The sequence below is a fragment of the Pseudophaeobacter arcticus DSM 23566 genome (assembly GCF_000473205.1).
GTDB classification, from domain to species: Bacteria; Pseudomonadota; Alphaproteobacteria; order Rhodobacterales; family Rhodobacteraceae; genus Pseudophaeobacter; species Pseudophaeobacter arcticus.
On record NZ_KI421507.1, the window covers coordinates 3,295,606 to 3,351,427 of the forward strand.

General features: G+C 58.1%; 60 protein-coding genes (1 of these 60 cut by a window edge). 21 read left to right on the forward strand and 39 right to left on the reverse strand.

All coding sequences use genetic code 11. The annotated features are described in order from the left end of the window. Window positions 1-139 precede the first annotated feature (139 nt). From ARCT_RS0120345 to ARCT_RS0120380, 8 genes are all read right to left on the reverse strand, one after another. On the reverse strand, window positions 140-1,156 hold the full coding sequence (locus tag ARCT_RS0120345) for an amino acid ABC transporter substrate-binding protein (protein WP_027241724.1): 1,017 nt from the start codon (window positions 1,154-1,156) through the stop codon (window positions 140-142). A gap of 229 nt (window positions 1,157-1,385) precedes the next feature. Continuing rightward, window positions 1,386-2,090 (reverse strand): ATP12 family chaperone protein, encoded by a 705-nt coding sequence (locus tag ARCT_RS0120350; RefSeq protein WP_027241725.1) that lies wholly within the window; start codon window positions 2,088-2,090, stop codon window positions 1,386-1,388. Between the two features lie 3 nt (window positions 2,091-2,093). After that, complete coding sequence (locus ARCT_RS0120355; protein WP_027241726.1) at window positions 2,094-2,762, reverse strand: HAD-IA family hydrolase; 669 nt, start codon at window positions 2,760-2,762, stop codon at window positions 2,094-2,096. Continuing rightward, complete coding sequence (locus tag ARCT_RS0120360) at window positions 2,759-3,805, reverse strand: RluA family pseudouridine synthase (protein ID WP_027241727.1); 1,047 nt, start codon at window positions 3,803-3,805, stop codon at window positions 2,759-2,761. The genes ARCT_RS0120355 and ARCT_RS0120360 overlap by 4 nt, the downstream gene beginning before the upstream one ends. After that, window positions 3,802-4,182, reverse strand: coding sequence for a fluoride efflux transporter CrcB (gene crcB, locus ARCT_RS0120365; RefSeq protein ID WP_027241728.1), 381 nt, complete (start codon window positions 4,180-4,182; stop codon window positions 3,802-3,804). The genes ARCT_RS0120360 and crcB overlap by 4 nt, the downstream gene beginning before the upstream one ends. Window positions 4,183-4,535: 353 nt before the next feature. Then, window positions 4,536-5,855 (reverse strand): replication-associated recombination protein A, encoded by a 1,320-nt coding sequence (locus tag ARCT_RS0120370; protein ID WP_027241729.1) that lies wholly within the window; start codon window positions 5,853-5,855, stop codon window positions 4,536-4,538. 3 nt (window positions 5,856-5,858) lie between these two features. Then, on the reverse strand, window positions 5,859-7,268 hold the full coding sequence (locus ARCT_RS0120375) for a trypsin-like peptidase domain-containing protein (protein WP_027241730.1): 1,410 nt from the start codon (window positions 7,266-7,268) through the stop codon (window positions 5,859-5,861). 128 nt (window positions 7,269-7,396) lie between these two features. Beyond that, window positions 7,397-8,467 (reverse strand): 3-deoxy-7-phosphoheptulonate synthase, encoded by a 1,071-nt coding sequence (locus ARCT_RS0120380; protein ID WP_027241731.1) that lies wholly within the window; start codon window positions 8,465-8,467, stop codon window positions 7,397-7,399. Between the two features lie 385 nt (window positions 8,468-8,852). On the opposite strand from ARCT_RS0120380, the gene ARCT_RS0120385 reads away from it, so the two are divergent. Then, window positions 8,853-9,209: a ribonuclease E inhibitor RraB gene (locus ARCT_RS0120385; protein WP_027241732.1), complete on the forward strand. Its 357-nt coding sequence runs from the start codon at window positions 8,853-8,855 to the stop codon at window positions 9,207-9,209. 314 nt (window positions 9,210-9,523) lie between these two features. Here ARCT_RS0120385 and rplQ read toward each other — a convergent pair whose 3' ends face one another. From rplQ to rpmC, 22 genes are all read right to left on the reverse strand, one after another. Next, window positions 9,524-9,949, reverse strand: coding sequence for a 50S ribosomal protein L17 (gene rplQ / locus ARCT_RS0120390; RefSeq protein ID WP_027241733.1), 426 nt, complete (start codon window positions 9,947-9,949; stop codon window positions 9,524-9,526). Window positions 9,950-10,105: 156 nt separating this feature from the next. Further along, complete coding sequence (locus tag ARCT_RS0120395; protein WP_009810844.1) at window positions 10,106-11,122, reverse strand: DNA-directed RNA polymerase subunit alpha; 1,017 nt, start codon at window positions 11,120-11,122, stop codon at window positions 10,106-10,108. Between the two features lie 114 nt (window positions 11,123-11,236). Next, entirely contained in the window at window positions 11,237-11,626 is a 390-nt protein-coding gene (gene rpsK / locus ARCT_RS0120400; protein WP_009810843.1) for a 30S ribosomal protein S11, read from the reverse strand. Window positions 11,627-11,641: 15 nt separating this feature from the next. Continuing rightward, the gene (gene rpsM / locus ARCT_RS0120405) at window positions 11,642-12,010 is read right to left on the reverse strand and encodes a 30S ribosomal protein S13 (RefSeq protein WP_027241734.1); all 369 of its coding nucleotides are present in this window, start codon (window positions 12,008-12,010) and stop codon (window positions 11,642-11,644) included. Between the two features lie 243 nt (window positions 12,011-12,253). Continuing rightward, complete coding sequence (locus tag ARCT_RS0120410; protein ID WP_027241735.1) at window positions 12,254-12,634, reverse strand: hypothetical protein; 381 nt, start codon at window positions 12,632-12,634, stop codon at window positions 12,254-12,256. Window positions 12,635-12,872: 238 nt separating this feature from the next. Continuing rightward, the gene (locus ARCT_RS0120415) at window positions 12,873-13,520 is read right to left on the reverse strand and encodes an adenylate kinase (protein WP_027241736.1); all 648 of its coding nucleotides are present in this window, start codon (window positions 13,518-13,520) and stop codon (window positions 12,873-12,875) included. Continuing rightward, window positions 13,517-14,881, reverse strand: a complete 1,365-nt coding sequence (secY, locus tag ARCT_RS0120420) for a preprotein translocase subunit SecY (protein WP_027241737.1) — start codon at window positions 14,879-14,881, stop codon at window positions 13,517-13,519. The genes ARCT_RS0120415 and secY overlap by 4 nt, the downstream gene beginning before the upstream one ends. A gap of 110 nt (window positions 14,882-14,991) precedes the next feature. Beyond that, window positions 14,992-15,462 carry a 50S ribosomal protein L15 gene (rplO, locus tag ARCT_RS0120425; protein WP_027241738.1) on the reverse strand — a complete coding sequence of 157 codons (471 nt, stop codon included), beginning with the start codon at window positions 15,460-15,462 and terminating at the stop codon, window positions 14,992-14,994. Window positions 15,463-15,736: 274 nt separating this feature from the next. After that, window positions 15,737-15,949 (reverse strand): DUF1127 domain-containing protein, encoded by a 213-nt coding sequence (locus ARCT_RS28450; protein ID WP_027241739.1) that lies wholly within the window; start codon window positions 15,947-15,949, stop codon window positions 15,737-15,739. Between the two features lie 162 nt (window positions 15,950-16,111). Then, window positions 16,112-16,591 carry a hypothetical protein gene (locus ARCT_RS28125; RefSeq protein WP_154665407.1) on the reverse strand — a complete coding sequence of 160 codons (480 nt, stop codon included), beginning with the start codon at window positions 16,589-16,591 and terminating at the stop codon, window positions 16,112-16,114. After that, window positions 16,591-17,214 (reverse strand): hypothetical protein, encoded by a 624-nt coding sequence (locus ARCT_RS28130; protein ID WP_154665408.1) that lies wholly within the window; start codon window positions 17,212-17,214, stop codon window positions 16,591-16,593. Before ARCT_RS28130 ends, ARCT_RS28125 begins: the two co-directional genes overlap by 1 nt. Window positions 17,215-17,311: 97 nt before the next feature. Beyond that, entirely contained in the window at window positions 17,312-17,500 is a 189-nt protein-coding gene (rpmD, locus tag ARCT_RS0120440; protein ID WP_009810836.1) for a 50S ribosomal protein L30, read from the reverse strand. Between the two features lie 12 nt (window positions 17,501-17,512). Further along, complete coding sequence (gene rpsE, locus ARCT_RS0120445; RefSeq protein WP_027241741.1) at window positions 17,513-18,082, reverse strand: 30S ribosomal protein S5; 570 nt, start codon at window positions 18,080-18,082, stop codon at window positions 17,513-17,515. Between the two features lie 113 nt (window positions 18,083-18,195). Beyond that, window positions 18,196-18,555, reverse strand: coding sequence for a 50S ribosomal protein L18 (gene rplR, locus ARCT_RS0120450; RefSeq protein WP_027241742.1), 360 nt, complete (start codon window positions 18,553-18,555; stop codon window positions 18,196-18,198). 11 nt (window positions 18,556-18,566) lie between these two features. After that, complete coding sequence (gene rplF / locus ARCT_RS0120455) at window positions 18,567-19,100, reverse strand: 50S ribosomal protein L6 (protein WP_027241743.1); 534 nt, start codon at window positions 19,098-19,100, stop codon at window positions 18,567-18,569. A gap of 13 nt (window positions 19,101-19,113) precedes the next feature. After that, complete coding sequence (rpsH, locus tag ARCT_RS0120460; protein WP_027241744.1) at window positions 19,114-19,506, reverse strand: 30S ribosomal protein S8; 393 nt, start codon at window positions 19,504-19,506, stop codon at window positions 19,114-19,116. 13 nt (window positions 19,507-19,519) lie between these two features. After that, window positions 19,520-19,825: a 30S ribosomal protein S14 gene (rpsN, locus tag ARCT_RS0120465; RefSeq protein WP_009810831.1), complete on the reverse strand. Its 306-nt coding sequence runs from the start codon at window positions 19,823-19,825 to the stop codon at window positions 19,520-19,522. Window positions 19,826-19,847: 22 nt separating this feature from the next. Then, window positions 19,848-20,411: a 50S ribosomal protein L5 gene (gene rplE, locus ARCT_RS0120470; RefSeq protein ID WP_009810830.1), complete on the reverse strand. Its 564-nt coding sequence runs from the start codon at window positions 20,409-20,411 to the stop codon at window positions 19,848-19,850. After that, on the reverse strand, window positions 20,411-20,716 hold the full coding sequence (gene rplX, locus ARCT_RS0120475; protein ID WP_027241745.1) for a 50S ribosomal protein L24: 306 nt from the start codon (window positions 20,714-20,716) through the stop codon (window positions 20,411-20,413). The genes rplE and rplX overlap by 1 nt, the downstream gene beginning before the upstream one ends. Window positions 20,717-20,718: 2 nt before the next feature. Beyond that, complete coding sequence (gene rplN, locus ARCT_RS0120480; RefSeq protein WP_009810828.1) at window positions 20,719-21,087, reverse strand: 50S ribosomal protein L14; 369 nt, start codon at window positions 21,085-21,087, stop codon at window positions 20,719-20,721. A gap of 97 nt (window positions 21,088-21,184) precedes the next feature. Continuing rightward, window positions 21,185-21,415, reverse strand: coding sequence for a 30S ribosomal protein S17 (gene rpsQ / locus ARCT_RS0120485; protein ID WP_009810826.1), 231 nt, complete (start codon window positions 21,413-21,415; stop codon window positions 21,185-21,187). 12 nt (window positions 21,416-21,427) lie between these two features. Continuing rightward, window positions 21,428-21,631, reverse strand: a complete 204-nt coding sequence (rpmC, locus tag ARCT_RS0120490) for a 50S ribosomal protein L29 (protein ID WP_009810825.1) — start codon at window positions 21,629-21,631, stop codon at window positions 21,428-21,430. Window positions 21,632-21,855: 224 nt separating this feature from the next. On the opposite strand from rpmC, the gene ARCT_RS27265 reads away from it, so the two are divergent. Further along, on the forward strand, window positions 21,856-22,482 hold the full coding sequence (locus ARCT_RS27265) for a hypothetical protein (RefSeq protein ID WP_161631340.1): 627 nt from the start codon (window positions 21,856-21,858) through the stop codon (window positions 22,480-22,482). Between the two features lie 37 nt (window positions 22,483-22,519). Here ARCT_RS27265 and ARCT_RS0120500 read toward each other — a convergent pair whose 3' ends face one another. Both ARCT_RS0120500 and ARCT_RS0120505 read right to left on the reverse strand, forming a co-directional pair. Beyond that, the gene (locus ARCT_RS0120500) at window positions 22,520-23,140 is read right to left on the reverse strand and encodes a 2OG-Fe(II) oxygenase family protein (RefSeq protein WP_027241746.1); all 621 of its coding nucleotides are present in this window, start codon (window positions 23,138-23,140) and stop codon (window positions 22,520-22,522) included. Window positions 23,141-23,497: 357 nt separating this feature from the next. Further along, window positions 23,498-25,762: an Ig-like domain-containing protein gene (locus tag ARCT_RS0120505; RefSeq protein ID WP_161631341.1), complete on the reverse strand. Its 2,265-nt coding sequence runs from the start codon at window positions 25,760-25,762 to the stop codon at window positions 23,498-23,500. 281 nt (window positions 25,763-26,043) lie between these two features. On the opposite strand from ARCT_RS0120505, the gene ARCT_RS0120510 reads away from it, so the two are divergent. The 4 genes from ARCT_RS0120510 to ARCT_RS0120525 all read left to right on the forward strand — a co-directional run bounded on the left by ARCT_RS0120510 (window position 26,044) and on the right by ARCT_RS0120525 (window position 28,404). Then, on the forward strand, window positions 26,044-26,556 hold the full coding sequence (locus ARCT_RS0120510; RefSeq protein ID WP_027241748.1) for a phage tail protein: 513 nt from the start codon (window positions 26,044-26,046) through the stop codon (window positions 26,554-26,556). 17 nt (window positions 26,557-26,573) lie between these two features. Next, a complete protein-coding gene (locus ARCT_RS0120515; protein ID WP_027241749.1) occupies window positions 26,574-27,092 on the forward strand; it encodes a phage tail protein in 519 nt (172 codons plus the stop codon). A gap of 11 nt (window positions 27,093-27,103) precedes the next feature. Further along, window positions 27,104-27,634 carry a phage tail protein gene (locus ARCT_RS0120520; protein ID WP_027241750.1) on the forward strand — a complete coding sequence of 177 codons (531 nt, stop codon included), beginning with the start codon at window positions 27,104-27,106 and terminating at the stop codon, window positions 27,632-27,634. 281 nt (window positions 27,635-27,915) lie between these two features. Continuing rightward, entirely contained in the window at window positions 27,916-28,404 is a 489-nt protein-coding gene (locus ARCT_RS0120525; protein ID WP_240476352.1) for a GNAT family N-acetyltransferase, read from the forward strand. Here ARCT_RS0120525 and ARCT_RS0120530 read toward each other — a convergent pair. Then, window positions 28,380-28,673, reverse strand: coding sequence for a DUF6916 family protein (locus ARCT_RS0120530; protein ID WP_027241752.1), 294 nt, complete (start codon window positions 28,671-28,673; stop codon window positions 28,380-28,382). The two genes, ARCT_RS0120525 and ARCT_RS0120530, sit on opposite strands and share 25 nt — an antisense overlap. A 235-nt stretch (window positions 28,674-28,908) precedes the next feature. Here ARCT_RS0120530 and ARCT_RS0120540 point away from each other — a divergent pair, with 235 nt between their 5' ends. Further along, window positions 28,909-30,465 carry a hypothetical protein gene (locus ARCT_RS0120540; RefSeq protein ID WP_027241753.1) on the forward strand — a complete coding sequence of 519 codons (1,557 nt, stop codon included), beginning with the start codon at window positions 28,909-28,911 and terminating at the stop codon, window positions 30,463-30,465. A 295-nt stretch (window positions 30,466-30,760) separates the two neighbouring features. Further along, a complete protein-coding gene (gene katG, locus ARCT_RS0120545; RefSeq protein ID WP_027241754.1) occupies window positions 30,761-32,977 on the forward strand; it encodes a catalase/peroxidase HPI in 2,217 nt (738 codons plus the stop codon). A 34-nt stretch (window positions 32,978-33,011) separates the two neighbouring features. Here katG and ARCT_RS0120550 read toward each other — a convergent pair whose 3' ends face one another. Then, window positions 33,012-34,340, reverse strand: coding sequence for an aspartate aminotransferase family protein (locus ARCT_RS0120550; protein WP_027241755.1), 1,329 nt, complete (start codon window positions 34,338-34,340; stop codon window positions 33,012-33,014). 3 nt (window positions 34,341-34,343) lie between these two features. Beyond that, the gene (locus tag ARCT_RS0120555; protein ID WP_051360916.1) at window positions 34,344-35,132 is read right to left on the reverse strand and encodes a BKACE family enzyme; all 789 of its coding nucleotides are present in this window, start codon (window positions 35,130-35,132) and stop codon (window positions 34,344-34,346) included. Between the two features lie 375 nt (window positions 35,133-35,507). On the opposite strand from ARCT_RS0120555, the gene ARCT_RS0120560 reads away from it, so the two are divergent. Both ARCT_RS0120560 and ARCT_RS0120565 read left to right on the forward strand, forming a co-directional pair. After that, on the forward strand, window positions 35,508-36,905 hold the full coding sequence (locus ARCT_RS0120560; RefSeq protein ID WP_027241757.1) for an aminotransferase family protein: 1,398 nt from the start codon (window positions 35,508-35,510) through the stop codon (window positions 36,903-36,905). Between the two features lie 274 nt (window positions 36,906-37,179). After that, window positions 37,180-37,764 (forward strand): GNAT family N-acetyltransferase, encoded by a 585-nt coding sequence (locus ARCT_RS0120565; RefSeq protein ID WP_027241758.1) that lies wholly within the window; start codon window positions 37,180-37,182, stop codon window positions 37,762-37,764. 176 nt (window positions 37,765-37,940) lie between these two features. On the opposite strand, the gene ARCT_RS0120570 is transcribed toward ARCT_RS0120565, so the two are convergent. Beyond that, entirely contained in the window at window positions 37,941-38,987 is a 1,047-nt protein-coding gene (locus ARCT_RS0120570; RefSeq protein WP_027241759.1) for a permease, read from the reverse strand. Further along, a complete protein-coding gene (locus ARCT_RS0120575; RefSeq protein ID WP_027241760.1) occupies window positions 38,980-39,294 on the reverse strand; it encodes an ArsR/SmtB family transcription factor in 315 nt (104 codons plus the stop codon). Before ARCT_RS0120575 ends, ARCT_RS0120570 begins: the two co-directional genes overlap by 8 nt. 126 nt (window positions 39,295-39,420) lie before the next feature. On the opposite strand from ARCT_RS0120575, the gene pdxR reads away from it, so the two are divergent. From pdxR to ARCT_RS0120630, 10 genes are all read left to right on the forward strand, one after another. Next, a complete protein-coding gene (gene pdxR / locus ARCT_RS0120580; RefSeq protein ID WP_027241761.1) occupies window positions 39,421-40,890 on the forward strand; it encodes a MocR-like pyridoxine biosynthesis transcription factor PdxR in 1,470 nt (489 codons plus the stop codon). A 267-nt stretch (window positions 40,891-41,157) separates the two neighbouring features. Next, window positions 41,158-42,930: a sulfoacetaldehyde acetyltransferase gene (gene xsc / locus ARCT_RS0120585; protein ID WP_027241762.1), complete on the forward strand. Its 1,773-nt coding sequence runs from the start codon at window positions 41,158-41,160 to the stop codon at window positions 42,928-42,930. Between the two features lie 5 nt (window positions 42,931-42,935). Then, window positions 42,936-43,682: a TSUP family transporter gene (locus ARCT_RS0120590; protein WP_027241763.1), complete on the forward strand. Its 747-nt coding sequence runs from the start codon at window positions 42,936-42,938 to the stop codon at window positions 43,680-43,682. Next, window positions 43,679-44,833, forward strand: coding sequence for an acetate/propionate family kinase (locus ARCT_RS0120595; RefSeq protein WP_027241764.1), 1,155 nt, complete (start codon window positions 43,679-43,681; stop codon window positions 44,831-44,833). The genes ARCT_RS0120590 and ARCT_RS0120595 overlap by 4 nt, the downstream gene beginning before the upstream one ends. A 163-nt stretch (window positions 44,834-44,996) precedes the next feature. Continuing rightward, window positions 44,997-46,019: a YeiH family protein gene (locus ARCT_RS0120600; RefSeq protein ID WP_027241765.1), complete on the forward strand. Its 1,023-nt coding sequence runs from the start codon at window positions 44,997-44,999 to the stop codon at window positions 46,017-46,019. 36 nt (window positions 46,020-46,055) lie between these two features. Further along, a complete protein-coding gene (locus tag ARCT_RS0120605) occupies window positions 46,056-48,896 on the forward strand; it encodes a molybdopterin oxidoreductase family protein (protein WP_027241766.1) in 2,841 nt (946 codons plus the stop codon). 105 nt (window positions 48,897-49,001) lie between these two features. Then, window positions 49,002-49,832 carry a 4Fe-4S dicluster domain-containing protein gene (locus ARCT_RS0120615; RefSeq protein ID WP_027241767.1) on the forward strand — a complete coding sequence of 277 codons (831 nt, stop codon included), beginning with the start codon at window positions 49,002-49,004 and terminating at the stop codon, window positions 49,830-49,832. Beyond that, window positions 49,832-50,722, forward strand: a complete 891-nt coding sequence (locus ARCT_RS0120620) for a dimethyl sulfoxide reductase anchor subunit family protein (RefSeq protein WP_027241768.1) — start codon at window positions 49,832-49,834, stop codon at window positions 50,720-50,722. The genes ARCT_RS0120615 and ARCT_RS0120620 overlap by 1 nt, the downstream gene beginning before the upstream one ends. Before the next feature lie 120 nt (window positions 50,723-50,842). After that, the gene (locus ARCT_RS0120625) at window positions 50,843-51,304 is read left to right on the forward strand and encodes a carboxymuconolactone decarboxylase family protein (RefSeq protein ID WP_027241769.1); all 462 of its coding nucleotides are present in this window, start codon (window positions 50,843-50,845) and stop codon (window positions 51,302-51,304) included. Next, window positions 51,301-52,182, forward strand: a complete 882-nt coding sequence (locus ARCT_RS0120630) for a sigma-70 family RNA polymerase sigma factor (protein ID WP_027241770.1) — start codon at window positions 51,301-51,303, stop codon at window positions 52,180-52,182. The genes ARCT_RS0120625 and ARCT_RS0120630 overlap by 4 nt, the downstream gene beginning before the upstream one ends. A 125-nt stretch (window positions 52,183-52,307) precedes the next feature. Here the strand turns inward: ARCT_RS0120630 and dapA are convergent, their stop codons facing one another. Continuing rightward, entirely contained in the window at window positions 52,308-53,180 is an 873-nt protein-coding gene (dapA, locus tag ARCT_RS0120635) for a 4-hydroxy-tetrahydrodipicolinate synthase (RefSeq protein WP_027241771.1), read from the reverse strand. Between the two features lie 139 nt (window positions 53,181-53,319). On the opposite strand from dapA, the gene ARCT_RS0120640 reads away from it, so the two are divergent. Then, on the forward strand, window positions 53,320-55,287 hold the full coding sequence (locus ARCT_RS0120640) for a lytic transglycosylase domain-containing protein (protein WP_027241772.1): 1,968 nt from the start codon (window positions 53,320-53,322) through the stop codon (window positions 55,285-55,287). Here the strand turns inward: ARCT_RS0120640 and ARCT_RS0120645 are convergent. Further along, window positions 55,246-55,822, reverse strand: the 3' portion of a protein-coding gene (locus ARCT_RS0120645; protein ID WP_027241773.1) for a DMT family transporter. 323 nt of this gene lie beyond the right edge of the window; the window shows 577 of its 900 coding nt (coding positions 324-900); its start codon lies beyond the right edge, outside the window — the gene reads right to left on this strand; the stop codon is at window positions 55,246-55,248. The genes ARCT_RS0120640 and ARCT_RS0120645 overlap by 42 nt on opposite strands.

A 55,822-nucleotide genomic window follows, 5' to 3' on the forward strand; every position in this document is an offset into this window, starting at 1 on the left:
AGTGATCCCCGTGGCTTATAGATCTACTGTTCGGCAGAGTTGGTTCCCTGCTCGCGTCAGATCTAAAGCGATGTGTGTTTGGATAGTACGCGGTAGGAAAAAGGGCGCAGGATATCCTGCGCCCTTTCCTAAGCGGGTCTTAGCGGAAAGGAGGCGAGTACAGCAGGCCGCCTTTGGTCCACTGTGCGTTCAGGCCACGTGCCAGACCGATGGGAGTTGTCTCACCGATGTTGTCAGCAAAGACTTCACCGTAGTTACCGCCAGCGGCGATCGCGTTCTTGCCCCAGTCAGCCGACAGGCCAAGCATCTCACCCAGGGTACCTTCGGTGCCCAGGAGACGGTTGATTTCAGGGTTGTTGGTGCCAGCAGCCATCTCGTTGATGTTCGCAGAGGTAACGCCCAGCTCTTCAGCCGCGATCAGCGCATTCAAAGTCCAGCGCACGACATCGCCCCACTCGTGGTCGCCGTGACGAACCAGCGGGCCCAGAGGCTCTTTGGAGATGATTTCAGGCAGCAGGGTGTGCGCATCAGGGGATTCAAACGTCGCACGGGTTGCAGCCAGGCCGGATGCATCAGTGGTGTAAACGTCACAGGCACCTGCCAGGTACTGCTGCTGCGCTTCGGCGTTGGTCTCGATTGGAACCGGCTCGTAAGAGATGTTGTTCGAGCGGAAGAAGTCAGCCAAGTTCAGCTCGGTGGTGGTGCCGGTCTGAATGCAGACTGTGGCGCCGTCGAGTTCTTTGGCCGAGGATACACCCAGCTCTTTGGGAACCATGAAGCCCTGACCGTCGTAGTAGTTCACGCCAGTGAATTCGAACTTCAGGTCAACATCGCGCGAGAAGGTCCAGGTGGTGTTCCGGGCCAGCATGTCGATTTCGCCAGACGCCAGCGCAGTAAAGCGGGTCTTGCCGGTTGTTGGCACGAATTCAACAGCGTTTCCATCGCCCAGCACAGCCGCAGCAACAGCACGACACAAAGCAACGTCAAAGCCTTCCCATTCGCCGCTTGCATTTGGAGCCGCAAAGCCAACCAGACCAGTGGTGACGCCGCAGTTCAGTTTGCCGCGGGCCTTCACATCGTCCAGGGTGCCAGCAGCAGCTGCACCAGCCGACAGACCGGCAATGGTCAATGCGCCCAAAATTACGGTATTTTTCATATTTACCTCTTCCTGATGTTCCACCTATTGCGGTGGTTTTTTTTGCCTGGCACAGCGGTGCCAGAAATGGTGTGAACCGGGAGAAACCCCAATCCGTACAGGGAGTTTGGGCGCATTCATCAACAAACGTCAAGTGTGGGATCATCAATTTCGATGACCGAATAGCGAACTCTTTGCTATTCGATACAAAATTTCCCAATGGGGATCAGTCTCGCAATTTGCTGTCTTCTCAACAAATATCGTAGAAACTTTTTGCGTGCAAAAAGGCAGTTCGCTTCAACTCTGCGGTCTCCTGCGCCTCTTCATCAACGCCCCATTGCTCTTCCTGCCAGGTCTCGTCCAGGCGCGAAATCTGCCAAATATCATCCGCTGTGCGCCAATTACGGGCAGCCGCAAAGCCCAGGACCAGTGACCCGGACATCGACACCAGGTCATGAAAGGCCGCGAGCTGGAAATTATTCAGGTCGTGAACTGCGTCACGCAGCACCGCCAAGGCCGCCGGATCCTGCCGCGCATGTCGCAGCCCCTGGCGCGTTTCCAGACAGGCACCCAGGGTTTCTTTGGCCCAGTCCAAGGCAGGGTCCCAGTGCTCTGCCTGACGCATCACCAGCTCCTGCGGGCTATCCGCACGATAGCAAAGCAGGTCCGAATCGCCGTAATCCGCCAACATGTCTGCGACTTCGGCCTGCTGATTCGAGACCTTATCAATGGCCGCATTGGCAGAGCGGGTATAGGGCATGGTCTCGGGCTTAACTCCCTCCACCTGCGCATCCCACTCTGCGGCAATCGCAGAGGCCATTTCAAGACTGGGCAGGGTCAGAGAAACCTTGGCAGGCGTCTTAACCCCACGACCGTCCAGAAGAACCGCGAATCCGCCATCAACCTCGACCGCAGAGACCTCTTTCCAGAACCGCTTTTGCTTCCAATCACTCATGTCTTACGTCTTCCAGATCTGTTGCAACAAGGGCGCCAGCTGGTCAAAACTGCTGATGACATGATCCGCGTCCAGTTCGGCAGCCGGGTGATAGCCCCAGTCAACCGCGATGGTGCGGACGCCAGCGGCGCGCCCCATATCTATGTCAAAACTTGTATCCCCGATCATCACCGCATCGGCAGGCTCAACACCGGTTTCAGCCAGCGCTGTCAAAACCATCGACGGATGAGGCTTGGAGGGGTGGTTGTCCGCAGCCTGCCGGGTGACAAAACAGTCTAGCCCATGCGCGTCGATCAAAGCATCCAAGCCGCGTTGCGATTTGCCCGTCGCCACCCCCAAAAGATACTCGGGCACCGCGTGCAATCCGGCCAGGGTTTCGGCGGCACCTGGAAACAACGGCGAATGCCCTGGACCCTGCGCCAACCGTTTGTCCATATAGGCTTGCTTGTAGCCTTCAACCAACTGCGCCCGCACCGCTGCGGTCTGATCTGGGGCCAGCTGGTCCATCGCCAAAGGCAGCGACAACCCAACGATGGAAAGGATCTCAGCCCGCGCCGGGACCACCAGCCCCTGGCCCTCAAAGGCAAAGCGCATGGCGGAGGCGATGGCATTCTGGCTATCCGCCAGGGTGCCATCGACATCGAACAGGATCAGCCGCAGTCTGGCGCTCACATCAGCCCCTCAAAAGGATCGTCCGCCGCCAGGTCCTCGGTCCAGCCAAAGGTGTCCCAGCTCTCCTTCATGTGATCCGGCAGCTCTGCCGTCATCACGATGTCTTTTTTGGTTGTCGGGTGTTCAAACACCAGGCGGCGGGCATGCAGATGCAGCTTTTTGCTGATCACCCCGCCCAACTGAGCCCCCCAGCCATCGCCCAGGTTTTCCTGGCCCGACCCGCCGTATTTGCCATCGCCAATGATCGGGTGACCAATCTCCGCCATATGCGCCCGCAGCTGATGGGTGCGCCCGGTCACCGGCTCCATCGCCACCCAAGAGGCCCGTCCCGCAACCCGGTACAGGGTCGCGTAATAGGTATGGGCCCGTTTTGCACCCGGCGTTCTGTCGATCTCATTGGGATGCACAGCGATCATCTTTTCGCCTTCCCCGGCAGCCCCATGACCGCCTGCTTTGACCAGGCCCGCCTTGATCTCTCCCAGGTAGGGCGTCGGAACGCCCGCAACCAGCGCCCAGTAGATCTTGCGGGTGTTGCGATGGCGGAAGGCCGCGGTCAGGGATTTGGCCGCAAGCCGGTTGCGCGCCAGCACCAGAACGCCAGAGGTATCCTTGTCGAGACGATGTACCAGACGGGGCTTTTCTTCCGCATCAAAGCGCAGGGCATCTGCCAGGCCATCGACGTGCTTGGTGGTGCCGCTGCCGCCCTGCACCGCCAGACCCGCAGGTTTGTTCAGCACGATGACATCGTCATCCTTGTAGATCACACAGCCCCGGATCATCTTGGCATCCGCCTCGGAAATCCGCGCGATGCGGGGGGCTGCCGGTTTCAGATCCGACTCAGCCAGGGGCGGCACCCGTACCACCTGCCCTGCTGCAACCCGCGTATTGGCCTTGACCCGACCGCCATCCAGACGCAGCTCGCCCTTGCGGCACATCTTCTCAATTCGGCCCTGGTTCACATGCGGAAAGAGCCGGCGCAGCCAGCGGTCGATCCGCTGGTCGTCATCCGCCTCCGCTACGGTAATCATCTGTACGCCGCTCATGCGAACACTCCTCTTGCGAGCCAAAGGCCCAGGAACAATCCACCAACCGACAGGCCGATAGAAAGCAAAACATAGATCGCAGCCTGCCCAAAAGCGCCACGTTCAATGAGGTTGGCCGTCTCCAGAGAGAAGGCCGAAAAGGTGGTAAAGCCACCCAGAAAACCGGTCATCACCAAGGGGCTGAGATGTGTCAGCCCCTTGTGAGCCGCCGCCACCACAAAGGCCCCCATCAGACAGGAGCCAATCACATTCACCGTGATGATGGCGAGCGGAAACTCATGATGGCCAAACAGGCGCAAAACGCCCATTCCCGTCAGGTAGCGCAGCACTGCTCCGCAGGCGCCGCCAAGGGCGACCAGAGATACCGTTGAAATCATCAAGGGTCTGTGGCGTGACAGGAACAGGATGTCAAGTTTTAGCCGCTATGCAGCAGCCCCCTTCCTCACGTCCAAACAACCGAGACACGCCCCCAGAAAAAACCAAACAGGGGAGATATGCAAACAACACCTATAACCGCTGCATTGACCTGCCAGGGGAAAGCTGAACGCCACTCTGGCCCAATTTGTCAAAGACGGCAAAACGGACGCGGGCAAAACACGACGGTTCAAATTTACGGCGATTGATTGCAGTTCACGTCAATAAGCCCCCCCTAAAAGATGTCCCCTTCAGCTTCATCTTTCCCAAAATACCTCCGCCGGAGGCTGCGGTTTTCCAGCAAGGAAAGCCGCTCTTATGAGTTGCGCTGCAACCGGAGCTTGGCAAAATATTCTGATCGCCGTTTCAACTCGCGCTCAAAGCCACGCTCCACCGGCTGGTACAGCACTGGCCGACGCACCCCATCGGGAAAGTAGTTCTGGCCGGAAAACCCATCCTTAGCGTCATGATCATAGGCGTAGCCATCGCCATAGCCCTGTTCCGCCATCAGTTTGGTCGGCGCATTCATGATATGTTTGGGCGGCGGCGCCGACCCGGTTTCCTTGGCCAGCCGACGAGCAGCCTTGATGCCGACATAGACCGCGTTGGATTTCGGGGCCAGCGCCAGATAGACCGCCGCATTGGCCAGGGCCAGCTCGCCTTCGGGGCTGCCAAGGCGTTCATAGGTGTTCCAGGCATTCAGGCAGACCGTATTGGCCTGTGGGTCCGCCAGACCGATATCCTCGGTTGACATCATGGTCAGACGCCGCGCCAGAAACCGCGGATCCTCGCCGCCCTCCAGCATCCGCCCCAGCCAATAAAGCGCCGCATCCGGATCCGACCCACGGATGGATTTATGCAGCGCCGAGATCAGGTTGTAATGTTCATCACCGGATTTGTCATATTTGGAGGCCCGCCGCATCAATCGGGTTGCCAGCGCCTCGCGCCCCAGGGGGATGTCCACCCGCCAGGCCGCAACCTGTTCAATCAGATTGAGCAGCGTGCGCCCATCGCCATCGGCCATTTCATGCAGCGCATCCCGCGCCTCGCCGCTCAGCGGCAGGGCCCTGCCCAACTCCCGCTCGGCCCGCTGGGTCAAAAGCTCCAGATCCACCAGCGACAGCCGTTCCAGCACCAATACCTGCGCCCGTGACAGCACAGCGGCGTTCAGCTCAAACGAAGGGTTTTCGGTGGTGGCCCCAACCAACAAGATGGTGCCATCTTCCATATAGGGCAAAAACCCATCCTGCTGCGCCTTGTTGAAACGATGGATTTCGTCGACGAACAACAGCGTGCCCTGGCCATTCTGGCGCCGGATCTTGGCGGCCTCAAACACCTTGCGCAGGTCTGGAACCCCGGTGAAGATCGCCGAAATCTGGACAAAATGCAGATCCGTCTCCCGTGCCAACAGCCGCGCGATGGTGGTTTTCCCCACCCCAGGTGGCCCCCAGAAAATCAGCGATGACAGCGAACCTGAGGACAGCATCACCCCCAACGGAGCCTCCTCGCCCAGGACCTGCGCCTGGCCGATCACCTCTGCCAGCGATTTGGGCCGCAAACGATCCGCCAGCGGTCTATTCACGCCGGCTGCGGGTTCAGCCTCGGGCTTTGCACCACTGTCAAACAGATCTGCCATCGGTTAGCGCCGCATATGCAGGCTGACCCGCTGACCACGCCGGTTCAGATCAAACCGAAGCCGACGACCGGCCTGCTCCAGCAGGGCGGGCACATCCTCAGAGGCGGTCACCTCTTTGCCGTTGATCGCCAGCAGGATATCGCCGGCGTTGATCCCGGCGCGCGCCGCAAAGGGGCCTGGATCCAGCACCGCGACACCAGTGGCCGAAAGCGGCAGCTGCAGGCGAACAATGGAAACAGGGTTAATCAGGCCAACTGTCAGCCCTGGAAGGATGCTGTTTTCATTCATCACCACAGACCGCGCGGGCGGATCATTGGGGGCGGCAAACATCTCCACCACCAGGGTTTCGCGTGTTTCACCGCGCAGCCGTGTCACCATCGAGGTGCCATCCAGCCCCGCCACCGACATGCGAAACACCATTTCCGAGGGGGAGTTCACCACCTCGCCGTCGACCTCGGTGATCACGTCGCCAACGTCAAACCCCGCCTTGGCAAAGGGGCTTTGCGGGTGCAATTCAGAGATCACCATGCCTTCGGGCAGTTCCATGCCCAGCGACCCTGCCAGATCGGCATCCACCGGTTGGCCCGTCATCCCCGCCCAGGGCCGCTGAAAGCCTTCGGAACCGGCCCGCGCCTGTTTGACAAACTCGCGCACCAGATTGGCCGGGATGGCAAAGCCGATACCGTTGGAGCCACCAGAACGGCTCAGGATACGGGTATTGATGCCGATAAGATCGCCATTCACGTCAATCAACGCGCCACCAGAATTGCCGGGATTGATCGGCGCATCGGTCTGAATGTAATAGCCAAAGCCCTCACCCGAGGCGGTGCCACTGCGCGCCAGACCAGAGACAATGCCACTGCTCACTGTCTGGCCAACGCCAAAAGGGTTGCCGATGGCCAGAGCCAGCTCGCCAACCTCGACCTCGTCACTGTTGCGCAGGTTCAAAAACGGCAGGCCCTCAGCGTCTTCGAGCTGCAAAATGGCCAGGTCAGCAGCCTGATCGGCCAGGATCACACGCGCCACATATTCGCGCTTATCCGTGGTCACCACCCGAATTTCGGTCGCCATGGCCACCACATGGTAGTTGGACACCACAATGCCGTCCTCGGACAGGATCACCCCCGAGCCCAGCGAGCTTTCGACTCTGGGGCGCGGGTTGGAAAAATTGCGGAAGAAATCCTCAAAGAATGGATCATTCATAAAAGGGGAGCGCTGGTGCTGCGCCTGGCGCACGATCTTGGCGTAGATATTCACCACTGCCGGGGCCGCCTGTTTGACCAGCGGCGCAAATCCCAAAGAGATCTCTGCCTGCGACTGTGGCACGCGGGTCTCAGCCTGAACCGGGTTCACCGCCGCAAGTGCAAGAGCCAGAGGCAAAATCAGGCGGGCGAAAAAAGCAGTGCGGATCATGGGATCTCCCGTAAATGTGTTCCCCTAGGATATGCTGTTGCCGCCGCTCAAATGCAAGCTTTGCCAAACCGCCCTGTTGCGAGCCCCCCGACCCAAAAATGAGCGGGGGAGCTCATGCTGCAGCAAGATCATCCCGCCAATTGAGACGGCACAGCCCGACGCGCCTGGACCGCATGGGCCAATTTGCGGAGTTCCGCCACGGTTTCCTCCCAGCCAATGCAGCCATCGGTGATCGACTGCCCATAGGTCAGCGGGTCCGCACCCAGATCCTGACGCCCGGCAACCAGGTGGCTCTCTATCATCACGCCGGTAATGCGCTGCTCCCCGGCCCGCAGCTGATCGCCAACGTCCTGCAGCACCAGGGGTTGCTTGGCCGGATCCTTGTCGCTGTTGGCATGGCTGGCATCGATCATCACATGGCCGCGAATACCGTCCTGTTCGGCCTTCTGGCAGGCGGCATCGACCGAGGCCGCAGCATAGTTTGTACCCCCACCGCCCCGCAGGATCAGGTGGCAATCCGGGTTGCCGCTGGTGGCCGCAATTGCCGCACGACCATTTTTGGCCAGGGCCATGAAATGATGCGGATGAGCCGAGGAGCGCACCGCATCAATGGCGATCTGCACATTGCCACGGGTGCCGTTTTTGAACCCCACAGGGCAGCTGAGCCCCGAGGCCATCTCGCGGTGGATCTGGCTTTCGGTGGTGCGCGCACCAATGGCGGCCCAGGCCATCAGATCCGACAGGTATTGCGGCACCGCTGTGTCCAGGAACTCGGTGCCCACCGGCAGGCCCATCTGATTGATATCCAGCAAGAGCCTGCGCGCCATTTCCAGCCCGTCATTTATGCGGAACGAGCCATCCAGACCAGGGTCATTCACCAGCCCTTTCCAGCCGCTGATGGTGCGGGGTTTCTCGAAATAGACCCGCATCACAATTTCCAGTTCACCCGCCAGTTCATCGCGCAGGGGTTTCAGGCGCTCAGCATATTCAAGGGCGGCCTTGGTGTCGTGGATAGAACAGGGGCCGACCACCACGATCAGGCGGTCGTCAGCGCCGCGCAGCACCTTTTGAATATCAGCGCGGCTGTTCAGTACCGTCTTGCTGGCCAGATCATTGCTGGGCAGCTTGGCCGCCAGTTCGTCCGGTGAGATCAGCTCCTGCATATCTGTGATGCGGAGGTTTTCAATATGGGGTGTCATCGTCCTAAGGTTCCTTGCGGGAGGCCCTGTCTGCGTGGCGGCGGATACAAAAAAACCGCCATCTGCTGAGGGCGGTTGGTGTGGTATCTGCTTGTTGCGCGGCTTATGTCATCTGCACGCCAAGACCCCTCCGTCCGCCTGTCGGCCCGGACAAAAATAAAACCAGATTGCAGCATAGGTTTGGGTCATGTCGGCAACGCTAGCGAAGATTTGGCGGGGTGTCACCAGGAAAGTTGGCGAAGATTTCGGTCGAATTAGCTTTCGCAAGTTTTCAGGAAGACTTCAGCCAATTGCCAACGTCTGCTTAGAGCCCTTGTGCCCTTTGACATCTCTCACCTGATGCTGCCTTCTAATCAAAATTGTAAAAAGCAAAGTGAGGTACCGAATGGACCCTGATCTAGAGAAGCAGAGAAATGAGACGTTCTGGGTTTTCAATGACATTGCATCTAAGAACCCGATCCCAGAAATGGCTATTGTTGACTTCCATATGATCCCTTCAAATTCCCATGCTGAGTGGGAGAAGATGAGCAAAGAGCTGCAGGGTCAGGGGTTTACCGTAGAACGGCATGACGACCCGGAAGGACCGACGATGGAAATCCGCACACGACCACTTGCTCTCAGTGCTGAAGTAATTTGGGAATATGAAGAACGTCTGACTTTGCTGGCGAGGCGATACAACTTCAAACCAGATGGGTGGGGTTTTTCTGGTGTATCCACAAACGAGGGTTTCGTTGGCGTCTGATCAACAAGCGAATTTGCGAATGTATTAGAGTTTCGTACCTGTAGCAAAGTCCGCATAGCGAGCCTTCAAGGATTGCCACAATCAGGTGGTGTTACACCAATTGCCAAAGCGCCGCTTTGGCAGCGCCCGAACCGCCCCCACGGGGCGGGCGCTTCGCTTCCCACCCCTCGGTTCGGACGCAGCGGTTTTGTGAAGCGGAGCAAACTCCACCAAGCAGCCAGGGGTTAGAAAACTCATCGTCTGATAACATTTCAAAAGAAAAGCCCCCGCTCCAGCGGAGCGAGGGCCATACCATCTGACGATGTCAGAGGGTCTTATTCTGCGTCGGCAGCTTCGATTTCGGCAGCGAGGCGGGCCTTGTCGGCGGCGCCTTTGGCAGAAACGTCACGGTCGACAAATTCGATGATCGCCATAGGCGCCATGTCACCATAGCGGAAGCCCGCTTTCAGGACGCGAACATAGCCGCCCTGACGGTCTTTGTAGCGGGGGCCAAGCACGTCAAACAGTTTGGCGACATACTGGTCTTCTTTCAGGCGCGCGTTGGCCTGACGACGGGCGTGCAGGTCGCCGCGTTTTGCCAGGGTGATCATCTTTTCGATGATGGGGCGCAATTCTTTTGCCTTGGGCAGAGTTGTTTTGATCTGCTCGTGCTCGATCAGCGAACCAGCCATGTTTGCAAACAGGGCCTTACGGTGCTCATGAGTACGGTTCAGGCGGCGGTAACCACGTGCGTGACGCATTGTTCAAATCCTTCTTTCGCGTTTTGCTTTGTCTGTCAGCCGATGCGTGTCAGCTGCTCTCCTTGGGGCATGTGCCCATCTTTCCCCGCCAGCGCGGGCATTGTTTAAGGGCAGACCTGGGCCTGCCCTCAAAATCATTGTGACCTTGTGAGGTTCTTAGAACGTATCTTCGAACTTCTTGGCCAGATCTTCGATGTTGTCTGGTGGCCAGTCCTCGACGTCCATGCCGAGGTGCAGACCCATGCCGGACAGCACTTCTTTGATCTCGTTCAGCGACTTGCGGCCAAAGTTTGGCGTGCGCAGCATTTCTGCTTCGGTCTTCTGGATCAGATCGCCGATGTAAACGATGTTGTCGTTCTTGAGGCAGTTTGCCGACCGGACAGACAATTCCAGCTCGTCCACTTTCTTGAGCAGAAGTGGGTTGAACTCGAGACCATCGTCTTCGTCCTGACGGTTCGCCGACTCGGGCTCTTCAAAGTTGACGAAGATCGACAGCTGGTCCTGCAGAATGCGCGCAGCATAGGCCAGCGCGTCATCCGGGGTAACGGACCCGTCTGTTTCGATTTTCAACGTCAGCTTGTCATAGTCCAGCACCTGGCCCTCACGGGTGGGCTGCACGTCATAAGAGACCTTTTTCACAGGCGAGTAGATCGCATCGATTGGGATCAGACCAATAGGGGCGTCTTCTGGCTTGTTCTTGTCGGCAGAGACATAGCCCTTGCCGGTGTTCACGGTGAGTTCCATGAACAGATCAGCGCCGTCATCCAGATGGCAGATCACGTGTTCGCGGTTCAGCACCTCGATACCTGCGGACTCAGAGATGTCACCGGCGGTAACAACGGCTGGGCCTTTTGCATTGATCGACAGGCGCTTGGGGCCTTCGACTTCCATGCGCAGGGAGACACCCTTGAGGTTAAGGATGATATCGGTGACATCTTCACGAACGCCCGCGACGCTGGAGAATTCGTGCAGAACGTTGTCGATCTGTACAGATGTGATCGCGGCACCTTGCAGCGAGCTCATCAGAACGCGGCGCAGCGCGTTGCCAAGCGTCAGGCCAAAGCCACGCTCAAGCGGTTCGGCAATAATTGTTGCCTGACGTGCGGGATCGTTGCCCGGCTTTGCTTCAAGCTGCGTTGGCTTGATCAGCTCGGCCCAATTTTTATGGATCATGCAGTCCCTCCATTCCTGTCTGTACCTCATGTCCGAAGGTGCAGACGCCCGAGGTTTAAAATGACGGACTGGGGCCCAGCAAACAAGCGGGGCCCCAGCGTAAGTCTCGAAGTCTTAGACGCGACGACGCTTAGGTGGACGGCAGCCATTGTGTGCCATCGGTGTTACGTCGCGGATCGAGGTGATGTTGAAGCCAATTGCGGCCAGGGCGCGCAGGGCAGATTCACGACCGCCACCGGGGCCCTGAACTTCAACTTCAAGAGTTTTAACACCGTGATCCTGAGCTTTTTTGCCCGCATCTTCTGCCGCCATCTGAGCCGCATAAGGAGTCGACTTACGCGACCCCTTGAAGCCCATGGAACCAGCAGAGGACCATGCAATAGCGTTACCCTGAACGTCAGAGATCAGGATTTTGGTGTTGTTGAACGATGAGTTCACATGCGCAACACCAGTTGCGATGTTCTTACGCTCTTTTTTCTTCGTACGAGTCTTATCGCGTGCCATTGATCAAACCCTCCCTTACTTCTTCTTACCAGCAATAGCCTTTGCGGGGCCTTTGCGAGTGCGAGCGTTGGTGTGGGTACGCTGACCGCGAACGGGCAGGTTACGACGATGGCGCAGGCCGCGGTAGCAACCCAGATCCATCAGGCGCTTGACGTTCATCTGAACTTCGCGACGCAGGTCACCTTCAACGGTGAAGTTTGCGTCGATGTGCTCGCGGATGGCCAGAATTTCGGCATCAGACAACTGGTTGACACGGCGCGCCGCGTCAATGCCCACGGCTTCGCAGATTGCGGCAGCCGAGGTGTTTCCGATTCCGGTGATATATGTGAGGGCGATAGGTACCCGCTTAGCAGCGGGGATGTTTACGCCGGCAATACGTGCCACGTTTCACTTTCCTTTTCGTTGCGGTTCCGTAGCTCCAGAACCTTTTTTCACAACGCTTGACCCTGGCAATTCAGCCGTTCAGCCCAGCATTTTGAGGTGGTCATGCGGGCAAAAGAATCCGCCCACATGGAATCATCCCACAAAGGGATGGGGTTGCGTATGAGGATTTGAGCAGAGCGTCAACCCGTCAAGAGATGAACCAGGCTCTTTTCGTCAAAATGCGGCCTTTTCAGCCAATTGGCATCAAGATTGACAATTGTAAAACCGAAGCGGCTCTGGGTCGCCCGTAAAAATGGAGACAACACCAGGCAGCTCAGGATCGCTCACGATGGTGAACAGCTGCGGCATAAATTCCGGGCCTGGCATCTCACACTGACCAATATGGGTGGTCACTTCATAGGTTCTCCACTGATACTGCGCCTTGGGCGTGAAAGAGCAGAAATACTCCAACGAGCTATACCCAGATTCAGTCAGGAGCAGTCCACCGTTCCCTGCATACTCAAGATCGCCATCCGGGCTCGACATCACGATGTCGCATCCCTCTGGACTATCGACAAGCAATTGTTGCGCCTGAAGCGGCAGGCTGAAGGATAGCAGCGCAAGGGAAGATAAAAGGAATTTCATTAGCTAGGCTTTCTCAAAAATTGCACAAGTCTGGTCAACTATACTCAGGTTGTTTCAGATTGTGTGAACACTTCGTCTGTTTCTGAAAAAAGCGACCCTTGCAGGCACAGCCAAATCCAGGGGCAAATCTAAGGGCAAATCCAGGGGCAAAACCGGCCTCCCGCATTCCCCTGGCACGCAGACAAAAAAGGAGCCCCGAGGCTCCCTTTGTTTAGTATCGAATGTCGGCTTGCGGGTTTTATTCGGCAAGAACCGAGGCAATATCCGCCTTCACCGCAGCCATATCTTGCAGCCCGTCAACGGATTTCAGATCGCCTTTGGCGTAGTAATAGCCCAGCAAGGGAGAGGTCTTTTTGTAATACTCCATCAGACGGGTCTTGAGGCTTTCCTCGTTGTCGTCTGCACGGCGCTTTACCTCTGTGCTGCCACAGTTGCTGCATTTGCCATCCGCAGGCCATGGCTTGGTCTCGTCATGGTAGACCTCACCGCAGCCGCCGCAGGTTGACCGGCCTGTGATCCGCGCCACCAAAGCGCTGTCATCCACTGCCATCTCGATCACCGCGTCCAGGGTCAGACCCATTTCCGCCAGCAATTCGCCCAGGGCATCGGCCTGCCCCAGGGTGCGGGGGAAGCCATCAAAGATAAAGCCACCCTCGGCACCTTCGGCAATCTTTTCACGGATCAGGCCAATAACGATCTCATCCGTGACCAGCTCACCGCGCGCGATCACGTCAGCGACCTTTTTGCCCATCTCCGAGCCACTGGCCTGCGCATCGCGCAGCATATCCCCAGTGGAGAGCTGAACCATGCCGCGAGTCTCAGTCAAATGACGCGCCTGTGTTCCCTTACCAGCGCCGGGTGGCCCCAAAAGTATAATATTGGTCATCGACGAGATGGCCCCCGTTTTGCACGTTTCTTGTTCCGGCCACGCAGCTGGCTCTTCTCGATGAGCCCCTCATACTGATGCGCCAACAGATGGCTTTGCGCCTGCTGAATGGTGTCCATAGTCACCGAGACCACAATCAGCACCGATGTCCCGCCAAAATAAACCGGGAAGGCAAACTGGCCACGCAGCACTTCTGGAAGCAGGCAAACCACCGCCAGATACATCGAGCCAAGTACCAGGATGCGGTTCACCACATATTCGATATATTCAGCAGTCTTCTTGCCAGGGCGAATACCAGGCACAAAGCCGTTCTGGTTCTTCAGGTTATTCGCCACATCCTCGGGCTTAAACGCCACATTGAAGGTGTAGAAATAGGCAAAGAACACGATCATCGAGACAAAGAACAACAGGTAGAGCGGCTGGCCGGGGCCAAAGTTGGCCAGAAGCCAGGACATCACCGGACCGTTGGTTGCACCGGAAGAGAAGGCAGAAATCGTGGTCGGCAGCAGCAGCAGCGAACTGGCAAAGATCGCTGGGATAACACCGGCTGGGTTGACCTTGACTGGCAGGTGCGAGGAACCACCATCATAGACCTTCATGCCGACCTGGCGGCGCGGGTATTGAATGTGGATCTTGCGCAGGGCGCGTTCCATGAAGACAACAAACATGATCACTGCAATCACCATCAGGATCACGCCAATGATCACGGCGGGGCTGATCGCACCGGACCGACCGGAGGCAAAGAACTGCGCAATGGAGGCCGGAACCTCGGCAATGATGCCGACAAAGATGATCAGCGAGATACCATTGCCCAGGCCGCGCTGGGTGATTTGCTCGCCCAGCCACATCAGGAACATGGTGCCACCCACCAGGGTGATCATGCAGGCCATGCGGAAATACATGCCCGGATCGGTCGCCAGATCACCGGCTTCCAGCGAGACCGCCAGACCATAGGCCTGGGCTGTCGCCAGCGCCACGGTGCCGTAGCGGGTGTATTGGTTGATTTTCTTCTGGCCCTGGGCACCCTCTTTTTTGAGCTGCTCAAGCGCCGGCACCATCGAGGTCAGCAACTGGACAATGATCGAGGCCGAAATATAGGGCATGATGCCCAGGGCAAAGATGCCCATACGGCCAAGGGCGCCACCGGTGAACATCGACACCATGCCGCCAATGCCCTGCCCTGCCGCTTCCATAAAGTTGCGAAGGGCGCCTGAGTCGATACCGGGAACCGGAATAAAGGTTCCGAGGCGATAAACGACCAAAAGGCCAAGCGTAAACAAGATGCGATTGCGCAGATCCGTGGCTTTGCCAAGTGCGGACCAGCTGGTGTTCGCTGCCATTTGTTCTGCTGCTGATACCATGAAATGGGTCTCTTTTTGCAAAAACGCCGCCCGGAGCCCTTTTCCGGCTCGGACGGCGTATAGGGAAACTGATGACCTATGTAAGCGGCATTATCACCGCTCACAAGGCGTTACTCAGCTGCGGCTGCTGTTGCCACGGTCAATGCGCCACCGGCCTTTGCAACTGCCTCAATGGCAGCGGCGGATGCGCCGGTTACGGCGATGGTGGCTTTTGCGGTGAGTTCACCTTTGGCCAGAACGCGGACACCGTCTTTTTTGCGGCGGATCAGACCGGAAGCCACCAGGGTGTCTTCGGTGATCGAGGCTGCGTCCAGCTTGCCCAGGTCGATGAATTTCTGGATCAGGCCCAGGTTCACAACGGCATATGCCTTGCGGTTTGGCTTGTTGAAGCCACGCTTAGGCAGACGTTGGTACAATGGCATCTGACCGCCTTCGTAGCCATTGATCGAAACACCCGAACGGGATTTCTGACCTTTGATACCACGGCCACCCATTTTACCCTTGCCGGAGCCGGGACCACGGGCAACGCGCATACGTTTTTTGGCAGCACCTGGATTGTCGCTGAGTTCGTGAAGTTTCATTTCGCTTCTCCTTCGCCGGATGTGATCCCAGAAGCGTAAACAGGATCAACCACGGCATGTCTTTGATATATGATTCCATGACCCCAAGAGGCCACCGCAGGCATATAGCCGCCCTGCCCCAATGGATCAAGCCCTAGCAGTTCCTACCGCCCCAGATTGACGCCATGGCAACGGCTGATGCGGCTGACGCGGCCCATAAAGTCAAAAAACGCCCCTGTTTAACCAGAGGCGTTTTCCAACCAAGAGCAAGGGCGGCCCCCTCCGGCAGGACGATCTAGAGGTTATGCACGTGTTTGCGCGCGATATCTGCAATATCACAGCGGCGGACCCCGATGTCGGCCAGCTCACGATTGGTGAGGCGGGACAGCTGCGTATAGGTGCGCTTGTATTCGCGGTTCATCGCCCAGTTTGCGCTGGCTTGCGCCACAAAAGCCCGCAGACGCGCGGTGATGCTAAATTCGGTGGTGGTGTTGTGAACAAATGCCAATTGGCTATTCCTTATCCGCGGCTGAGACCCATTTCCCAGCCCTTTTTCTAACCTGTTTAGGTGTCTCTGGAATAAAGGTATAAATTTGTTACAAACAACCACTGCCACGGGACAACCTGCTATGCATCTAGCGCATAGAAGGCGGGCAGTAGGAGAGAACGATCAGTTGCCCTGGCAGCCTTGACGGTAAAGCCCAGGATCTACAGTGCCTCGACCAAATCTTTGTGTCCCATCGCATTTACCCCTGATATAAGGGGCGTGCCCGCCAGCCAAATTAAACACATCGCCTACTTCCGAAGCCACAGTCAAACCTTCGTGCAGGAAACGCGGCAAACAGGACCATCCACCACCACGCTTATCTGTGACTGGATTGTTGCTATTGCGCCGATACTTAAAGCACAGCTGTTTCGAGTCCTGCCGGACATCTGCCGACAAGCTTTCCCTATTTCCAGGATACCAGAGCCAGCTTTTTTGTGCTGTCTCAAAGAAAACAATCTGAAACCCGTGTTGTGGATCAAACAGCATCACCGTTTTTGCAGGAACTGCCTCCAATGCACTGTTTGTGTCCACTCCAAGGTTTTCTTCGCAACCGGCCTGCAGCACTAACAAAGACAAACCCAGCACCGCTCCCAAAACGCGCATCAACACTTCAGTCGGACTTCAGCCCAATAATGACCACTGTCCATCCATTCTCTTCTCTCGACAACGGGAATAGGCATCCGTTTCAGGTTCAAATGGCTTACGTCTGCTCCAAGGACATTCCCACCGGTAGCTGCCATAATTTTTGCGAGGGATTCAGGGTCGGAGATACGCGTGCCTTTCAGATCATAATGGCCAACCCGGCGTCCAACACAGTAGGTCCGCCGTGCCACTTCCTTAGCCAGTTTCAAAATGCTGCCAGTACCGCCACCGTTGACCACCTGTTCATAAGCGGCCTGCGAAAGATCATTGGAAATATCAGCCAGAATCACATCCGGAATTCTGTGATCAGGAACGATCCCGTCAGGGCGTTCAGGAACTGGACGCAGTACAACATTGAAATAGGCTTCAGGTAGCGACTGACTTCTCCTTACGGTGACGTGGAATGCACTGTAGTTATCCCGGTCGCCATTGACCGTCACAACGCCAATTTTGCTGTAGTTTGCACGTTCGGCATCGCTGGGGCCCGCTCGAAAACTTGCCAAGTAGGCGTCATACTCGGCCTGCGACATTCCACATGCCGAGAGAAGAAAAGAGCTGACAAGAGTTGCAAGAAGTAACCGCATTCGCTGATCCCAAATTGGAAATATCAACCCTAGCCCTAAATAAAAAACGCCCCGCAGACAAGCTGCGAGGCGTCAGTAGTCTAGTTTTCAAAAGAGCTTAGTCGCGCTCTTCGATGATCTCTACCATGTGAGAGACCTTGCGCACCATGCCACGAACCGAAGGGGTATCTTCGAGTTCACGGGTCTTGTGCATCTTGTTCAGGCCCAAACCGATCAGCGTCGCGCGCTGGTCGGCGGGGCGGCGGATCGGGGAACCGATCTGCTTAACAACGATTGTTTTAGCCATCTGTCCGTCTCCTTACGCTTCTGCTGCTTCAGCAACAGGTGCTTCGTCCCGCTTGGGCAGGATGTCGGCGACCTTTTTACCACGACGCTGAGCAACCGAACGAGGGCTTTGCTCTTTGGTCAGGCCGTTGATGGTTGCACGGATCATGTTGTAGGGGTTCTGCGAGCCGATCGATTTGGACACAACGTCTTTGACGCCGAGCATTTCGAAAACTGCACGCATTGGACCACCAGCGATAATACCGGTACCTTCAGGGGCGGTCCGCATTACAACTTTGCCGGCGCCGTGGCGGCCTGCGATGTCGTGGTGCAGGGTACGACCCTCTTTCAGAGGCACACGAACCATCTGACGCTTGGCCTGTTCAGTGGCCTTACGGATGGCTTCAGGTACTTCTTTGGCTTTACCTTTGCCAAAGCCAACACGGCCCTTTTGGTCACCAACAACAACCAGTGCTGCAAAACCAAAGCGCTTACCGCCTTTTACAGTTTTGGATACACGGTTGATCGCAACCAAACGATCCGCAAATTCAGGTGTCTCATCACGGTCGCGACGATTGCCACGGCGGTTATCACGTTCTGCCATAAAGCATTCCTTTGTGTGTGGCGACTGGCGCCAATTGTTCCAATCCTGGTGAGGCGCGCCCAAAGACGCGCCCCCCGGATCATCGGGGAGGCGAAATCGCCGCCCGCAAGTCTTTAGATCTTGAGGCCGCCTTCACGCGCAGCGTCGGCCAGAGCCTTCACCTTGCCGTGGAACAGGAAGCCACCACGATCGAAATACGCCTCAGAGACGCCAGCCGCCTTGGCACGCTCGGCGATAACCGAACCCACTTTGGTTGCTGCTTCGATGTTGTTCTTGCCTACAAAGCCAAGATCTTTTTCCAGGGTCGATGCGGACGCCAGTGTCTTGCCTGCCAGATCGTCGATCAACTGAACCGAGAGGTTCTTGTTCGAACGGTGGACGGAAAGACGCAGACGGCCAGAATTGACCTTGCGAAGTTTGTTCCGGACGCGCAGGCGACGCTTCAGAAACAGGGTACGTTTGCTGTTTGCCATTGTGCTGGTCCTTACTTCTTCTTGCCTTCTTTGCGGAAGACGAACTCACCTTTGTAGCGGATGCCTTTGCCCTTGTAGGGCTCGGGACGGCGCCAATCACGGATTTTCGCCGCGACTTCGCCCACCTGCTGCTGGTCGTTCCCTTCCACAACGATTTCTGTCTGCTTCGGCGCGGTGATGGTGACACCTTCCGGAGCAACAAACTCGACATCGTGGCTATAACCGAGGTTCAGCTTCAGGGTCGTGCCCTGCATCTGAGCCCGGTAACCCACACCCTGGATCTCCAGCTCTTTCTTAAAGCCGGTGGTCACGCCGGTTACCAGATTGGCAACCATGGTGCGGGACATGCCCCACTGCTGACGCGCGCGCTTGGACATGCCGCGAGGCGTGACCGAAACAGCGTTTTCTTCAACAGTGATTGTGACATCGTCGGTTGCAGTGAAGCTGCGGGTCCCTTTGGGACCTTTGACTTCGATGCTTTGGCCAGACACGCTTGCGGTAACACCGCTGGGCAGGTCGACCGATTTTTTACCAATACGGGACATCGATTAAGCCTCCTTAGAAGACGGTGCAGAGCACTTCGCCGCCAACATTGGCTGCGCGTGCGTTTGCGTCCGACATCACACCCTTGGGGGTGGAGACAATCGACACACCCAGGCCCTGACGGACCGACGGGATGTCATTGACGCCCATGTAAACGCGACGGCCAGGTTTGGAAACCCGCTTCACTTCGCGAATGACAGGATCGCCATCGTAGTACTTGAGGCTGATTTCCAGCGACGGGTGGCCGCGTTCATCAGTGGATTTCTCGTAGCCGCGGATGTAACCCTCGTCTGCCAGCACATCCAGAACCCAGGCCCGCAGCTTTGACGCCGGGGAGGTTACGGTGGATTTGCCACGCATTTGCGAGTTACGGATACGGGTGAGCATATCGCCGATAGGATCGTTCATATCTGTCTCTCCCTTACCAGCTCGATTTCACCATACCGGGGATCTGGCCATTCGAGCCCAGTTCCCGCAGCGCGATCCGGCTGACCTTCAGCTTACGGTAGTAAGCGTGAGGACGACCAGTCAGCTGGCAACGGTTGTGAAGACGAGTTGCCGAAGAATTCCGCGGCAGTTTGGCCAATGTCAGGCGCGCTTTGAAACGCTCTTCCATCGGCTTGGATTCGTCATTCGCGATCTCTTTAAGCTCGGCGCGTTTTGCGGCATATTTTGCCACCAGACGCTCGCGCTTTTTCTCGCGTTCGATCATGCTTTTCTTAGCCATGTCTCTACTATCCTTCCCGCGCTCAGCTATTGAAGGGCATGTTGAAAGCTTTCAACAGCGCCTTTGCTTCCGCGTCGGTTTTCGCGGTGGTGGCAATCACGATATCCATGCCCCAGTTTTCGTCGATTTTATCAAAATCGATTTCTGGGAACACGAGATGCTCTTTCAGGCCCATGGCATAGTTGCCACGACCGTCAAAGGAGGTACCCGATACGCCGCGGAAGTCACGGATACGGGGCATCGCGATGGTGATCAGACGATCCAGGAATTCAAACATCCGGTCGCCGCGCAGAGTAACCTTTGCGCCCATCGGCATGCCTTCACGAACACGGAAGCCAGCGATGGAGTTCTTTGCCACAGTGGTCAGAGCTTTCTGGCCAGCGATGGTGCTGAGATCCGCCTGAGCGGATTTGGCTTTTTTGCTGTCACGTACAGCAGCCCGGCCGCAGCCAATGTTCAGAACGATTTTTTCCAGCTTAGGCAGCTGCATGTCGTTCTTGTAGCCAAACTCTTCTTTCAGGGCACCACAGATGGTTTCCTTGTAAAGAGTCTTCAGACGTGGAGTGTAGGTTGCGTTATCAAGCATCAGACAGTCTCCCCAGTCGTTTTGGCGAAGCGCACTTTCTTGCCGTCTTCCTCACGGAAGCCAACGCGGGTTGCTTTGCCATTGGAGTCGAGCAGAGCCAGGTTCGACAGGTCGACTGGCAGCGCTTTGGGCAGACGGCCGCCCTGTTCGTTCTGCGATTGACGGGTATGGCGGATCGCCATGTTCAGCCCATCAATGATCGCCTTGCCGGCTTTAGGGTCAACAGAAGCAATTACGCCCTCTTTACCCTTGTCCTTGCCGGACAGCATGACAACCTTGTCGCCTTTGCGGAGTTTAGCAGCCATTGTTACAGCACCTCCGGAGCAAGCGAGATGATTTTCATGAAGTTCTTGGCGCGCAGCTCACGAACAACTGGTCCAAAGATACGTGTACCTACGGGTTCGTTGTTGGTGTTCAGGATGACGGCAGCATTGCGATCAAAACGGATCGCAGTACCATCGGCACGACGGACTTCTTTGGCGGTGCGAACGACGACGGCCTTACGGACATCACCTTTCTTAACGCGACCGCGGGGGATGGCTTCCTTAACCGAGACAACAATGATGTCGCCTACGGATGCGTATTTACGCTTGGAACCACCCAGAACCTTGATGCACTGAACTCGGCGAGCGCCGGAGTTGTCAGCAACATCCAGGTTTGTTTGCATCTGGATCATGTGGTTTCTCCCGACCTATGGGGCAGCGATGCGTGCTGATATCCCCCAGGGTTTCGACAAACTGGTCAGCTTGCCGCTTATGGGACCTTCCGGTCTCTTAAGCGGTCAGCACTTCCCAGCGTTTCGTTTTCGATTTCGGCGCGCATTCGATGATGCGAACTTGATCGCCGACCTTGAAAGCGTTCTGCTCATCGTGCGCCCGATATTTTTTGGACTTACGAATGGTCTTTTTCAGAACAGGGTGCGTGAAGCGGCGTTCAACCGAAACTGTTACGGTCTGGGCGTTGGCGTCGCTGGTCACGGTGCCTGTGAGAATACGTTTGGGCATCTGTCAGGCTCCTTATTCTGCAGCTGCGGCTGCAGCTTTTTCGTTCAGGATGGTTTTCACACGGGCAGCATTGCGGCGCGCCGCTTTGATGCCTGCAGTGTTTTCCAGCTGACCGGTAGCTTGTTGAAAACGGAGATTGAAGCTCTCTTTTTTCATGTTGGCAAGCACATCGCGGAGTTCATCCACGGTCTTGTCACGCAGATCATTGGCGTTCATCGCCTTTGTTCCTTGTCCAAAGCACCAGAAGGCCCCGTGAGGGTCACCTTTTCATCTGGTGGGTTATGTAAAAACCGCACTTAAGAAAGTGCAGAAAAGAATCACCAAGCCCAAATCCAAGGAGGATTTAGCCCAAGCGATGTGCCCCTATAGGGGAGATAGTGCGTGGGGGCAAGGGAAAGGTTGGGGAGGCCGTGACTAACCTCGCAAAACTATTCTTCTCAATGCCGATTGAAGAAAACCCACTTTCTGCCTATGGTAGCCGAAAACTATTTCCAACGGTATTTGACATGGAAACACTATCCAAGTTCTCGGCATCGGAGCAGGCTTCCGCCAGGAACTATACCCACCCCGATATTTGGGAGCGCCAGAACTATCCCGGTTGGTCCCGTCTGGCCATAGGTCCAAGACTGCATGAAATCCCTCTGCTCCTTGACTTGTGCAAGAATTGGGATGGCCCATTTGGGGTGTTGTATGTCCTATCGGCACCTCGCACGATTGAAACCGGGGGGCGCTTTCAAAGCCCTCATCCCGTCAGCTACGAAGACCTTGAGCTATTCCTCTACTCATTTCAGGAGTTTTTCGAACAAGATGGCCGCCACGACATCTGGGTGATCTCACTCCCCACCCAGAACCAACTGATTTTAGATCGGCACAATGTTATCTACGCGTATGGAAACCTCGACACACTGGAGCGAGCGCTCGAGGAGAGAGAGTTTTCTCCGGCACCAATAGAGACGCCCGTACCCCACACGCACCACTATCACCCGGAGTTTGACACCGCCGAGAGAGAACTGCTCACCTATTGGGATTGGATACAGTACGAACTGCTTCCATCGGATGAAGTGTGAGATCTGCCCGTGCGATGGTCGCTTTGCCTGCGGAGCCTCACTCCCACTTGTAGTTAAAGCTCACCGAAATCCGCTCGTCTTCGGCCATGTTCATCGGCACCTCATGGCGCAGCCAGCTCTCCCAGAGCAACACATCCCCCACGGCAGGCTTCATGTAGATAAAGGGCTGCAGCTCGCGCCGGGCCTCCTTGGTGCGGGTGGGGGCGGCCATCATCCGGCCAGAACGGGGATCTTCCAGTTTCAACGCCGAGGCCCCTTCGGGCATCGCCACATAGGTGGTGCCCGAAATCACAGAATGGGGGTGCAGATGCGAGGAATGCATACCACCCTCGGGCAGGATATTGATCCACAGATCCTCGAGCACCAGCTTGCGGCCATCCAGATCAAACTCCAGATCCTTGGCAAAATTGGCGACGTGTTCGTCCAGCGACTTTACCAGATCGGCAAACACCGGGAACCGCCAGGGCAGATCCGTCAGCGAGGCGTAGGAGGTATAGCCGGGATAGCCGTTCTCCTCGCACCAGTCCTGTCCGGCCTCGTCATCTTCGGCGATGACAATACAAGAGGTTTCCATTTCCTGCGCATCAATTGCCGGTCCGCATTCGGACAGGGCAGCGCGGTACAAGCGGGTCACAAAGAGGGATTCTATCTGGGCCATGCCCTTCTTTACCGCAGCTCTCCCAGAGAACCAATCCAGCATTCCTGTCGCCTGCGCACTTTCAAACCCACGCAGTCCGGGCAAACCCACGCAGTCCGGGCAAACCCACGCTGTCCGGGATGGCTGACTGGCACCACACAGAAGCGTCAGGGCAATACAATGGTCTAGCTGCCCAGTCCCACTCAGTTTTACCCAGCCTTACCCCGTCTAGCCCGGCCTTACCCCGTCTAGCCCGGCCTTACCCTGTCTAGCCCGGCCTTACCCTGTCTAGCCTGGTCTTTTCCGGCCTTATTCGGCGCCCAAATAGGAAGAGCGCGACCCCTGGGGCCGCGCTCTTGGGGGCTGCAAGGCGTTAGCCTAGAATTTCAGATCAAGCCCGACCTGTAGCCCGTAGCTCTCATAGCCGCTCATGCCGATGCCATCGTAAAAGGTCTCGACCTGAAACACGCCCTGATCCGCAAATTGGTAGCTCAGCCCCAATTCGGCCCGGGCACGCCCGCCCTCCAGATTGGAAGAGACGGTGACCGCATTGCCGGAGTTTTTCACATGGCTGCCAATTGCGCTGATCCCACCAAACAACAGCAAGGCTCCATTGCCGCGTCGGGTCTCAAGTGGTGTTTCAAAATCAAGCCCCAGTTCAACCTGCCCCCAGGCCACGCCCAAGTCCGGGATAAGATTACCCAGACTATCGCGGTAGGCCTTCTGATCGTCAGTCGTATAGGTGAGTTGCGCCTTTGGGATCAGGGTGGTTTTGCCATAGAGCATCGACCCTGAAACCTTCAACATAGCGAGAAAACGCTCGGTATCGACCTTGTCGGTATAGGTTCCAAACGGAGAGACATCGTTTGAGCTTTGCCCATACAAAAGCCGCCCTTCAACAAAGAGATTTTGATCAGGGAATTTGGTGACAAAATAGGGGCCGATCAACCAGCCCTTGCCCTTGATACTGGCTGCGCCATCGTCCTGATCCAGGTAATCAAGCTGCAACATCGCCCCAAGCAACAGGTTCTTGTTGACCGCAAAGTGACTGCCAATAGCGCCAAAGACATAGGCGCTGTCGCTGGTCCCCTCATGGCTTATGGCCCCCTGCAACCGGGTCCAGACCCGCGACCCTGGTCGCGTCGAGATGTCAAAGGTCCCCTGCCCGCGGGTCACCGCCAGGTTAAACTGCCCCTTACCCTGCCCCGATCCATTCCCGGACAAGAACCCCGTCAAATCGGGCTGATTGTTAATCAACTGGGTTGCCCGGGTGTTCATGAACTGACCAATGAGCTGGCTGGTTTCTTCAACTGTCGAGTTTTGAACGGAAATCGTTCCGGATGCGAGGTTGCCATTGCCCGAGATATCCTGAGCCACTCCCGCTGCAATCGAAACGCTGACATCACCGCTTCCCGTGGGCTGGATCGTGATGGTGTAGACAGCCCCGCTCCCAGAAAGCGCAACCGCCGAGCCATGATTGACGAGAACATCAAGCAGGGCAAACCCGGTGACCGTTTCAGAGAATGTCGCGGTAACGTCAAAGGTTTCACCAGGCCCAACGGACACAGCACTTGTTGATAGCGTGACAGTAGGTGCAACAACATCCAAATTGGTCAGCCCAAAGGTGACCGAGGTCAGACCGATGCTGGCAGCGGTCACATTATAGCCCCCCGCCACTGCATTGGCCGTCGCCGTCACCGAGGCCAGGCCAGAGACATCGCTCACCGCCGAGCCCGCCGACAGGCTGGCCGAGGCGCCAGAGCCCGGTGCGCTGAAGTTCACCGTCACGCCGGACACCGGATTGCCCCCGGCATCCGTCACCAGCGCCACCAGCGCGGTGCCAAAGGAGGTCGAGATCGCCGTGCTCTGGCTGTCACCGCTGGAGACCGCCAGTGTCGTGGCCGCCCCTGCCGTATTGGTCAGGGCAAAGCTCTGATTGGAAATACCCGCACTGGAGGCAACTACGTTATAGCCCCCCGCCACAGTATTGGCGGTAAAAGTGGTAGAGGTGGCAACACCTGACCCATCTGTGGTGACCGTTTCTGACGCACCGCCACCAGAAAAGGTGCCGCTGGCGCCGGAGCCGGGCGCCGTGAAGGTAACCGAAACACCAGAAACCGGGTTACTGCCGGCATCGACCACCGTTGCCGTCAGGACCGAGGCAAAAGCCGTTGAGATCGTGGCGCTTTGCCCGCCGCCCGAAGGGGAGCTGAAGGCCGAGGGGGGGCCGACTGTGGCGCCAGTATCGCCTGATAGACCCGTATCGGTATAGGTAAAACTAAAGGGAGCGCCGCTATGGGTGCCGGATGCAGAGCAGCCAGCGGAACAGTTTGTGGTGTAGTTTGGGTTACCACTATTGATGGTTACGCCATTTACAACATAGGATACCGTGCGCGCATCTGCTCCGTTGTCAGCAATTTGAAAATTTGTAGATCCCGCAGAGTTCGCCATCTGAATGATTACGTAGTCTTCGGAGCCGTCAGAGTTTGGACCCAAACCAAGGTCAGCGTTGAAACATTCGCCATCGGTCAGGTTCAAAGCCAATGTGTGCCCGACGGTCGAAATTTCCGGGCAGTCTGAAAACCCCGCATGCGCAGGTTTGGGCAGCGCCAATACAAGCACCAACGCAACCAGAGGAAACACAGCGAAGGCAGAAAGGGCCTTGAGGCGCAATTTTGACAAATATCTCATAAATTTTGATTTGCTGCAGCGAAATAGCATTAGAATAGCTCTTTCCCCACATCCTCCCTAGGTCAACGGCAATGATTTTTTACAATTTTGGATTGCGCAATTTGACCAAAAATGCAAGCGTTTCTAAAGGGGGTTGCATTATCGGCTCGCTAATCGATTGAACATGTTGCCGACATGCGCACATTCGGCGTTGAACTATAGGTTCATCCCAAGTTGGAAAATTGGAGGATTCCGTGTCAGAACCCTTTCTTGCTGAAGTTCGAATGGTAGGATTTAATTTTGCACCACGTGGCTGGGCGTTTCTTGACGGCCAGATACTCCCTATCAATCAGAATCAATCCCTTTATTCATTATTGGGAACAACTTATGGCGGTGATGGCCGCACAACCTTTGCGCTGCCAGAGCTGCGGGGGCGTACCCCCATGCATGTAGGGGATGGCCATTCGTTGGGACAGAAAAGCGGGCAGGAAACCCATACCCTGACCGTGACAGAAATGCCGGCGCATAACCATGGCATCAAAGCCGCACAGAGCCCTGCCAGCACTGACAACCCCACAGGGGCTGTTTTTGCCCAAGAGGTGCAGCCCGATTTTGTTTATCGGGATTTCGCAGCTCCCAGCGCGACACCTTTGCGCAGCGGCACGCTTACCAATGCCGGGGGCAGTCAGGCACATAATAACATGCAGCCCTATATCACGCTCAATTTCTGCATCGCCCTGCAGGGGCTGTTCCCTTCACGCAATTAGACCTCGGAGGTCAATGAATGTCAGAGCCTTTTGTTGGCGAAATTCGTATGTTTGCAGGTAATTTCGCACCTCGCGGGTGGGCTTTTTGTGACGGGCAATTGCTCGCTGTTTCACAAAATGACGCCCTGTTCTCCCTTTTGGGAACGATCTATGGCGGAGATGGTCGCACCACATTTGGCCTGCCCGATGTACGTGGTCGTCTCCCAATTCACGCTGGGCATGGTCCTGGCCTCAGCGAGCGACGGCTTGGTTCCAAAGGCGGGGCGGAGAAAGAGACCTTAACGGTAAACCAATTGGCAAGCCACCCGCATAACTTTATCGCCACTACCCAGACGGCAACGAGCTCGTCCCCCGAAGGGCAGGTCCTTGCTGCGGATGTCGGCGTTGCCTATCTCGCCAATGAAACACAGGACACCAGTATGGCGAACGACATGGTTACCCATACGGGTGGGTCCCGCAGCCATACAAACCTTATGCCAGCAATTTGTATTCATTTTATAATTGCGCTCTTTGGCGTTTATCCAAGCCGTCATTAGGAGTTTGTCAGATGTCAGAACCTTTTATTGCAGAGATCCGCATTTTTGCCGGTAACTTTGCACCTCGCAGCTGGGCTTTTTGCAACGGCCAATTGCTTCCAATTTCACAAAATACAGCACTCTTCTCGCTTATTGGAACAACTTATGGCGGTGATGGGCGTACAACCACAGCGCTTCCCAATCTTGAAGGGCGCGCGCCGATGCACCCCGGTCGGGGTCCGGGCCTGACCTCCCGACGCCTAGGAGAAAAAACAGGGGTCGAAACGGTTACCCTGACAGAGGCACAGATACCGAACCATTCACACACAGCGCGTGCGCGCAGTGGTGCAGGGACTGCGGGTACGGCCCCTAACCCCTCGGCCTCGATTTCAAAAAACGGCTTCCTGGACCGGCTTTACAGTGTCAACCCGTCGGGGCTGACGGATATGGCCAGCCAGTCCGTCGAGAGTACAGGCGGAAATCAGGCACATAACAATATACAGCCCTTTTTGGTGATGAACTTCATCATCGCACTGCAGGGACTTTATCCCTCTCGCAGTTAATCTGCTGCCCAACTATGACTTTGTCACAACGGTGGGGCCACGTCGGCCCCGTCTTTCCTGTTAAAGTTTGCCCGTCAAAACTGGCCCTTCAGAACCGGGCTGTTAAAACCGGCCTGTCAGAACCGGGCTCTCAACACTGGTAGATTTCAAACCCGGGCCTGTTGCCAGACCTGCCCGGGCCGCCCCCTCGCAACAGCAAAGGCCTGTATATGACCCACCTGCCCCTGCTTCATCATGCAGCGCAACACCACATAGGTTTTCGACAGATCACTGACCAGGACATGGGATTTCTGTCGCGGCTCTATCGGTCGACACGTGAGGCAGAGCTGGCGCAGGTCAGCTGGGGCGAGGCTGAAAAGCAGGCCTTTTGCCAGATGCAGTTCGAGGCCCAGCACAGCCACTACCAAAAGCATTATCCAGATGCGCTATGGCTGATGATCGAGCAAAAGGGCAGCCCAATTGGACGTCTTTACCTTGAGCGTTGGCCCAAAGAGCATCGGATTATCGACATTGCGCTGATGCCAGGGGCACGTGGCCAGGGAATCGGCGCTGCCTTGTTACAGGATTTGCAAACAGATGCGGCCGCCGATGGATCACGCGGCATTGGCATCCATGTCGAAAAAGCCAACCCAGCGATGGCGCTCTATCATCGGCTTGGCTTTGTCACAATCGAGGAAAAAGGCGTCTATGATCTATTGTTCTGGACGCCACCTGCTGGTGGTGATGTGCCCGCCACAGCCGACGATCAGGTAAAGACCGCCTCATATTGAAACCCGGCCTCTTTTTGCGCCACAGGCACCAGAAACACGTCCTGATCCCCCGTTTTTGGATGGGACAGCCTGTGTATTTCTTGGGTCAAAATCGGTGACTGTGGACCTTGCCACAGCAGTGAGAAGGCCCCGCCGTCACGCTCACCCGCCCCGAGTTTGGTCACTTCGATCAATTTCAAGGTGACAGGCGCCTCTGTGGAAGTGACCACAAACTCCTGCTCCTGCAGTTCGGAAAATTGTTCGGCGGTCACAGTGGTCAAATCAAACATGTCTCTCACACTCTTCTGGGACGGATTAGCGTCACCTTGCCCCCAAAGAACTCTCTTTCCAAGTGCTTCCTTTCAAACAGCTCGCCCATAATCTGTATGATCTGCTGGTAAAATGCCGCACACAGGCCCATCATGGATGATCCGCCCTCCTCCTGACTGCAATATCACGCTGCCTTCACAGCCGGTTTTTACGATGTTTCAAAAACCACCAGATTTTTGAAACCGGGAGAGAAACATGGCTGAGCTGCACAGAGCTGAAACAAACCGCAAGACCACTTTTCCTGTGAATTTGGATCACACCCTTGAAAAGGCCTATCAGACCTTCGGCCATCGCTCCAATTTTCGCGGAGTGGACATTGGGTACCGCTGGCGGCGGGGACAACGGACCGAAGATATCTGTCTGCGCATGCATGTCCTGCGTAAACTGCCTCTAGACGCCCTGCTGCCCTCGCAGGTGCTGCCAACCCATGTGGATGGCGTCGCACTGGATGTCATCGAAGCCTCCTATCAGCCCTCACTGGAGCCTGGTGCCGCGCGGCGGGCCAGCACACGGCAGCCCTATACCATGGGTGGCCTGCCCTGCGGCAGATCCGGAGAAGGCGCAGGTACAATTGGCCTGGTGGTGATTGACAAAACCACCGGCAAACCCGGCATTCTGTCAAACTGGCATGTTCTGGCCGGACCATGGGCGCGCCACAATGATCCGATCATGCAACTGGCGGAGCGTGACGACGAATTTGACCCTCGCAATCACATAGCCAATCTGAAACGTTGGATGCTGGACCGCAGCGGCGATGCCGCTCTGGCTGAGCTGCTGCCAGACCAGCCCTGGCTACCGCTGCAGTTTGGCGGCTTTGAGAGCATCAGCCAGGTCAGATCCGCCAGTCTGGGTGAAATCCTGAACAAGACCTCGCGTGCCGCGAACAATGGCCAGGCGCGTGTCGATGGCAGAGGGTTGTATCGTCTGCAGTATAAAACACGGCAAGGCACGTTGGAATACCGCGATATTGAAGGGCTGAACCTAGTCTATGAAGGCGATATCCCTGTTTCAGACGGCAAGGTATCCTGCGCTGGCGACAGTGGAGCCGCCTGGATCTCCGCAGCCTCAGGCGATGCCGTCGCCTTACAAATTGGCAGGCAAAGCGCATCCCCCAATGGTGCAAGCCGCACCGGACAGGGCGTCATTGCCTGCGAGATGGGCCCAATCCTCAACAAGCTGGAGCTCCGGCTGGCCAGCTATGAGGATCTTTTAGCCCAAAATGGGCAGAGCGCGGTGCTTACCCATCGTCAAAAAACCTGCGCCGACCTGTCCTATCACAGTGATGAGGCACTGCCCTCCCCGCTTTGGCCGCATCCGCGACATTGGGCAGATGTCTCGCTCTCTCAGCCCCAGAATCTGCCCCGCCCAGATCGCACCGAAACAACCACTTCTGCCGCCCAGGTTGTCGCCATGGTGCGCATTTTACCAAACGATCACGTGCCAGTGTTGCCCCACCGCGAGCCCGCGTCGCCGCGCAGTGTGATTGGGCATGAAATCTGGCAAAACCGGCTATGCCCGGCCTTGCTGGACTACGACCCCAATTTCAGGGGTGTCTTGCCCGAAGAGACCCTGACGCAACGGATCTCAGCTGCAGATGAGCGCAATATCTACGCCTTCTTTTCTCGCCTTATCAATGGGTCAGCACGGTTTGACGGCATCGGTCTGCGACACGTTCTGGCCTCTGATTTTAGGGGTGCAACTACATATATGCAGATCTGCGAACGCATCGACACCCTGCGTCCGCAGCCCTGATTTCCCCACTAAAGAACCGCCAGTTTTTCCATCCCGGGCTATCGTACAAAAGGGGAGCGATCGCCCCTCGATCGAGGCCGCGCTGCCCTTTTCTTTCATGCAGGCCTCGGATCACTACAGGTGGATCCTGGCTGGAATTCAATGATAATCTCTCCCTATCGCAATAATACAAAAGTTCAATTTCTCTTTATGGCAATACCTTGTTACCCTGTCCTCATACCTTCAGAGGAGCAGGCAGAATCTGCCTCCTCGCTCTTTTGCACGCCCACAAAAGCAAGCCAGATCGGAGATCAAAATGGACGGAAACGACGCCCCCAAAACAGGTGGATGCCCGGTAATGCACGGTGGCGCCCAAAGCGCCTCAACCGGTGTTAGGTCAAACAAGGACTGGTGGCCCAACCAGCTTAACCTGAAAATTCTGCATCAGAACTCAGAAAAATCCGACCCGATGGCAGCCGATTTTGACTATGCAGAAGCCTTCAAATCGCTGGACCTTAAGGCTCTGAAACGGGATCTCGTGGCGCTGATGACCGACAGTCAGGACTGGTGGCCTGCCGATTATGGCCATTATGGCGGCTTGTTCATCCGCATGGCCTGGCACAGCGCGGGCACCTATCGCACCGCGGATGGGCGCGGTGGCAGCGGCACTGGGCAGCAGCGGTTTGCACCGCTCAACAGCTGGCCCGACAATGGCAACCTCGACAAGGCGCGCCGTCTGCTGTGGCCAATCAAGCAGAAATACGGCAACCAGATCAGCTGGGCGGACCTGATGATCCTGGCGGGCAATTGCGCCATTGAAAGCATGGGCGGCAAGACCTTTGGCTTTGCCGGTGGCCGTGCCGATGTCTGGGAACCAGAAGAGGACGTCTATTGGGGCCGCGAGGACGAATGGCTGGCTGACAGTTCCACACCGAACAGCCGCTATTCCGGCGAGCGCGATCTCGAAAACCCACTGGCTGCGGTGCAGATGGGCCTGATCTATGTGAACCCCGAAGGCCCCGATGGGCAGCCCGATGCCCTGGCCTCGGGACGGGACATCCGCGAGACCTTTGCCCGCATGTCGATGAACGACGAGGAAACCGTCGCGCTGGTGGCCGGCGGCCATACCTTTGGCAAGGCGCATGGTGCCGGGGATCCGGCTTTGGTTGGCCCCGAGCCGGAGGCCGCCCCGATTGAAACCATGGGCCTGGGTTGGATCAACAGCCATGGCAGCGGCAAAGGTGATGACACCACCACCAGTGGTATTGAAGGCGCCTGGACAGCCAACCCAACCCAATGGGACAACGGCTATTTTGACCTGCTGTTTGGCTATGACTGGAACCTGACCAAATCGCCCTCTGGCGCCTGGATCTGGGAGCCGGTCAATGTCCGCGAAGAGGACATGGCCCCGGCGGCCCATGACCCCAGCAAGAAGGTCAAGACCATGATGACCACTGCTGACATGGCGATGCGGATGGATCCGATCTACGGGCCAATCTCCAAACGCTTCCACGAGAACCCCGAAGAGCTGGCCGATGCCTTTGCCCGCGCCTGGTTCAAACTCACCCACCGCGATATGGGGCCACGGTCGCTGTACCTGGGGGATGACGTCCCGGCGGAAGAGCTGATCTGGCAGGACTGCGTGCCAGCCGTTGATCACGCGCTGGTCAATGACGCGGATGTCGCTGCGCTTAAAGCCGAAGTTCTGGCCTCTGGGCTCTCGGTTGCAGAGTTGGTTTCCACCGCCTGGGCCTCGGCCTCCACCTTCCGGGGCTCCGACAAACGCGGCGGCGCCAATGGCGCCCGTATCCAGCTGAGCCCGCAGAAAGACTGGCAGGTGAACCAGCCCGAGCAGCTGGCGCGCGTCCTCAGTACGCTTGAAACGGTCCGCGACACCTTCAACGCCACAGTGCGGGAGCGGCAGATCTCAATGGCGGATCTGATTGTTCTGGCTGGTTCAGCCGCTGTGGAACAGGCAGCACGTGCCGCCGGTCAGGAAGTTGAGGTCCCCTTTGCTCCGGGTCGCACCGATGCCACCCAAGAGCAGACTGATGTCGACAGCTTTGCCGTTCTGGAACCAGAGGCCGACGGCTTCCGCAACTACCAGAAGAAACAATATAGCATCTCCCCCGAAGAGATGTTGCTGGACAAGGCCCAGCTGTTGACCCTGACAGCGCCGGAAATGACGGTTCTGATCGGTGGCTTGCGGGTCTTGGGCGCGAACCACGGCGGATCTCCAATGGGTGTCTTCACCAGCACCCCTGGCAGCCTAAGCACCGACTTCTTTGTCAATCTGCTCGATATGGCGACCCAGTGGGCACCGCAGGAAGATGGCAGCTACGCCGGGACCGACCGTGCCAGCGGCGCCGCAAAATGGACCGCAAGCCGCGTTGATCTGGTCTTTGGCTCCAATTCGCAGCTGCGCGCCATCGCAGAGACCTACGCCCAGGACGACGCCAAGGCGCGGTTTGTGCAGGACTTTGCTGCGGCTTGGGTCAAGGTGATGAACGCAGATCGCTTTGATCTGACCTAACCCACCTCAAAATCCCGATCTAGGCCCCAAGGGCCTAGATCCCCTGCAAGGCGAGGGTGACAGCCTGATCCAGCTTGTCCACCACTTCGCCAATCTGGGATTCCGTCATGATAAAGGGCGGCGCCAGCAGGATGTGGTCCCCCAGACGTCCGTCGCGGGTTCCAGCCATCGGATAGCAGATCAACCCAGCCTCAAAGGCGGCGCTTTTTACCTTGGCGGCAAGGGTTTTGCCCGGATCAAAAGGCGCTTTTGTTGCGCGATCCGCCACCAATTCAACGCCGCGAAACAAGCCACGTCCGCGAATGTCCCCCACATGCGGATGGTCCGCAAACCGGTCAACCAATGCCGACTGCAACTGCGCGCCCCTGTCGCGGCAGGTTGAAATCAGATCCCGGTTGAGCATCTCCGTCACCACGGCAAGCCCGGCGGCGGTTGCGACCGGATGGCCAACATAGGTATGGCCATGTTGAAAAAACCCACTCCCCGCCGCAATAGCTGCATAGATGTCAGCGCTGCACAGCATCGCACCTATGGGCTGGTATCCCGCGCCCAAGCCTTTGGCGATACACAGGATATCAGGCGACACCCCATCCGCATCGCAGGCAAACATATGGCCAGTGCGGCCCATGCCACACATGACCTCATCCAGGATCAGCAAGACGCCGTATCTGTCGCAGATTTCGCGGATCCGTTTGAAATAGCCTGGCACCGCAGTCACCGCGCCAGACGTGGCTCCGACAACCGGTTCGGCGATAAATCCCATGACTGTTTCTGGACCCAGACGCAGGATTTCCGCCTCCAGCTCATTGGCGACCCGCTGCCCGTAGTCAAAGGTGCTCTCGCCCTCGGCCCGGTCGGCATATTCATAGCAGGGCGCGATATGCGACACCCCAATCAACAGCGGATCAAACTGCTGTCGCCGCCAGGCGTTGCCCCCGGCGGCCAAAGCCCCCAGAGTGTTGCCATGATAGCTTTGCCGCCGCGCAATCAGATGGCGACGCTCCGGTTCCCCGCGTTCAAGATGGTACTGGCGCGTCAACTTGATTGCCGCCTCTGTGGCCTCGGATCCGCCAGAGACAAAATAGACCCGATCCAGCCCCTCCGGGGCCTGCGCAATCAGCAGATCCGCCAGTGCCTCTGCCGGTTCTGACGTCATAAATCCGGTATGGGCAAAGGCTAGCTTTCCCACCTGTTCTTGCACCGCGCGGATCACCGCCGCGTCCGAGTGGCCCAGGCATGACACCGCCGCCCCGCCCGATCCGTCAAAGTAGCGCTTGCCAGTTGAATCAATCAGATAGCACCCCTCCCCCCCAACAGCAGTGGGCAGATTGGCCTTGGTATGACGTGGAAAAACATGGCTCATGATTCAATTCCTTTTCAGCTTATGTCCAGCTTCTGACGCGGCCTGAACCAGCGCCGCGACCGAAGTCGCATTGTCTTTCAGCATTGTCCCCGCCGGGGTTTCCAGGTTGTTCTCAAATCCAACGCGAACATTGCCGCCCGCCTGGATCGCCGCCAGCAGGCAGGCCCGCTCTTCTCGGCCAAAGGCACAGAGGCTCCAGTTGAGATCCAGCGCCCGAGCCGCCGCCACAAAATCTGTCAGCCCATCGGTCCGGGCCGGTGTCGCAGGTGCATATTGCCCGAGCACAAAGATCACATCCCGCATCGCCACAGGGACGACGCCAGCAGCATACCAGGATTTGAGCTGGGCAATGCAGCCCGGTGAATACAGGATATGCTGAACCTGGGTGCCCGCCTCGGCACAAAGCCCATAGGCGCGCATCGCGATCTCGGGCGCCCTTGCCATTTCCCGCACTGCGATCGAGGCCGCCGCAGGGCGCAGCGCTGCCAAACAGGCCAGCTGCGCCTCTGGCGTATAGATCCCGGCGCTTTCGGTGGTGATCTGAATCGCCATTTTGGGCGCCGCATCTGCCACAGCCGCCATGGCCGCGCGGTAGCGCCCTGGGTCCAGGGAATGTCCGCCCGCATCGTCGCGCACATGCAGGTGCAACGTGCTGGCCCCTGCCGCCTGACAGGCCGCTGCGGTTTGTGCCAGTTCCGGCAGCGTGATCGGCAGCTCTGGATGGTCGCATTTTTGTCGACGGGCGCCATTGGGCGCCACGGTCACCTGATAGTCTGCCACGTCTGACCTCATGCTTTGACTTCGCTAAAACACTGGGGACAAAACTGGCATGATCTCAAGCCCGGGATTTCAGAACATTTGTTTTTTCATCTCGACTTCACTTGGTTTTGAACCAGTTTATGGCCTCAGACCAATCAAGCGGAGATGTACAACCCTCAGATCCAGACCACACCACCTCCACACATCAGGGGAATTCTCTTTTTTACCAACTGGTTAAAAAATGAGTGTGCCGCGAACTGCCAGGCCCGTCTCAAAACTGGACGCAGAACACCCCACCATCTGGCCCTAGAGTATCCGGCAGTTTTGGCGTTTCGTCACAAAAGAACGACTCCGGCTGACAGGCAGCTGGCAGACACCCCCACTCTTACTTTTATGGAAGGACATGTCATGGACGGCACGTTCAACGAAAACGATCTCAGCCGGGTAGTTGCGGCTGACAAGGCCCATGTCTGGCACCACCTGATTCAGCATAAGCCCTTTGAAGAGAATGATCCCAGGATCATCGTCGAAGGCAAAGGCATGCGGGTCTGGGACCAGAACGGCAAAGAGTTCCTGGATGCGGTCTCCGGCGGTGTCTGGACCGTCAACGTCGGCTACGGTCGCGAGGAAATCTGCAAAGCTGTCTATAACCAGATGATGAAACTGTGCTATTTTGCCCAGTCAGCGGGCTCGATCCCCGGTGCGCTTTTTGCCGAGAAACTGATCGAAAAGATGCCGGGCATGAGCCGCGTCTACTACAATAACTCCGGCTCAGAGGCGAACGAGAAAGCCTTTAAGATGGTGCGCCAGATCGCCCATAAAAAATACGGCGGCAAGAAAACCAAGATCCTGTACCGCGACCGTGATTACCACGGCTCCACCCTGGCAGCGATGTCCGCCGGTGGCCAGGATGAGCGCAACGCGCAATACGGCCCCTTTGCGCCTGACTTTATCCGCGTGCCCCACTGCATGGAATACCGCAAGCACGAGCTGGGTCTTGAGCATCTGTCGGGGCGTGAGTTCGGCATTGCAGCCGCCAATGCCATCGAAGAGGTGATCCTGCGCGAAGGTCCCGAAACCGTCGGCGCCCTGTGCCTTGAGCCAGTGACCGCGGGTGGCGGCGTGATTGAAGCCCCCGAAGGCTATTGGGAACGGGTACAGGAAATCTGCACCCAACATGACATTCTGCTGCACATCGACGAAGTTGTCTGTGGCGTGGGCCGCACCGGCACCTGGTTTGGCTATCAGCACTACGGCATCAAACCCGACTTCGTGACCATGGCCAAAGGCGTGGCCTCCGGCTATGCGGCGATCGCGGTGCTGGTCACCACCGAAGAGGTCTTTGACATGTTCAAGGATGACGCTTCGGATCCGCTGAACTATTTCCGCGACATCTCCACCTTTGGTGGCTGCACCGCCGGCCCTGCGGCGGCGCTGGAAAACATGCGCATCATCGAAGAAGAGGGCCTCTTGGACAACTGCACCGCCATGGGCGAGCGGATGATGAACAATCTGCTGGCGCTGAAAGAAAAGCACCCCGTGATTGGCGATGTACGCGGCAAGGGTCTGTTCCTTGGGGCCGAACTGGTCACTGATCGCGAAACCAAGGAGCCTGTGGACGAGAAGCTCGCCCAGCAGGTCGTGGCGGATTGTGGCGCCCAGGGCGTTCTGATTGGTGTCACCAACCGGTCTATTCCTGGCAAGAACAACACGCTGTGCTTCAGCCCGGCGCTGATTGTGACGGCAGAAGACGTCGACGCCATCACCGACGCGGTCGACAAGGCCCTGACCAAGGTCTTTGGCTAAAACGCCCAGTCCCCATTTACTATTGAAACGCTCCGGTTTTCCGGGGCGTTTTTCATGTCAGTCCCATGCATACGTATTTTGAAAAGACGCCAAACAGCCCCATGTTAGGATCAGGATGAGGCGCCCAGCGGCCAGAAAAGGCATCGGCAGGTAGCAGTCTGCCCCTTTGAGTCGAACCTTTTGGATTGCCCATTTTGAACAAAAGTGGACCTTTCAAACTGTCCACGCTGCCGACAGTCTGGTCCAAACCCTACTACAATCCAGGAGCCAAACCATGTGGGCCAAACCTGTCACTCTCTCCGGCCAGCAGGTCACGCTTGCGCCGCTCTGCCAATCCCATGCCGATGATCTGGCTGAGGCCAGCGCCGATGGTAACCTTTCTGCGCTTTGGTACACAATGATACCGGCTCCGGCGGATGTCCCCGCCGAAATTGACCGGCGATTGGCGCTGCAACAGGCCGGCAGCATGGTGGCCTTTGCCATCCTGGATGCCTCCGGCCGGGCTGTCGGCATGACCACCTATATGAATATCGACCAGATCAATCAGCGGCTTGAAATCGGCTCCACCTGGTATCGCAAATCGGTACAGCGCTCGGGGTTGAACACCGAATGCAAACTGCTGATGCTGCGCCACGCCTTTGAGGATCTTGATGCCATCGCGGTGGAGTTCCGAACCCATGTGATCAACCACCAAAGCCGCCGTGCAATTGAACGTCTCGGGGCGAAACTCGATGGTATCTTACGGGCCCATATGCGGATGGGTAACGGCAGTCTCCGCGACACGGCAGTCTATTCGATCATCGCACCGGAATGGCCAACCATTCAGGCCCATCTGAACCATCTTATGACCCGGTATTGATCGGCGCGGCGGATCAAGGGGGCCACCTCAGCCACTTTATCCAGCTGTTCTCCCCTGCGAAAGCTATGTCCCAAACGCCACAGCGCCGCGCATCAGCGCGGCGCTGGGCCCAACGGGAGGCAGGCATTCTTTGAATGACAACACCGGGCGGGAGCCCCACCCGAAGCCCTTGCCGATCAGATCAGCTGGAACAGGATCCCCGCGACAATGGCGCCACTGACACCAAGCCCCAGATAGGTGGCAAAGACCTTTGGTTTGACCAGGGACCAGACCGCCGCCATCGCCGGGATCGAGCTCACAGCCCCGGCCACCATAAAGGACATCGCGGCACCGGCGCTCATGCCCTGCCCCATCAGCCCTGCCAACAGGGGCGGCGCCACATAGGAGTTGAGATAGGCCGGCATCCCCACCAGTGCCGCGAGGATAATCGGCACCACGCCGTCGCCACCAACCAGACCTGCGATCAGATCAGCGGGAACGTAATGCACCAGAATTGCCTCCAGCACATAGGCCAGCGCCAGCCACTTCAGCAGGAACAAACCATTGCTGACAAACTCGGCGCGGAATTTCAGGCGACGTGCCGCATCTTGCCAGAATTTCCAGTGTGGCGTGTCATCCAGCTTTGGAGCAGAAGAACAGCAGCTGGAACAGCTCGGTGCCTGTTTCAACGGATCGGCAAAGGCCCCCTGTCCCATCAGAGCTTTGACAAAGAAGCCGCCAAACAGCCCCAGGGCCACAGCAATCACGGCTTTGCCAATGGCAAAGTCCCAGCCCAGCGCGCCTGCGGTAATCAGCAGGGTTGGTGGGTCGATCAGGGGCGAGGCCAGCCAGAAGGCCATCACCGCAGAAAGCGGCGCGCCCAGCGCCAGAAGCCCCGCAATAAAGGGGATCACCTCACATGAGCAGAACGGCGCCAAGCCGCCAAAGACCGCCGCCAGAAAGATCATCCGCACCTCACGCCCAACAAAGGCGCGCGCCACCATCGCCTCGGCCCCGGTGGCCTTGAGATAGGCCAAAAGCAGAACCGCAAACAGGATGTATCGCCCGGTATGCGCCAAAGCCGCAGCAGCAAAGCCAATCACAGCCTGAAAATTACCCGGATCCAGAACCGCCACGGCAACCAGGATAAGAACACTCAGAGTCCAGGGCGTTTTCAGCCATTCAAGCGATAGTCCAACTGGCTTGGTGGCTGGTTTGGAAGAGTTTTGCGAAAGATCAGCCATCATTTGCCGCCTTGTTCTGGAGAAGATCAGCGCAGCACTCGCTCAGGATAAAGCCCGCCAGTTTTTCCAATTGTTCAAAATTTGCCCGGTTCAGGGTGCTTCGGCCGGCCCGCGCCTGATCAACGAGGCCAGCGCCGGTCAGAAATTTCAAATGATGCGCCAGGGTCGAGGGGGCAATGCCCGTTCGCTCCTGAATTTCACCAACTGTCAGGCCCTCGCGGCCTGCCCGGATAAGGCTGCGCAGCACCTGAAGACGCGATTCAGAGCCCATTGCAGCAAATCCCTGCGCTGCTTCTTCCCACAACATGTTGAACCTCCTTTGATTCGATACAACTAGTTTTATGGTTTTAATTTCCAAAAGCAACCCATGAATCGTCTTCCTGGCAGTAAGTCCAGATTGCGCCTGCGTTATGTCCACCCTAAGGTGCCCCTCATGGCTATATCCGTTGACACATTTTTCCTGAATTCAGACGCCCAGGGCACCCTGCAGGCGCAGATCCAGGAAATGATCGCCGAGGGCATTCTCTCGGGGCGTTTTCGCGTAGGTGAAAAACTGCCGTCCTCGCGAAAACTGGCGCTGCATCTGGGCATTAGCCGCATCACCGTCACGCTGGCCTATACCGAGCTGTTGGCAAATGATTACCTGACTTCGCGCGGGCGGTCCGGGTATTTTGTGTCGGAAAACGCGCCTGTCCCGCCCAGCTACACCCCACCTGTGCAATCCAGTGAAGCGGTGGACTGGGACCATGTTCTGGTGCGCAAATTCACCGGCGGTGACACCCCGCGCAAAGCCCGCGACTGGCGCAGTTATCGCTACCCCTTTATCTATGGTCAGGCCGATCCCTCGCTGTTTGACCATGCCAACTGGCGGCTTTGCTCGCTGCGCGCCCTGGGCCAAAAAGACTTTGCGGCGCTGACAGACGACTATTTCGACCAGGACGACCCCCTGTTGATCGAATACATCGCCCGCCATACCCTGCCCCGTCGTGGCGTCATTGCACGGCCCGAACAGATCCTGATCACCCTTGGCGCTCAAAACGCCCTCTGGCTGGCCGGCCAGCTTTTGTTGAACCGCAAAAGCAAGGCCACCATCGAAGATCCGACCTACTATACCCTGCGCGACCAGTTGCATCATGTGGGCTGTCAGGTCGATTGCATCCCTGTGGATCAAGACGGTCTGCCACCACAGGAAATATCTGAAGATACGGATGTGATCTTTTGCACCCCAAGTCATCAAAGCCCAACCACGGCAACCATGCCCATGGCCCGGCGCCGTGAATTGCTGCGCCGCGCCCATGACATTGATGCGGTCATTGTCGAAGATGACTATGAATTTGAGATGTCCTTTATGGGGGCGCCCTCTCCGGCCCTGAAGTCGCTCGATTCCGATGGCCGGGTGATCTATGTCGGCAGTTTCTCCAAATCCCTGTTCCCCGGATTGCGACTGGGCTACATCGTCGGTTCCGAGCCCTTTATTCGCCAGGCCCGCGCCCTGCGCGCCAATGTCCTGCGCCACCCCCCGGGCCATGTGCAACGCACGGTCGCCTATTTCCTGTCTCTGGGGCACTATGATGCCCAGATCCGGCGCACCGCAAAGGTTCTGCAGGATCGCCGCCAGGTGATCGAAGAAGCCATCACCGAACATGGGCTGACAGTGTCGGGCGAGGGCGTCTATGGGGGCTCATCCTTGTGGATGCAGGCGCCCGATGGCATCGACATGGCTCAGATTGCTGAGCAGTTGAAACCTGACAGCGTCATTGTTGAGCCCGGTGCCCCGTTCTTTTCGGCGCAGAATCGCCAGCACAACTACTTTCGGCTTGGGTATTCCTCAATTTCAGCCAACCGCATCGCTCCCGGCTTGGCCCTTTTGGCCCAGGCGCTGAAACAAGCGGGATCGGGGTAGCCAGCCCTGGCCGGGGGCCTGATCCAGACCAGCAGAGACAGCGATTAATGAGATTTTTCATCTCATTAATTTTACAATCAAAGCCATGGGTTCCCGCGTGACCCTTTGAAGCAATTGAAAGAATTCCACTTTGCTGGGGAGGCTTCTGGTTTTGGCTCTATCCGCGTTTGGAACTGGCCCTAACTGCGCGGGCATAGTCTGCCTAAACCGGTGGTAATCCCCGGTAACTGACCGGGGCTCTATGCGTCTCACTTAGGAGCACCCGCCATGAAAATGACCACCGAGGAAGCCTTTGTAAAAACCTTGCAAATGCACGGCATCCAGCATGCATTTGGGATTATTGGCTCGGCGATGATGCCGATTTCCGATATCTTCCCCAAAGCAGGCATCACCTTTTGGGACTGCGCCCATGAGGGTTCTGGCGGCATGATGGCAGATGGCTACACCCGCGCGACTGGCAAAATGTCGATGATGATCGCCCAGAACGGCCCCGGCATTACCAATTTTGTCACCGCCGTCAAAACCGCTTACTGGAACCACACGCCGCTGCTGCTGGTCACACCGCAGGCCGCCAACAAGACCATCGGTCAGGGCGGTTTCCAGGAGATGGAGCAGATGCGCATGTTTTCCGACTGCGTCTGCTACCAGGAAGAGGTCCGTGATCCCTCCCGCGTGGCCGAAGTTCTCAGCCGGGTGATCATGCAGGCCAAGCGATGCTCGGCCCCGGCACAGCTGAACATCCCGCGCGACATGTGGACCCAGATCGTCGACATTGAGCTGCCCCAAATTGTAGAATTTGAACGCCCCGGCGGCGGTGAAGCCTCGCTGCAAGAAGCCGCCAACCTGCTGTCCAGTGCCAAGTTCCCCGTTATTCTGAACGGTGCCGGCGTGGTTCTGGCCGGAGGCATTGACGCCTCTAAAGAGCTGGCTGAGCGTCTGGGCGCCCCTGTCTGTGTTGGCTATCAGCACAATGACGCCTTCCCCGGTTCGCACCCGCTGTTTGCCGGACCGCTGGGCTATAACGGCTCCAAGGCCGGCATGGAGCTCATCGCCAAGGCGGATGTTGTGCTGGCCCTTGGCTCGCGCCTGAACCCGTTCTCGACCCTGCCCGGTTATGGCATCGACTACTGGCCTACCGAGGCGAAGATCATCCAGGTCGACATCAACCCCGACCGCATCGGCCTGACCAAAAAGGTCACAGTTGGCATCGTGGGCGACGCCAAAAAGGTTGCCACCTCGATCCTCGAAAAGCTGTCTGACACCGCTGGTGACGACGGTCGTGATGATCGCATGACCTTGATCTCCACCGCAAAATCCACCTGGGCGCAGCAGCTCAGCTCGATGGATCACGAGGACGACGATCCCGGCACCACCTGGAACGAACGCGCCCGCGCCGATAAACCAGAATGGATGAGCCCACGCATGGCCTGGCGTGCAATCCAGTCTGCGCTGCCAAAAGAGGCGATCATCTCGTCTGATATTGGCAACAACTGCGCCATCGGCAACGCCTACCCCTCCTTTGATGCCAGCCGCAAATATCTGGCGCCCGGCCTGTTTGGCCCCTGTGGGTATGGCCTGCCAGCGGTTGTTGGTGCCAAGATCGGCTGCCCTGATGTACCGGTTGTCGGCTTTTCCGGTGATGGCGCCTTTGGCATTGCCGTGACCGAGCTCACCGCCATTGGCCGCAGCGAGTGGCCCGCCGTGACGCAGGTGGTGTTCCGCAACTACCAGTGGGGCGCGGAAAAGCGCAACTCGACCCTGTGGTTCGACGACAACTTTGTCGGCACCGAGCTGGACCAGCAGGTCTCTTACGCAGGTATCGCCACAGCCTGTGGCCTGAAAGGCGTCATTGCCCGCACCATGGATGAGCTGACAGCCGCCCTATCGCAAGCCGTCGAAGACCAGAAAAACGGTATCACCACCCTTATCGAGGCGATGATCAACCAGGAACTGGGTGAACCCTTCCGCCGCGACGCGATGAAAAAGCCTGTCGAGGTTGCAGGTATCGACGCCGCAGACATGCGCGAACAGCAGGTCTGATCCGGATGGAGCTGCCCTTTGATCTGACGGCAGGCCAAGGGGCATATCTGGCCGCTGCATTATTTGCAGCGGCCTATATCCGCGGCTACTCTGGCTTTGGGTTTTCCGCGATCTTTATTATTCTGGCCGCCCTGACCACCAATCCGCTGCCACTGATCCCGGTGATTTTTGCCTGTGAAATTACCATGACCCTGTTTCAGGCCCGGGGCATTCGCGCCCATGTGGACTGGTCCCGTGTGCGTCCCTTGCTGATTGGGGCTGCCATCGCCACCATTCCATCCGTGACCGTCATGGCCCATCTCGGTGAAAATCAGGCGCGACTGGCTATCTCAGCCGTTATTTTGATGCTGAGCCTGATCCTGCTGAGCGGCTGGCAGCTGCGTCGCCAGATTGGCTTTGGTGGCAATCTCTCGGTTGGTTTTTTGTCCGGCATGGTCAATAGCGCCGGTGTTGGTGGCCTGCCTGCGGCGGCCTTCCTGACCGCGCAACCGCTGGCCCCGGCGGTGTTTCGCGCCACCATGATTGTCTTTCTCACTGGCATTGACCTGATGGCCCTGCCGGTGATGCATGCCAATGGTCTGACTGGCGGCGAGACCCTCATTGGTGTGCTGCTGGCCTTTCCCATTCTGGGGCTTGGCATCTGGGCCGGGGGACTGCGGTTTTCCTCTGCCTCACAGGCGCAGTTTCGCCGGGTGATCGTCATTCTGCTGACCCTGTTTTCCGTTCTCAACATCCTGAAGGTGGTGCTATGAGCGATCCTACAGATATCCTGGTGCTGAATACCGGGTCTTCATCTGTAAAATTCGCGGTCTTTGACGCCCAGCTGCACGAACGGATAAGCGGTGTCGCCGATGGCATTGGCGGCAGTGGAATCCTGCGCATCGGCGCACACAAGGAAGTGCTGGCTCTGCCTGATCACAGGCAGGCCCTCATGGCGGTTCTGGACCGGCTCACCCAGCGAGGCACGGGCCCGGACAGCCTGCGCGCGGTGGCGCATCGGGTGGTCCATGGTGGCACGAGCCTTACCATGCCCACGCGTATCACCCCAACCGTGCGCGCCGCGATCCAGGCATGTGTGCCGCTGGCACCGCTGCACAACCCGCACGCGCTGTTGGCGATTGATGCCCTGGACCACCTGGCACCGGATCTGCCGCAATACGCCAGTTTTGACACCGCCTTTCACGCCACCACCCCCGAAGTCGCCAGCCGCTACGCCCTGCCGCCTCAGGCTGAGGCTCTGGGTCTGCGCCGCTACGGGTTTCACGGGCTGTCCTACGCCTCAGTCTGCCGCCGGTTGCCAGAGATTTCGGCCGCGCCGCTTCCCGCCAGGCTGCTGGCGCTCCACCTCGGCAACGGCGCCTCTATCTGCGCCATCAAGAACGGCCAGTCCGTGGGCACAACCATGGGGTATTCCCCGCTGGAAGGGCTGACCATGGGCACCCGTGTCGGCACCCTGGACCCCAATGCCACACTCAGGCTGGCAGAAGAAATTGGCCTGCGCGAGACCAAGGAGATGTTGAACACCCAGTCCGGTCTTGCAGGTCTGTCTGGCGGCTTGTCCGACATGCGGGCGCTGGAACAGGCGGGCACGCCTGAGGCGCAGTTTGCAATTGAACATTTCTGCTACTGGGCCATTCGCCACGGGCACAGTCTGATCGGCGCCATGGGGGGCTGCGATGCCATCGCCTTTACCGGCGGCATTGGCGAGAACGCCCGCAATATTCGCGCCCGTATCCTTGATGGCTTTGCCTGGCTTGGCTGCAGCATCGACCCAGAGAAAAACGCCCAAAACGCCCCCTGCCTGACCACATCCACAGCAACGCCCACGGCCTGGATCGTTCCGACAGAGGAAGAACGCCAGATCGCCCTGGATGCCGACACCCTGATCGGAGCGGCCACATGAGCGTGACAGCACAGTCCCTTTTCTTTTCAAAACGTCACAACACCTGTGCCCCTTTCGGCAGGCAAAAGAAGCTGTCTCTCACTGCCGGGTATCCGTTGCGAAGGTCATATAGCCCAGGCCTGCGCCCCCCCGTTCTGAAAGCTCTGCTGTGACCAGCGCGATCCTGCCCAGCCGGACAAGGCAGAAGGTCCAGACCCTGCGCGCCAGCAGCAAAAAGCTGTTTCCTGGCGTTGCGGTGGCGCTGATTGTCGCCGTCACCGCGCAGTTTCTGGCAGACCATTACGCCACCCCGGCGATGCTGCTGGCATTGCTTTTAGGCATCGCCGTGAGCTTCCTGGGCGAAGAAGGCAAAACAGTTCCCGGCGTCGCCTTTTCGGCGCGGTCGCTGCTGCGTCTGGGCATTGCCTTGTTGGGCGTGCGGGTCTCGATGGGGTTGATGATGGCCCTGGGGTGGGATCTCATCGCGCTGGTTGTGGGCGGTGTGATTGCCACCATTGGTTTTGGCCTGCTGGTGGCACGGTTCTTTGGCCATGGCTGGCGCTTTGCCCTGCTCACCGCCGGGTCCGTGGCGATCTGTGGCGCCTCCGCCGCCATGGCGATCAGTGCGATCCTGCCCCGCGACGAGCGTTCCGAGGAGCGACTGATCTTTACCGTGATGGGCGTCACCGTGCTGTCGACCATTGCCATGATCGCCTATCCTGTCTTGGTGAATTTCCTCGCGTTGAACCCGGTCCAGGCCGGCGTGTTTCTGGGCGGGACCATTCATGATGTCGCTCAGGTGGTCGGCGCGGGCTTTTCGATCTCGGAGCAGACCGGCGATACAGCCACTCTGGTAAAGCTGATGCGCGTCGCCATGCTGGCCCCGATTGTATTGATGGCCTCGCTGATGATCCGCTCCTTTGCCGAGCTGCCCAAAGATGGCCCCCGTCCGCCGCTGTTGCCTGGCTTTGTGGTTGCTTTTCTATTGCTCGCCGGGCTCAATTCCTTTGGGCTGATCCCAGCTATTGTCAGCGATTTTCTCAGCCAGTGGTCACGCTGGCTGCTGCTCACCGCCATTGCTGCTGTGGGCATGAAGACCAATCTAAAACAGGTACTGGCCGTTGGAGGCGCGGCCATCGCCTTAATCATCCTAGAAACAGCGTTCATTGCCGGGCTCATCCTGGCAGGGATCACGGTCCTGACCTGAATTCCGGTTTGAACAGACAAAGATAAGGGAGGCCAGATGACGTTCCAGCAACCCCGGGTGGAGACATCCCCCAAGGTATCAGACGAGATCCGCCAGACCACCTGCTACATGTGTGCATGCCGCTGTGGCATCAACGTACATATGAAGACCAATGAGGACGGCAAGAAAGAGGTCGCCTATATCGAAGGCAACCGCGATCACCCGGTCAACAAGGGCGTGCTCTGCGCCAAGGGCTCTGCCGGCATCATGCAGGTCAATGCGCCTTCACGGCTCAAGGCGCCGCTGAAACGCGTTGGCCCCCGTGGGTCTGGCGAGTTTGAGGAAATCTCCTGGGACGAGGCGCTGGAAATCGCCGCTGGCTGGCTGGAACCAATCCGCCAAGATGATCCCTCCAAGCTGGCCTTTTTTACTGGCCGGGATCAGTCGCAGTCTTTCACCGGCTTCTGGGCGCAGAACTTTGGCACCTGCAACTACGCGGCGCATGGCGGCTTTTGCTCGGTCAATATGGCGACGGCCGGCATCTATACCATGGGCGGCGCCTTTTGGGAGTTCGGCCAGCCCGACTGGGACCACACCAAATTGTTCATGCTGTTTGGCGTGGCAGAAGATCACGACAGCAACCCGATCAAAATGGGCCTCGGCAAGATCAAGGCCCGCGGCGCGCGGGTGATCGGCGTCAATCCAATCCGCTCAGGCTATAACGCCATCGCAGATGACTGGGTTGGCATCACCCCCGGCACCGACGGGCTGTTCATTCTGGCGCTGGTGCATGAGCTGATGAAGGCCGGCAAGATCGATCTCGATTACCTCAGCCGCTACACCAATGCGCCGGTGCTGGTGAACCAGGACCCCAATTCACCAGACAAGGGCCTGTTCCTGCGCGACGACCACGGCACCCCGCTGGTGATCAACCGCAAGTCCGGCAAACTGGCCCCTTTTGACATGCACGGCGTGCGCCCCGACCTGGGCGGCAGTTTCAAGATGGGTGATGTCACCCATGTCTCGGTCTTCCAACTGATGGCCCAGCGTTACCTGAAAGACAAATACGCCCCCGAAGCCGTGGCCGAGCGCTGCGGCATCCCGGCCAAACGCATCCGTGCCATCGCCGCCGAACTGGCCCGCGTCGCCTTTGACGAAGCCTTTGAACTGGACCAGGAATGGACAGATTTTCGCGGCGAAAAACACGACAAAATGATCGGCCGCCCCGTGGCCATGCACGCCATGCGCGGTGTCTCAGCCCATGCCAACGGCTTTCAGACCTGCCGCGCCCTGCATGTCTTGCAGATCCTGCTTGGCACGGTCGAGGCCCCCGGTGGTTTCCGCTTCAAACCGCGCTATCCCAAACCGGTAGAGGCCCACCCAGCCCCCCATTGTCGTGTCACCCCCAACAAACCGCTGGATGGCCCGCACCTGGGCTTTGTGCATGGCCCCGAGCATCTGGCGCTGAAAAGTGATGGCAGCCCGGCGCGCATCGATAAGGCCTTCACCTGGGAAAACCCGATGTCCAGCCACGGGCTGATGCATATGGTGATCTCCAACGCCCATGCAGGCGACCCCTACAAGATCGACACATTGTTCATGTATATGGCCAATATGTCGTGGAACTCCTCGATGAACACTGGCGGCGTGATCGAGATGCTGACAGACAAGGACGCCGACGGCGACTACAAGATCCCCCGCATTATCTATTCCGATGCCTATTCTTCGGAAATGGTGGCCTATGCCGATCTGATCCTGCCCGATACCACCTATCTTGAACGCTATGACTGTATTTCCATGCTGGACCGCCCGATCTGCGAAGCCGACGGCGCCGCCGACGCGATCCGCTGGCCAGTGATCGAACCCGACCGGGATGTACGGGGGTTTCAGACCGTTTTGGTGCAATTGGCCAACAAAATGAAACTGCCCGGCTTTACCCATGAGGACGGCAGCGCCAAATGGCAGGACTACGCCGACTATATCATCAACCACGAGCGTAAACCCGGCATCGGCCCGCTGGCAGGTTTTCGAGGCCCCGATGGCGACAAATCCGGACGCGGTGCGCCAAACCCGCAGCAGCTGGACAAATATATCAAAAACGGCGGCTTCTTTGTCGAACATATCCCCACCGAGGCCAGCTACTTCAAGCCCTGGAACATGGCCTATCAGGACTGGGCGGTGGGAATGGGCCTCTATGACAGCCCGCAGCCCTATCTGTTTCAACTCTATGTGGAGCCGATGCGCAAATTCCAGCTGGCCGCCGAAGGCCACGGTGAACGCCAGCCCCCGGAACACCTGCGTCAGCGCATCAAAGACACCATGGACCCGCTGCCGATCTGGTATCAGACCGACCAGCAGGGCAACGAGGGTTTCACCGTCAACGCTCTGACCCAACGCCCCATGGCGATGTACCACTCCTGGGGCAGTCAAAACGCCTGGCTCCGCCAGCTGCATGGACACAACCCGCTCTATATGCCGACAAAACTGATGCGGCAGCACGATTTGGCGGATGGCGACTGGGCCCGCATCTCCTCTCCCCATGGTGAAATCACTGTGCCGGTGATGGAAATGGCCGCGCTCAATGACAACACGGTCTGGACCTGGAACGCCATCGGCAAACGCAAAGGCACCTGGGGTCTGCAGGAAGACGCCCCCGAGGCGACCAAGGGTTTCCTGCTAAATCATCTGATCCACGAGCTCATGCCCGCCAAAGGCGACGGGCTGCGCTGGGCCAACAGCGACCCTATTACCGGTCAGGCCGCTTGGTTCGACCTCAAGGTGAAAATCGAAAAAGCCGGCGCGCCACAGGATTTCACCGAAAGCCAGCCGACACTGGCGTCGATCAAGTCTCCTGTCGGCACCGGCCCCAAAAATCTGGCCTGGAAGGTGGGAAAATGACCAAGCTCTTTCTCTGGCTCCCCGCCGCTTCATTTGGCCCCAAATATCCCGGGGTCCGGGGCAGCGCCCCGGTCCGTCCCAGCCCAAAACCGGAGGCCTGTTCTGATGACTGAACTCCCGACCACGACCAGCCGCAAGATGGGCCTGGTCATCGACCTGGATACCTGCGTTGGCTGCCATGCCTGTGTGATCTCCTGTAAAGGCTGGAACACCGAAAACTATGGCGCGCCGCTGTCAGATCAGGATGCCTATGGCGCCGCACCTGTCGGCACCTTCCTCAACCGGGTTCACAGTTTCGAGGTGCAGCCCGCTGCCACAGCGGCGCAGCCCGCCCCGGCAGCGCAGCTGATCCATTTCCCCAAATCCTGCCTGCACTGCGAAGACGCCCCCTGCGTCACCGTCTGCCCCACCGGCGCCAGCTACAAACGGGTTGAGGACGGCATTGTACTGGTCAATGAAAGTGACTGCATCGGCTGTGGGCTTTGCGCCTGGTCCTGCCCCTATGGCGCCCGCGAGCTGGATCTGGCCGAAGGTGTGATGAAGAAATGCACCCTTTGCGTCGATCGGATTTACAATGAAAACCTGCCGGAAGTGGACCGTGTCCCCTCCTGTGTGCGCACCTGCCCTGCCGGGGCACGCCACTTTGGGGATCTTGGTGACCCAGACAGCGCGGTCAGCCAGTTGGTGGTTGAGCGCGGCGGCATGGATCTGATGCCCGAGATGGGCACCAAGCCGGTAAACAAATACCTGCCGCCGCGCCCCAAAGACAAACTGGAAGAGCAGATAGATATTCTGGCACCGCTGCTGGCGCCAGTCACTGAAACCCCCGGCGGCTTCCTTGGCTGGCTCGACAAGGCCCTCGACAAACTGCCCGGTGAATCATCCAGTCAGTCTTCTGGCCAGTCTCCAGACCAGTCTTCAGGAGGGATCGCCTGATGCATCCAGCACCATCCGTCATTCTCTTTACCACCCTCTCTGGGCTTGGCTTTGGACTGCTGGCCTTTCTCGGCCTCGGCTATCCAGGCGTCACTGGCTGGGTGGCCTTTGTCTTCTACGCCATTGCCTACGGGCTGGCAGTTGGCGGCTTGCTGGCCTCGACCTTCCACCTTGGCCACCCGGAACGCGCGCTCAAGGCCTTTAGCCAATGGCGCACAAGCTGGCTCAGCCGCGAAGGCATATGCGCCGTGGCGGCGCTGCTGGTGATGGGGCTCTATGCCATTGGTGCTGTCTTTTTTGAAAACCTCTGGCCTGTTCTGGGCATGATCGGCGCGGGGCTCAGCCTCGGCACGGTCTTTACCACCTCAATGATCTACACCCAGCTCAAGACCATTCCACGTTGGAACATGCCGCTGACTCCGGTGATGTTCCTCAGCTTTTCCCTAGCCGGAGGTGCCCTGCTGGCCGGGCAAGAGAGCCTCGCCACCTGGCTCTTGCTGGCGGCCGCAGCGGTACAGCTGGCCTACTGGTGGCAGGGCGACAAGGCCTTTGCCGCCTCCGGCACCACCATGGCCAGTGCCACCGGTCTGGGCGCCGAGGGGGCCACTGTGCGCGCCTTTGAGCCACCCCATACCGGCAGCAACTACCTGTTGCGGGAATTTGTGCATGTGGTGGGGCGCAGACACGCGCAAAAGCTGCGGGCCATAGCGTTGATCCTGGGCTTTGCCCTGCCTGTTCTGTTCCTGGTGCTGCCAGTGGACTCCAGCCTGGTCAAACATCTGCTGGCCGCCTTTGCTGTGCTGTCACATATGGCTGGGATTGCCGTCTCACGCTGGCTGTTCTTTGCCCAGGCGGAACATGTGGTGGGACTGTACTACGGCAAGCGCTGAGCCGCAAAAAACCGCCGCCACATAAAAAGCGCTCATCCGGGGCGCTTTTTTAGTCTGCCCGTGTCACAGCCCCCAGTGCTGCCTCGTCCTGTTTGCATGCCGTCAAAACAGGAGACACCCATGACAGCCCGTATCGACCAGTTCGCCGCCGCCCCCGACCTGATGAAATCCATGCTCGCGATGGAGGAAACAATTGTCGGCAGCGGGTTGGAACATAGCCTGATTGAGCTGGTGAAACTGCGCGCCTCGCAGATCAACCACTGCGCCTTTTGCATCCACATGCACACGCATGACGCCCGCGCCAACGGAGAAAGCGACACCCGAATGCATCTGCTGCACGCCTGGCAGGAGTCCTCGCTGTTCACCCCCCGCGAGCGCGCCGCCCTGGGCTGGACCGAATGCCTGACCGAAGTGGCAACCCGCGGCGCCCCAGACAGCGCCTATGCGGCCCTGGCCGCGCAGTTTGATCGCCGCGAACAAGTGGCCGTGACATTGTTGATCACCACGATCAATGCCTGGAACCGGCTTGCCATTGGTTTTGCCATGCCACATCCTGTCGATCAGGAGGCAGCTACCGCGTGACACATCAGGCAACTGATCCAGAAACAGAGGTGTTTCTACAGATGCGGCCGCGCTTGTTTGCGGCCGCCTATCGGATGCTGGGCAGTGTCAGCGATGCTGAAGACATCCTGCAAGAGGCCTATCTGCGCTGGCAGAGAGCCGACCGCTCACTGGTACAAGCGCCCGCTGGCTACCTGATACGGATCACCACCCGGCTGTGTCTGGATCAGATCAAATCCGCACGTGTGCGGCGCGAAACCTATCCCGGGGAATGGTTGCCCGAACCGGTGCTGACCGAGGACCCAACCGCGCTGCTGGATCAGGATGTCACCGTGGCCCTGCTGCTGGCGCTGGAACGGCTGTCACCGCTGGAGCGCGCAGCGTTTTTGCTGCATGATATCTTTGATGGCGCCTATGCCGATATAGCCGCAACATTGAATCGCTCTCCCGAGGCCTGCCGCCAACTGGCCGCGCGGGCGCGGCGTAAAGTACAGCAGCTATCGCCAAAGGCACCAGAACCAAGCCAACACGGCATGGTGCTTGCCGAGGCCTTTTTTCGGGCCTCCAAGACGGGCGACACCGCTGCATTAAGCCAACTTCTCGCTCAGGACGTCGTGCTGATCTCGGATGGCGGAGGCAAGGCTACCGCCGCGCTCAATCCGATCTACGGGGTGGACCGGGTGGCGCGGCTGCTGGACGGGGTGGCGCGCAAAGCCGGGCGCAGACTGCCGGCCAACTGGCGGCTTTGTCGGCTCAACAGATTGCCAGCCGTGTTGTCCCGGGCAGAGGACGGAGTGCTTGAAACGGCGGCGATTGAAATCCAGGACGGCCGGATCACGCGCATCTATGTGACCCGCAACCCAGACAAGACCCGGCATCTGGAGATGGCATTGGTCTAACAAAACGGGTCCAAGCACATGGCGGCAGGTTTGACCCGGAATATTTTTGGGAAAGGTGAAGGCGAAAAGAAAAAGCCCCGCATCTGCTGCAGGGCTTTGTCAAGATCAGTTCAACAAAGGTATTTCTACAGAAGACCCGCATGCGCCATGGCAGCGTCAATGGCAGCCTTGGTGCTGTCCTCCAGGCCCGTCAGCGGAGAGCGGACCTCGTCAGAACACAGGCCCAGCTTGCTGAGCCCGTATTTGGCGCCGACCAGACCTGGCTCGATAAAGATCGCCTCGTGCAGGGGCATCAGTTTGTCCTGATACGCCAGCGCTTTGGCGTAGTCGCCCGCAAGAGTTGCCGCCTGGAATTCAGCGCAGAGTTTTGGCGCAATATTTGCCGTCACCGAGATGCAGCCAACACCACCGTGGGCGTTAAAGCCCAGAGCGGTGGCGTCTTCACCGGAGAGCTGCACAAAATCGGTACCACAGCTGGCACGCTGCTGGCTGACACGGGCGATATCGCCGGTGGCATCCTTGACGCCAATGATGCGCGGAAGTTTGGCCAGTTCTGCCATGGTGGCAGGCGTCATGTCGACGATCGAGCGACCGGGAATATTATAAATGATGATCGGCACATCGGCGCAGTCATGGGCCGCCTGGAAATGCGCCAGCAAACCGCGCTGTGTCGGTTTGTTGTAGTAGGGGGTCACCACCAAAGCGGCATCGGCGCCGACCTTCTGGGCAAACTCGACAAAACGAATCGTCTCGACCGTGTTATTGGACCCGGCACCGGCAATCACCGGCACACGCCCCGCTGCGGCTTTGACCACCTCGGCAATCACCGCTTCGTGTTCCTCGTGGGTGAGGGTAGGGCTTTCGCCGGTGGTGCCAACCGGCACCAAACCGCTTGAACCTTCGGCAATGTGCCAATCGACCAAGCGTTTAAGCGCATCCAGATCCAACGCGCCGTTTTGAAACGGGGTGACGAGGGCTGGCATAGAGCCTTTAAACATGGGTGCGCTCCCTTAGCTGATGGTCGTGACAGGCGGAGGCCCGCCTTCATTGTGGACATGACCAGATTTTGTGTTGATACCGGCCATTCTCGGATTATCGTCAATGGCTCTATCCCCGGATCCACTATAAAAGCAAGCCATGACACGCATTTTGCTCCTGATATCGCTGATCCTGATGCTTGGATCCGTCGCCACAGCCCAGCCGCAACAACTGGCCCAGGCTCTGGACTTCGCACGCTCCGAGAACTGGTCGCAAGCTCTGCAAACCGCCGGAGCCAAGGGATCGGTGTCACGCGACATTGTTGAATGGCACCGGTTGCGGGCCAAAGAAGGCACGGCAGAGGATGTGGAGAGCTTTTTGGCGCGGCGACCGGACTGGCCCGGCCTGCCCTATCTGCGGCGTCGCAATGAAGAGCTGATCATCGAAAAATCGCACCAGCGCGTGCGCGCCTTTTTTGCCGATCAGCCGCCCCAGACCCCGGAAGGGGCGGCCAGCCTGGCACGTGCGCTTTTTGCCAAGGGGGATCAAACCCGTGGCCAGGCAGAACTGATCCGGGCCTGGCAAAACATGCCAATGAGCGCAGAGACCCAAGAGGCCTATCTTGCGGACCATGCCACGCTTTTGAAACCGCATCATGCCACCCGGTTGCGCCAACTGCTGTGGGAGAGGCACGATGTGAGCGCGACGCGGATGCTGCCGCTGGTTGGCGAGGCCGAGCGCGCCCTGGCAGAGGCGCGTCTTGCGCTACAAAAGCAAGCCAATGGGGTGGATACAAAAATCGAGGCCATTCCGGCAGCGCTGCAGGATGATCCGGGCCTCGCCTATGATCGTTTTGTCTGGCGCGACCGCAAAAACCGCCAGGACGACGCCGTTGCCCTGATGATAGACCGCAGCACCAGCGCCAAGGCCCTGGGACAGCCAGAAAAATGGCTGCGCCGCCGCAGGGATCTGGCGCGTCAGTTGATGCGAGATGGCAAGCATGAACGCGCCTATCAGCTGGCAGCGCATCATTTTGCCACGCCAGAGGTTGGCTACGGCTATTCTGATTGCGAATGGCTCGCGGGCTATATCGCGCTGCGTAAACTCAAGGATGCAGAACTGGCCGTGTATCATTTTGAACGGTTTCTAGCATCTGTCGAGACGCCAATTTCGGTGGGACGTGGCGGCTATTGGCTGGGCCGGGCCCATGCCGCCCTTGGGGAGGTGGACAAGGCGCATGCGGCCTATGCCAAAGGCGCCGCGTATCAGACATCCTTTTATGGACTTTTGGCAGCAGAAACCCTGGGACGAACGTTTGATCCTGCGCTTGCCACACCGCCACAGCTGCCATCCTGGCGCAATGCTGCCTTTCTTGACTCATCGGTGATTGAGGCCGCCTTGCTGCTGTTGCAGGCAGGCGATCTTACCCTGGCAGAGCGGTTCTTCACCCACCAGGTTGAGAGCCTGTCACCGCTTGAGGCGCAGCAGATAGGGCAGATGGCTGTTGACATGAAAGAGCCGCATCTGGCGGTGATGATTGCCAAACGCGCCGCCCAGGCTGGTGTAGAACTGCAGGGAGCCTATTACCCCCTGCACCCTGTCGCCCTGCAAAAACTGCCAATGGCCTCTGAGATGACGCTGGCGATTGCCCGGCGCGAAAGCGAATTTGACCCTTTGGTGATCAGCCACGCCGGCGCGCGCGGTCTGATGCAGCTCATGCCGGCCACTGCCAAACTGGTGGCCACAGAACTGGATATCCTGGCCAAACATGAAACCGCCCGCCTGACGGCAGAATGGGACTACAACGCGGAATTGGGCAGCCAGTACCTGGCCGGGCTGGCGGCTGAGTTCAACGGCAATGTGGTGATGATGGCGGCCGGGTATAATGCCGGCCCACGTCGGCCAACCGCCTGGATGCAACGCTATGGCGATCCCCGCAGCGGCAACCCGGACATCATCGACTGGATTGAACATATTCCCTTTAACGAGACCCGCAACTACGTGATGCGGGTCACCGAAAGCCTGCCTGTCTATCGCGCCCGGCTGGGCAAGACGCCCCTGCCTGTCCCGTTTTCGAAAGAACTGTCAGGCGCGAGTCTTGCGGCTTTCGCGCCAAAGAGTGAATAGCCCGGCTGCGATGATGATAGCCGCGCCGCTTGCCACGTTCAGGCGGATCACTTCGCCAAAGATGCTGACTCCCAGGATTGCCGCCCAGACCAGGTGGAAATAGGCAAAGGGCTGCACCGCGCTGGCTTCGGCCATCTCGTAACATTTGATCAGCAACCAATGCCCGGTGACACCAGAGACACAAAGCAATGCCATCCACAGCCAATCCCCCTGGCTCATAGGTTCCCAGAACCAAATGCCGATCAAAGTCATAAACACCATGCCCGCGATACCGGTCCAGAAAAAGCTGGTGGCAGTGCTGTCGCGCCGCGCCGCATAGCGGGTGACAAGACCATAGACCGCAAACATCAGCGCCGAGGCAAAGGGGATCAAGGCAGCAGGGTCAAACACCCCGGCGCCGGGCTGCAAAATGATCAACACCCCGATAAGCCCCACGCCAATCGCCGCCCAGCGCCGCCAGCCAACGCTTTCCCCCAGCACCGGGCCGCTCAGCGCAGCAACCAGCAGCGGATAACAGATAAACACCGCCTGGCTC

Bases quoted from the DNA above. Each gene is read 5' to 3' on its own strand.
- ARCT_RS0120345 (WP_027241724.1), bottom strand. From the start codon at position 1,156: ATGAAAAATACCGTAATTTTGGGCGCATTGACCATTGCCGGTCTGTCG.
- ARCT_RS0120350 (WP_027241725.1), bottom strand. From the start codon at position 2,090: ATGAGTGATTGGAAGCAAAAGCGGTTCTGGAAAGAGGTCTCTGCGGTC.
- ARCT_RS0120360 (WP_027241727.1), bottom strand. From the start codon at position 3,805: ATGAGCGGCGTACAGATGATTACCGTAGCGGAGGCGGATGACGACCAG.
- crcB (WP_027241728.1), bottom strand. From the start codon at position 4,182: ATGATTTCAACGGTATCTCTGGTCGCCCTTGGCGGCGCCTGCGGAGCA.
- ARCT_RS0120370 (WP_027241729.1), bottom strand. From the start codon at position 5,855: ATGGCAGATCTGTTTGACAGTGGTGCAAAGCCCGAGGCTGAACCCGCA.
- ARCT_RS0120375 (WP_027241730.1), bottom strand. From the start codon at position 7,268: ATGATCCGCACTGCTTTTTTCGCCCGCCTGATTTTGCCTCTGGCTCTT.
- ARCT_RS0120380 (WP_027241731.1), bottom strand. From the start codon at position 8,467: ATGACACCCCATATTGAAAACCTCCGCATCACAGATATGCAGGAGCTG.
- ARCT_RS0120385 (WP_027241732.1), top strand. From the start codon at position 8,853: ATGGACCCTGATCTAGAGAAGCAGAGAAATGAGACGTTCTGGGTTTTC.
- rplQ (WP_027241733.1), bottom strand. From the start codon at position 9,949: ATGCGTCACGCACGTGGTTACCGCCGCCTGAACCGTACTCATGAGCAC.
- ARCT_RS0120395 (WP_009810844.1), bottom strand. From the start codon at position 11,122: ATGATCCATAAAAATTGGGCCGAGCTGATCAAGCCAACGCAGCTTGAA.
- rpsK (WP_009810843.1), bottom strand. From the start codon at position 11,626: ATGGCACGCGATAAGACTCGTACGAAGAAAAAAGAGCGTAAGAACATC.
- ARCT_RS0120410 (WP_027241735.1), bottom strand. From the start codon at position 12,634: ATGAAATTCCTTTTATCTTCCCTTGCGCTGCTATCCTTCAGCCTGCCG.
- ARCT_RS0120415 (WP_027241736.1), bottom strand. From the start codon at position 13,520: ATGACCAATATTATACTTTTGGGGCCACCCGGCGCTGGTAAGGGAACA.
- secY (WP_027241737.1), bottom strand. From the start codon at position 14,881: ATGGTATCAGCAGCAGAACAAATGGCAGCGAACACCAGCTGGTCCGCA.
- rplO (WP_027241738.1), bottom strand. From the start codon at position 15,462: ATGAAACTTCACGAACTCAGCGACAATCCAGGTGCTGCCAAAAAACGT.
- ARCT_RS28125 (WP_154665407.1), bottom strand. From the start codon at position 16,591: ATGCGCGTTTTGGGAGCGGTGCTGGGTTTGTCTTTGTTAGTGCTGCAG.
- ARCT_RS28130 (WP_154665408.1), bottom strand. From the start codon at position 17,214: ATGCGGTTACTTCTTGCAACTCTTGTCAGCTCTTTTCTTCTCTCGGCA.
- rpmD (WP_009810836.1), bottom strand. From the start codon at position 17,500: ATGGCTAAAACAATCGTTGTTAAGCAGATCGGTTCCCCGATCCGCCGC.
- rpsE (WP_027241741.1), bottom strand. From the start codon at position 18,082: ATGGCAGAACGTGATAACCGCCGTGGCAATCGTCGCGACCGTGATGAG.
- rplR (WP_027241742.1), bottom strand. From the start codon at position 18,555: ATGGCAAACAGCAAACGTACCCTGTTTCTGAAGCGTCGCCTGCGCGTC.
- rplF (WP_027241743.1), bottom strand. From the start codon at position 19,100: ATGTCCCGTATTGGTAAAAAATCGGTCGACCTGCCCAGCGGTGTTACC.
- rpsH (WP_027241744.1), bottom strand. From the start codon at position 19,506: ATGAACGATCCTATCGGCGATATGCTCACCCGTATCCGTAACTCGCAA.
- rpsN (WP_009810831.1), bottom strand. From the start codon at position 19,825: ATGGCTAAGAAAAGCATGATCGAACGCGAGAAAAAGCGCGAGCGTCTG.
- rplE (WP_009810830.1), bottom strand. From the start codon at position 20,411: ATGCTTGATAACGCAACCTACACTCCACGTCTGAAGACTCTTTACAAG.
- rplX (WP_027241745.1), bottom strand. From the start codon at position 20,716: ATGGCTGCTAAACTCCGCAAAGGCGACAAGGTTGTCATGCTGTCCGGC.
- rplN (WP_009810828.1), bottom strand. From the start codon at position 21,087: ATGATCCAGATGCAAACAAACCTGGATGTTGCTGACAACTCCGGCGCT.
- rpsQ (WP_009810826.1), bottom strand. From the start codon at position 21,415: ATGCCCAAACGTATTCTCACAGGCACCGTGACCAGCGACGCCAACGCC.
- rpmC (WP_009810825.1), bottom strand. From the start codon at position 21,631: ATGAACGCCAATGATCTGCGTGACAAGACCGTGGATGAACTCCGCGAT.
- ARCT_RS27265 (WP_161631340.1), top strand. From the start codon at position 21,856: ATGCCGATTGAAGAAAACCCACTTTCTGCCTATGGTAGCCGAAAACTA.
- ARCT_RS0120500 (WP_027241746.1), bottom strand. From the start codon at position 23,140: ATGGCCCAGATAGAATCCCTCTTTGTGACCCGCTTGTACCGCGCTGCC.
- ARCT_RS0120515 (WP_027241749.1), top strand. From the start codon at position 26,574: ATGTCAGAGCCTTTTGTTGGCGAAATTCGTATGTTTGCAGGTAATTTC.
- ARCT_RS0120520 (WP_027241750.1), top strand. From the start codon at position 27,104: ATGTCAGAACCTTTTATTGCAGAGATCCGCATTTTTGCCGGTAACTTT.
- ARCT_RS0120525 (WP_240476352.1), top strand. From the start codon at position 27,916: ATGGGATTTCTGTCGCGGCTCTATCGGTCGACACGTGAGGCAGAGCTG.
- ARCT_RS0120530 (WP_027241752.1), bottom strand. From the start codon at position 28,673: ATGTTTGATTTGACCACTGTGACCGCCGAACAATTTTCCGAACTGCAG.
- ARCT_RS0120540 (WP_027241753.1), top strand. From the start codon at position 28,909: ATGGCTGAGCTGCACAGAGCTGAAACAAACCGCAAGACCACTTTTCCT.
- katG (WP_027241754.1), top strand. From the start codon at position 30,761: ATGGACGGAAACGACGCCCCCAAAACAGGTGGATGCCCGGTAATGCAC.
- ARCT_RS0120550 (WP_027241755.1), bottom strand. From the start codon at position 34,340: ATGAGCCATGTTTTTCCACGTCATACCAAGGCCAATCTGCCCACTGCT.
- ARCT_RS0120555 (WP_051360916.1), bottom strand. From the start codon at position 35,132: ATGAGGTCAGACGTGGCAGACTATCAGGTGACCGTGGCGCCCAATGGC.
- ARCT_RS0120560 (WP_027241757.1), top strand. From the start codon at position 35,508: ATGGACGGCACGTTCAACGAAAACGATCTCAGCCGGGTAGTTGCGGCT.
- ARCT_RS0120565 (WP_027241758.1), top strand. From the start codon at position 37,180: ATGTGGGCCAAACCTGTCACTCTCTCCGGCCAGCAGGTCACGCTTGCG.
- ARCT_RS0120570 (WP_027241759.1), bottom strand. From the start codon at position 38,987: ATGGCTGATCTTTCGCAAAACTCTTCCAAACCAGCCACCAAGCCAGTT.
- ARCT_RS0120575 (WP_027241760.1), bottom strand. From the start codon at position 39,294: ATGTTGTGGGAAGAAGCAGCGCAGGGATTTGCTGCAATGGGCTCTGAA.
- pdxR (WP_027241761.1), top strand. From the start codon at position 39,421: ATGGCTATATCCGTTGACACATTTTTCCTGAATTCAGACGCCCAGGGC.
- xsc (WP_027241762.1), top strand. From the start codon at position 41,158: ATGAAAATGACCACCGAGGAAGCCTTTGTAAAAACCTTGCAAATGCAC.
- ARCT_RS0120590 (WP_027241763.1), top strand. From the start codon at position 42,936: ATGGAGCTGCCCTTTGATCTGACGGCAGGCCAAGGGGCATATCTGGCC.
- ARCT_RS0120595 (WP_027241764.1), top strand. From the start codon at position 43,679: ATGAGCGATCCTACAGATATCCTGGTGCTGAATACCGGGTCTTCATCT.
- ARCT_RS0120605 (WP_027241766.1), top strand. From the start codon at position 46,056: ATGACGTTCCAGCAACCCCGGGTGGAGACATCCCCCAAGGTATCAGAC.
- ARCT_RS0120615 (WP_027241767.1), top strand. From the start codon at position 49,002: ATGACTGAACTCCCGACCACGACCAGCCGCAAGATGGGCCTGGTCATC.
- ARCT_RS0120620 (WP_027241768.1), top strand. From the start codon at position 49,832: ATGCATCCAGCACCATCCGTCATTCTCTTTACCACCCTCTCTGGGCTT.
- ARCT_RS0120625 (WP_027241769.1), top strand. From the start codon at position 50,843: ATGACAGCCCGTATCGACCAGTTCGCCGCCGCCCCCGACCTGATGAAA.
- dapA (WP_027241771.1), bottom strand. From the start codon at position 53,180: ATGTTTAAAGGCTCTATGCCAGCCCTCGTCACCCCGTTTCAAAACGGC.
- ARCT_RS0120640 (WP_027241772.1), top strand. From the start codon at position 53,320: ATGACACGCATTTTGCTCCTGATATCGCTGATCCTGATGCTTGGATCC.